Origin of the sequence: Legionella sheltonii (assembly GCF_026191355.1) — a bacterium.
Taxonomy (GTDB): Bacteria; Pseudomonadota; Gammaproteobacteria; order Legionellales; family Legionellaceae; genus Legionella; species Legionella sheltonii.
The window spans coordinates 1-49,476 of record NZ_JAPHOQ010000021.1 but is presented as its reverse complement, the minus strand read 5'-3'; the positions used below and the strand labels follow the sequence as shown (position 1 = coordinate 49,476).

Sequence of the window (49,476 nt, the reverse complement as noted above, 5' to 3'; positions counted from 1 at the left end):
CTTTCCATCTTAGAAGAATTAGCTCGTCCCGTAGTGTTGATGCAAATTGGAGATATAGCCCAGGAACAAGTTGAAAGTAATAATAAAAACATAAGCGCAATTGAAAAAGAAATAAGAAACATAGAAATACCGGTGGATATCAAAATTAATTTAGGGATTCTTAAAAATTACGGTAAAGAGGTCCAGGAACTTGAAACAGAATTAAAAGAAATTGAACAACTTTTATTAGAGGAAAAACAAAAGGAGCAAGTCCACCTTAAATATTTTGACCAAGCAGAAAAAATATATTCTGGAGGTGACTTAACTAATTTTAAAAAATTAGGCGAAATCTTGGTTGATATGAGCTTAGAGGCAGTGAAATTAAGTCAGTTAAGATATCAAGAGATTAATAGCCGCATTGTAGAATTTTCTAAACGAGTTGCACACCTGAGTTTGCAGGCAGAGAACGAAAATAAGGCAGTAAATAAAAATTATGTAGAAATTGAGAGAAAATATGGAGAATTTTATTCCGATCAGGAAAACGCCTTGGCTCAATTAGAAATTCTAAAAGCACAACACAATGAAAGACTTAACTTTTTAAAAGAAAATAATTTACTCGATAATTCGCAAGATTTAGACGATGCTATAAAGATATTTGATGAGATAGACCATCTTAATGCAGCGTTTAAAGAAGCTGCGCTTAAATTTGCAGAAGAATTGCGTTCTTTTGACCCATCACAGGACCTAGAAGAAAGAAGGCAAAAAATAGCCAAGCTTTCGGATGAACTGGATAAGCTCTCTAAGCAATTCCAGATGCAAGATACTTTAGTGGGTTTAAAAAAACATTTGAAGAACTTGAGTCAGCAAGTCAATTCAAGCATTGAGAAAAATAAACAAACTCAACTTAGTTCCACTGAGTATGGTGAATTTGCAAAAAGTGAACAACAACAAATCGAACAAGAAGTGGAAACTCTTGGTGAAGAAATAAAAAGTTTACTAATGGGACAGAATAGAAATTGGGAGCATCTGATATCAGATCTAAATGATCAAAACAATCAAATAGAGAATCAAACGAAAGCTATCAGGTCTGCTTCCATAAAGAATCAGAGGCAGATAGATAGCCTGAGTACTTCTATCTTTTGGTATGGTTTACCGATTATTCGCTTCTTTTTTGCTGATAGATTAAAAGACAGACAAGCTAAACAAGCCACTCTGATCGCTGAGAATGACGAATTAGCCAAGTTAAGCTCTAGCTTGCAAGGTATAAAAAGTATAGGAGAGGAGATTGCTGCCAGCAAAAATCAGGTCACCAATTTTGATTCCCTTACAAAGGCTTACGAGCAAATGAACACTTTGTTGAAGAAACTTCAATCAAAGTCACTGTCTCAGTACGCTCCTGAACTTTATGATGTTGCTCAATCCCTCTATGTTACTGTGAATAGGCAAATAGAAGAGCTTACAGAGAAAAGGAATGAACTTTCAAGTCAGGCAGTAATAAAGAAAGCTGCCGTAGAAGCTTTTACCAAGGAGGTGGCTGGACTTCAGGAAAAAATAGACTGGTTAGAAAGTCACAAAGAAAAAACATTCACAGATCTGCTCATTGAAGAGCATGGGAAGGAAAAAGAAGGTATTGATCTAACTCAAATGCAAAACAAGCAATTTCTCCTACAACTCCAATCAAGTGCTAAAACAGGTAACTTAGACCAAATTAAGCAAATTATGGAACACTGTATTCATCTTGATGCCCCAGATTCTAGCGGAAATAATGCCCTACATTTTGCCGCTCACCAAGGGGAAGTGGGAGCTGCCAGCTTGTTGTTAGGCAGAGAAGAGCCATGGCACTCTAAAAATAAAGACGGTAATACCCCCTTGCATTTTGCCGCTTCAGGGGAAAAACCTGAAATGGTTGGCATGTTGTTGGATAAGCTCAGCGATAAGGACAGTAATTTTAAAAATAAAAAAGGGAATACTCCTTTACATGTAGCTGTTTCAAAAGGAAATCTTGAAATTCTTAACCTATTGCTCAGTGACTTAAAAACTAAAAAGCTGGAGTGGAATGTTCCTAACGCTTCCGGGCATACCCCTTTAGATTCAGCCGTTTTACAGGAAAAAGCAACGGTTGTTAATTTATTAATAGACGATTTAATAGAGAGAAACGCTCACACCCAGGCTACGGCTCAATTTAATACTCTGTTGTTCCTCGCCTATAAAAGATACTCCGAGGCTAAAGAACCTAATAGAAGAGAGAAAAGAGACAGTTTTGAAATCATTATTCAAAAGTTAAAAGAACAACGGCCTCAATTTGATTTAAGCAAACAGGATAGTGCTGGAAATAATTTTTTTCACCTAGCTGCAAAGAGTGGAGATATTAAACAAATTCAAGAACTATCTAATCAGGAAAAAAGTAGCCTAAGCAAACTCATGAGTAATCCAATTGATTTTTTTGTGAGTAACCCAATCAATAAGGAAAATGCAGAAGGTAAGACACCACTGCAATTAGCATTAGAGAATAATCATCTTCATGCAGTTCGCTTATTGATTCTTTCTGGAGCAAAAATTGACAAACCAACTTTTGCAACCGAAAAAGGAAAACTGTTTCTTGCGGAAGTTTCACCTGCAGAGGATCAGGAAATATATACCAGGCTCGTAAAAGAGGGATTAATCACCTCTCGAACCGAGAAGGAAGAAGGCACATCAACCTTGGCAGAGCAGACTTCGACAGTAGATGGCAATGCGGAGTTGGCAGAAGATAATGACGAATTCTACGCGCAAGAAATGTCAGCAAAAGAAAGATTAGAAGAGGAAAGGTTAGCAAAAGAAAGGGAAGCAAGCGTTAAAAACAAAATAAAAAATTTTGGTTCAATGGATTTTAATGAAAAAAAAGTAAGGGATGAATTGCTAGGAGAAATAAAAGCTGCTCCACTCCAGGATAAACCGCGCTTAGCTAATGTCAAAGATAAAAATGGAAATACTCTCTTACACGTTTTGATTAATAATAAGGAAACGAATGCAGTAAAAGCGGTTTGTCAATACGCGGATGTCTATATTAAAGACAGAAACTCTGAATCCGCACTCTCACTAGCAACCAAGTCCCTGAAGAAAAAAAGTAAGTCTATTGGGGGGCTTCTTGAGAGCCTGGCAGGGAATAAAATTGAGGACTCCAACGAGGCGGAAATTTATAAAGCCGTAGAAGAAAAAGCACGTAAACAGGATTTAGTCCAACTCAAGTCACTGAAAATAATGTCTCAAATGCATTTAGTAATACAGCAATTGTTACCAAAACATAAGTCTCAAATATTAGCGCTTAAAATAAAAAAAGCAGATTTAGGTAAACTGGAGGTGATCAACACGAGAGTTCGAGAACGCTCCGATGAAATTTTTGTTGGCATGCAGAGGACGAAACACAAATCGGAGTATAGGATTATACACCCCCTCGAATCTCAGAGAGTAGTTGAACTACAAAAAGAGATGGTGGGATTAATTGAGATATTAAAGGAAGATCTAGCGGCTATGAAAGATCAATTAAAATCCCTCCGAGATGCTGAGAAATACCAATGGCACTCCTGGGAAGAGGACACCCGCTTACATCAAGACATTAAACGAGGCCAAATTGATATCTGGAAACAAAGACGTAACGCAGAAACGTTAGCGGAAAATATTAATAAACCGAGTGGCGGTTATCCCCCTTTGCATTTAGCGATACTCTACGCAAATTCTGGCGATTCTCAGGAAGAGCAAGAGACAAGCTTACAAATGGCTAAGTTTCTGATTGAAAAAGGTGCCGACATTAATGCTCAAAATACTAAGGGAGAAACAGCATTACATTTACTGGCCCAACGATGCGACCCGGCAGCACTGGAAATAGTGAAGTTACTCAAAGCTCGTCAGCTCCAAACTAATGCAGTCGATAGTGCCCTAGAGGTAGCAAGACGAGAAAATAACCAGAATTTTCTTAATCTGTTCCCAAATAAATGTGAAGAAATGCTCAAAAGGATTTCATTTTTCGCAACATCGGAGCAAGAAGAGACTTTGGTTTCATCACGGAATAAAACTGAAGAGGGACCAGTATGTAGAGATAGGACCAATCTGTTTAAAAAAATAAGAAAAGAAAAACAAGAGCAAAAACAAGATCATCAGGAAGAGACGAAAAAACTGTCCGGTTAAAACCAGTTTTTAACCGGGGGGGCAAAAGGAGTGGTTAGTAACCAATAGTATCAAAGAATTACGTTTTAAATCGGGTACCAAGATTGGTACCCAGAATATCTCAACAGAATTAAAAGATAATCTTGACTTATTGATTTAACTACTGACGTTGAAGTGAATCAAACACACGAGCTTTTGATCCAATCGATAACAAACCACATCATTTAATTTCAAAGATCGCTTACATCGCTTTATTGATGTAGCATTTAAAAATAAATGGATTTCATTTGATTAAACCAATTTTCATTCGATAACATAATTCAGTGTACCCCATAGAGCAATCAAGAGCGCTATAAAGCAATAATGAGCAGCTTATTGGAAATAATTCTTTTAAATCAATAAAAATTAAAATACATCTTATCAGATACAAAATTGTCAGTTGATAGGTATAATGCGTAACATTTTAGATTCACCACTTGGTCATTAACACTTAGGGAAATAGTACATGAAGCATAGACTCATCCTTAATCGGCAATTTTATTTTTCTTCTAGCCTACCTTAGGGATTATGATGAACTTACAACCAGAAATCGCGGAAAAATACTTAACCGTAATTAAAAAATCACTCACGGGTTCTTTAGACACGTCTCAACCAGAACACTGGCAATTTAATATTGCTACAACAAAAGCGTTTAAATCATTTATGACTAATGGACAAGTTAGGACGCTCATTGGTCCCAAACGATTAGATAATATAGAACAGTCAATTAAATATATTACAAGTAATCATGTTAATGGTGATATTGTTGAAGCCGGATGTTGGCGAGGTGGCGCTTTATTGTATTTAAAAGCGTGTCTGAATGTTTATGAGGAACCCAACACAACCTCACGGAATGTTTGGGGTGCGGATCTATTCCCAGAGTCAAGCCAACTCGTTACTTCTTATTCTAAATTAATACGCTTTAAGAGCTTATTAAAAATTAGAAAATTACTTCCAAAGAAATCCCAACAGCGTTTAGCTAATCATATTATGGAAGCCTTCCCTAATGAACAATACGACAAAACAACCTTAAATAAGATCTTTGCTCTCGCCAATTCGTTAACCTATATAAAAAAGGAATCCTTAATATCGACTTCTCATCACGATCTCCTCGAAGCATTTAAACGGTATGATCTTTATGATGAGTCAATAAAATTAATGCCTGGATGGTTTAAAAATACCTTACCCGTAATGAAAGATAAAATTGAACATATTGCACTTTTACGTATTGACGCTGATTTTTATCAATCAACATTGGACGTACTCAACGCTTTATACCCAAAGTTATCGCAAAATGGTATTTGCATTATTGATGATTATGGTGGCTTTACAGAATGCCAGCGAGCAGTGGACGAGTACCGTAAACAACATCAAATAACTGAACCCCTAGAATCAGTTGACGGCACCTGTTATTACTGGATCGTTAAGAATCCCATCCAACAATGAAGTAAGTACCTTGCCTGGCCCAAGCTCAATAAAATCCAAATACCCTAAAGCCAGGCAATATTCGATGCTTTGATGCCAAAATACAGGCCTCACTAACTGTTGGCTCAGTAATTGAGGCATGTCGATAGAACAATCAACCTGTGCTCGTGCAGTAGCATTGAGTATGATCGGATATCGGGGCTGGTGAAACTGAAATTGTTTGAGATAGGAATAAAGAGTTTCAGCAGCGGCTTGCAACAAAGGAGAATGGAATGCTCCACTAACCTTTAAGGGAATAAAACGTCCTTCAACAAATAATTTGGCACTGGCATCGACCGATTCCTTTGTTCCTGAAATCACGGTTTGCATGGGAGCATTATAATTAGCAATCACTAATGGCAGCTGGTTTTCTTTGATAATCGTTTCAATTTTAGCCGCACTCATTCCAACTATTGCCGCCATAGCTCCCTCTTTAGCTTCATTCATCAATTCCGCACGTCGCTTAACGATTCTTAGTCCAGTAGCAAAATCAAAAACTTCGGCCACATAAAGTGCTGCATACTCACCTAAACTATGTCCTAATACCATATCCACTTTTAATTCGGCTTTTCTAGCAAGCCATGCCATTATGGAAATACAATAAATGAGTGGTTGAGTATATAAAGTTTGATTCATCACGTCACTCAATACAGCTTGCTCCAGGTCATAACCAAGTATCTGATTTGCTTCAGAAACAACATCGGGAAATAATTTAAATAAATCTTGTCCCATTCCTTTAAATTGTGAACCTTGGCCAGGAAATAATAATACACTCATAAACTCACCTAAAATTTAATAAGCCTTTAGTTTTTCTGGAACGAAAATCAATAAACTCATTGCGATCTTCAATGTTTAGATAAATATTCATTTTTTTTACTTCAACAAAACGTTGTCCCAAATCATGATGATAACGATGTCCTGGATATACAAGCACTTCATCGGGAATCACTTTTTTCAGATAATTCAGGGAATCAAACATTATGCCTGCATCCCCACCTTTACTATGACAAAAACCACAACCTTCATTAAATAAAGTATCACCTGTAAAGAGCGCGTTATCGATTTGAAAACAAAGCCCCCCAAAAGTGTGGCCCGGCGTTTGATGGATAATAATGCTAGGAAAACGCTCAATAGTAATTGTGTTTTGTAAAGGATAAATCGGCTTAAGGTTATGGCACTTAAATTCATAATATGCAATCTCTGTACTGCTCATATACACAGGACATCGGTAATATTTGGCAAAATAATTCGCCAAATGCGCATGATCTAAATGATGATGCGTTAATAATATCGCAATGACCCGTAAATTATTTTGGGTTACAAAATCCTGAAATTTCTTTTTTTCCCATGAAGGATCTATAAAAATACAGGTATTATTTTCACTATCCACAACAACGGGGCAATAATTTATAAATTTAAATCGTTGCGTTTTAATCACTTCAATGTACATCATGAACTCGTATAAAATTAAAATCAGGGTGATACGCCATTTGATAATGATACTTATCAAAACAAATGATCTGATTTTTTTTGACTGCTAATACAATGGGCTTGAGCTTAAATAACCGAGAAATCAGCTCCTCATCTGCTTGAAGACTAACCAATGGATTTTTAGCAAAATAAAGAACTGGAGATACCATCAGTTCACCTGTGATGCGATGGGTATCAAACAGGTTAAAATAATTAGTTAAATGCGCTTCATCTCTAGTTTTATGTAAAGTAATACGATTTTGTGCGCACCATAGCTCTAATTTTTTCACATCAAAAAATAGTGCTACATCGTCAAAAGACAATTTTAAATGAACATTTAAAATAAAATGGTCGGCACAATGTTCAACCAGTGCACTACTATCCCATAACACCAAGCTGGCATCCCTTTTTGCACATAAAGTGACATAAGAAATCGCTGAATCTAAATAATCAATGTAGTGCCCCAGAGTCCGATCTTCTGTCGTAAAAGTGCCAACAACTATTTGTTTCTCCAAACACAATGCAGCCTCAAGCGCTGGAAACTCGAGATCATTGTTTTCCGAAACCTTAATCATTATGGACTCCAATCGCCTTCTCCATATTCTGGCGACGCATTTGAATGTTCCAAACGCCCCCCGTTACCATTTGATACTCATTGTTTAACAAGGGTTTAATTTTCAAATGTGCTTTTTCCAATTCATGCCAGGGCAAGGCCGGAAAGAAATGGTGTTCCACATGATAACCAAAGTTTAAAAATAAATAATGTTGCAACCATCGTGGAAACCAGGTACTACGGGTTGTTAAAGCATGTTCTTTTAATGTAGGTCGATGTTGCGTGGGTTCCAAACCTAAATGCTGTGGTGTTGACAACGTTTCCCAAAGTACCCCATACAACAAAATCGCTGGAAATAGATTTTTAAACGTTAAAAAGTTAGGGAAACACCACTTCAAGAGTACATAAGTAAAAAACAAAAAGAGTACTGAGAACAAACATTGTCGGAACATCATTCGAGATAATTTTTTTTGCTTTAAGAGCTTCAGTGGATAAGTCCAATAAACGAGATGCAAAAAAAACACATTTAAAGGGATAAAAGTTCTCCACCCTAAATGAAAGATCCAGGGTAGCTTCTTACTTATTTTTGCTTGTTTCAATAATTCGAATACGGGATCTTTATCAATATGCCCAGTCCATTTATGATGCTCTTCATGAATGATTTTCCATGGATAGAAAGGCATGCAACAAAAAATGCTGTTGTAATGACCAAGGACTGCATTAAACCAAGATTTACTGGATAAAGTGTTATGGCCGCACTCATGGAGTAAAATGAAATTATGTAGAAATAAAATCGCCAGGCAAATTTCCCCTAAGCAATAAAAAAATAAGCTGTTCTTCCCTAAAAAAACAACAGCAGCATAAAGCAACACCATATCAGCAATCAGAAAACCGAGGCTTTTTGTCAATCGCCGTTTAAAGTTCAGTGACTTCCTCACTTCAGTGTATTCTTCGTTACTTAACATAAAACCGCTTCCTTTTTCTTTTCAATAGTATTAATAAGTTGTGATAAAGAAACATTTTCAAGTAATACGGTAGGTGAAATGTTGATCTCTAACTCACATTTAATTTGTTCTGCCAAATGAATTGCCGCTAATGAATCAAAACCATAATCTGTTAATGATTTATTTAAATCTAAATTTGCGGTAGCGCAATTTACATGTCTGGCTAAAAGTGTCAATAACTCATTATCTGTGCCTGCAATTTTAGGTAAAATCAACGGGGTTTCCTTTTGAGGAATCAACGTTTCTTGTATCCGTTCTTTGTAACTAAGTCGTGTTTTTAATTTTGCAATAAAGATCGATTGATTGATTTCTTTGGGCATCGCATAGTCATCCACTGCAAACCCCATTTCGAGGAGTAGTTTTTGCCAGGTGTGCGCATTGAGCAAAGCACTCGCGGAAATACGGTATTCATCTTTTTGGGAATGCCATTGTTTAAATAAGCCAAAGGTAAATGCAAGGAATAAACTGTTTTCAGTTGCTTCATTGATAATAAGCACTCCCTCATCACGAAGTAATGGAATAATATTCATCAGACATTGACGAATATCATCTGCCGTATGCAATACATTACTTGCAATAATGAGATCAAATTGTTGGCTCATCGCAGGTTTATTGATATCTAAAGTACACGTTTCTACACCAGCATACTCAGAGAAATTGTCTTTAGCCTGAGCAACAAATTGAGGGTTGATGTCACTGAACGTGTAATGAATCTGATGTGCACATTGAGTTAATACTGCTTCCGTAGTAGCACCAGTCCCCCCTCCTAATTCAAGAACATCAACTCGATGATGACGTGTAGCAACGATTTCTTTAACTATGGAAGCAATGGCTTGATTGTAATGGCTTGCCAAAAGATTTTTTTGATAAATAGCACGGACCAAATCATCTCGTCCAAAAGGAAACATGACTTGATGTATGGTTTTTTGTCCTGTGACCACTTCAGTAAACTGTGCCGCACACACTGTAAGTAACTGAATAAAAGGTTTAATTTGTGGGTATTTTTTAATTAATTGCACATGGTCTTGCAGCAATTCAGCATCAGATTTAACTTGATTTTTATTTTCAGGAACATGTTTCTGCTCAAAATCTTTCAAGCGGTTGATCAATGCAAAATAGTATTTTTCATAATCCTTGCATACTCCTTGCCCCAAATAATTTTGACTCCAAACAACACCATGGGTCAGTAAGTGATGCTTCATTAAATGAAAACAAAAATGTTCTAACTCACGTAATCCTTGATTAAACAGGAGTAATTCTTCAGTCTCCTGAGCCAAAGCATCGCAAAAAATCGGCATCATCGCTTTAACTGATTCTGAAACATTGAAAAAACTCAGGTTGGATTGATTCGAGGATATTGCTAATTGCAGTGAGTAATCACCTTGTTCTGCGGTGATTGGTGAAATACCAGAAGCCAGCATTAGTTGATTTGCAGCTTCATCTTCTTGCTGCCAAAATCCCCAATGAACCAGTTTTATTTTCTCGGAATGCAATGCATTAATTAATGCATCAGCATAAAAACATGTTGCTGAATAACCACCCCTGTTTTTATTTTGTGTATAAACTTGCACTGAGGATGTCATTACAATGTGCTTCACTTCGTGGCGACGAGACGCATTGATCAAATGATAAGTTCCTAATACCTTAGCCCCCATCTGCATCAAATAGTCTTCATAGCCTAATAAATTGATTGGGGATTCTGCATAAGAAGCACCCAAATGATAAAGACAATCTATTGCTCCATAATTTTGAATCACCTCGTCAATTAAAGACTCCACTTCATCGGCAACAGTAGAATCTACTCTTCGCCAGTGCAGTATTCCTTCTGTCCTTGGCACCGTGTTACGACTGGCTATAAATAGCGCTCGCGGTTGACGATCAATAAACTTAGGAACCAAGTATCTTCCTACTTGGCCATCTCCACCAATAAGCACAATCACTTCATGACTCGGTATCGAATGATTTAAAGAGAGATTCAGTGCTTTAAGCTGTCGATGCCATACTCCATCATCTGCCAAAACTAAAGGATAAGCTTGGCCTTGATAGGACACAGTAAACGCTTGAGGGATAATTGTATTGCCCGCAAGATCAATGCATTCAATAAACCAGGATGGGTATTCCTTTTTTAAGGATTGAGCTAAACCATGTAGGCTTGCTGCATAGGGATTAATCGTCGATTGCTTTAGTCCATAAGCATTGTTGCTGAATACATAGATTTTTAAGGGTTTTTCACTATAAGCCAGTTCGTCCAACTTTTTAATACAATTTAAAAAGCCAGCCATCCCATAGCGTTGAGAATAAAGCAAGGAATCAGGATTGATCTCTTGGTCACACATCCCTGCAAAGTAATAAATCAATTCGCAAGAGTGTTCTTTCAACCATTGCATGCCCTGCTCTACTGAATCTGTATCATCGACATATACAAAATAAATAAGTCCTTTATATTGTGTTTGTTGTACTGCATTTTTTACTAATAGCTCTTGCGCCCTTGTCAAAAAAATAGCGACATACCGATAGCTATCAAGCTCAAGGAACGCAACCTTTTTCTTGCTCCAAATTGGTTCATAACATTCTATAGACCTTAGGTCTTTATTGATTGATTTTAGCTGCTCTTGCTCTTCAAACCAACAATAATGAGTTGCAAAAGGATAAACAGGTAATGCAAGGGGAATGGCATTAATTCCTTTATAAATGCGTTGCCAATTAATCAGTTGTCCCTCTTGATAGGCATAGGCAAGCTTATTCAAATAATCTTTTAATTGATTGGGTAACTGCTGTAATTCGAGAAGAGTTTCTTCGCTTAAAGTATGGTTATATAGAGGGGTTATTGAATCAGAACCATATTTTAATTGCTCTATCAAATCATCAAGGTTTTCCACAATAAAGAACTTACGACAAGCAAAATCAGCTCTTCCTACATTTAGGGTAAAGCTTAATTGAGTCAGGCTTATGTTGTTGTTCAAAGCACTTAAATAATCCAGAAGCTGCTCTGTCTTTTTTTCTAGAGCATCTTCAGTCTTTGCAGACAATTTGATTGGAATATAAGATAAATTAGGTAGTTGTTCTGGCAAAGGGTTATTGTGCGCTAAAACACAATGACCATTACTGCCACCAAAACCAAAACTATTAATTGCGATCGTGGATAAAAAAGCCGGTTCGGCTTGACTGGCAATATGGAATGGACTCTCTGCAAGTCGAATGAAAGGATTAACTTCCTGAAAATTTACCTGCGGTGGAATCATTTGATGTTTGAGCATCAACAATGCTTTAATCACACCGGCAAGTCCTGCAACAGGTTCTGTATGGCCAATATTGCTCTTTACTGAACCAATATAAAGTGGTTTTACTCGTGATGAGAACAACTCATTTAAGACTGAAAATTCAATAGGATCACCTAAATGAGTTGCCGTAGCATGTGCTTCAAAATAATCGATTTCATCAATTGATATTCCATTCTGATATACTTGGGATAGCAATTGTTTTTGCGCTAAAGGATTAGGTGCGGTCAATGATTGTGAATGCCCACCGTGATTGACTTGAATTGCTTTTATATTGGCTTCGATACGTAACTTTTGCGTTACAGCCAAATCTTCTCCGACTAACCAAACACCAGCCAAGCCTTCTCCTTTCACATAACCATTGGCTTGGGCATCAAAAGGTCGACATTCATTCGTTGAAGAAAGAACATTTAACTGAGCAGTTAATTCAAGTGTTTTTACATCGCAAAGCAAACTAACACCAAGAACAAGAGCGGACTCGCATTCACCTTGCTTAATTGCCTGTACTGCACGATTTAAAGCGGAGAAACTGCTCGAACATGCAGTATCGATGGTTTCACTTGGCCCATGGAAGTCAAAAAACTGTGAAATTCGATTTGCAGCAAAGGTCTTGGCGCAACCTGTAATTTGGTAAAGACTACTTAACTGACTGCGATCCAATAAGCGCGCATAGTCATCAAATTGAATGGCAACAAACACACCGATGCTTTTACCTTTCAAAGAGATCGGTGAAACACCTGCTTGCTCGAATATATGCCAGGAAAGCTCTAATAACTTTCGTTGCTGAGGATCCATATATTTTGCTTGTTCCAAATTCAGATCAAAGAACGCAAAATCAAAATCTGCAACATGGTTAATAAAGCCCATCTTAATTGAGTCATTCTTCCTATTATCAAAACGCGTCTGCAGAGGCATCTGGGTACAATCTTTCCCTGCTAATAAGGCGTACCAGTAGTCTTCTGGGCTAGGACATTGAGCAAAAGAACAATAATAACCACAAATAGCAACATTTGATAACGTTGGCTCCAGGGCATTTAATGGGGAAGAAACAGAAATGCTTTTTGTAATTGCTCTCCCCTCATTGACGTCCCGCGACTTGTCCGCGGGATCCACAGTTCTAACCTCATCACTGGATTCCGCGGACAAGCCGCGGAACGTAGGTTTGAGTAACGTAGGTTTGAGTGAGGAGTGAGTAGTTACATATTCCTCTAATTTTCCTATCGTCTCGAATTCAAAAAATTGATTGGGATTTATTTGCATGTCATAGTGTTTGCTTATTGCATCCGTTAATTCAGTGAGGGTCAATGAATTAAATCCCAATTGATAGAAAGTCTGTTCCGATTTAATGTGATGAGCGGAAATCCCTAAGATTGATTCGATTAGTTCATGTAAAGAATGATCTTTATTCCAGGAACGCCCTTGCTGTAATTTTTGCAGAGGAACATTAAAACATTCTTGAGTTAAATACTGATGAAATTGCTTGGGGTTTCCCTGAAACGGGATGTATTCACCGGCTGGTAAAGTTAATAACTGCCGGCAAATAAGGTTTAAGTCTTCTGCCCTTAACGGCTCTAAACCTTGATTGTCCCTACTCCATGCTAACCAGTTCAACTCATCCGATGACTGAGTTGACTTCGTCATTACAAAGGGTAAGTAAACATACACATGCTCTTTACAGTAGGCATTTAATCCCAGCAAAGAGGCGTTATAAATTGCATAATCTACTTGCTTGCTAAATCCAGCTAAAGCAGACAAGGAGGAAATACTAATTAATTTTTGGGGATGATGGCATTGAATGAATTGGCTTAAATGAAAATGAAGTGGTTGTCGTTGTGCTACTTCATTTGCACTGTTACCAGGCATAATCCCAAGACAATTAATTATGACATCATAAGAAGAATCAGTAGGATACGGATTTGAAAAATCATGTTGGATGTAATGAATTTGTCCTTTTAAAGCATCAATCATGTGTTGACGTTTGGAATCAAGCTCACTTCGTCCAATAATATCAAACTGAGAAATGCCAACACCAATTAAAGTCTGACAAAATTGATAGCCAATAGAGCCCAAACCACCTAATACTACAACTCGTGCTCCAGGGAATAAAGGTAATGATTGATTATTCGTTTTAATTAAGTTTAAAGCAAAAGTAGATCTGGTCTTATCATACTTAATCATTCGATGGTCGGGCTGATGTGCTTCGTTACTTACGATATTCACCACTTCAGAACTTGATAAACTCGTTAAATGAGGAATCAAAATATTCTTGTAATAATGCTTGAGCAGCTTGGGCATAGACATCATGAATGCATGTAACTCCATCCAATGACTCTGACTTTGATGAATAAAAATAAATTGAACCTCAGGATTTTCAGAGATGCATTGATTGAGTAATCCAATAAGACGATCCAATCCCTTGTCTGCTACGGCAAGAAAAATTGCTACTTTATTGAACGGAATGCCGGACGTTGCTTGGTTAAAAAACATCTGTTGAGAACCATTATCTAATTGACAAATCTCCTCAAACTTAGCGATCGGCTCCAATGCGCAAAGCTCCCTATCCAACTGAAAGCAATAGGGCATCATTTTTTCTGAATGTGAGAACCAATAATTTTGTTTTTTATAGTGTGTTTTGGACCTTACACAAAGGTTATGGGAGAAATTTTGTAAAATTAAATGCGCATTACTCCCACCTGCACCAAAACTACTCAAACCAGCAAAACGAAGTTTTTGCTGAGGTACGAATTCAGTACATATCTTAATCGGTACGTCATCGATATTTAATCTTGGATTTAATGGCAAAGCATGAATTGAAGGAGCTAATGCCTGAGCTTGGAATTGCGCAATGAGTTTAGCAATGCCGGCCATGCCAGCAGCAGATTCCAAATGCCCCAAATTACTTTTTATAGATCCTACATATAAGGGATTCTCTGCAGAACGGTTACCAAATACTTCCTTTAGTGCAGCAAGTTCAATAGGGTCCCCCAAAGATGTTCCGGTTCCATGTGCCTCAATATAATCGATTTGATCTGGTCTAATCTTTGCGTTGGTCAAAGCGTGTTGAATCACTTTCACTTGGGCTTGAGCATTAGGTACGGTAAATCCGCTACTCATACCTCCATGATTCAACGCTAATCCTTTAATTAACGCATAGATGGAATCACCATCTTCGAGTGCCTTCTTTGCTTTCTTTAAAAGAAGAACAACAACTCCTTCCCCGGGTACGTAACCATCGGCATATTCCTGAAATGGTGCGCTTCTACCTGTTGAAGATAAGAATTTACTTTGTACCAAGGATGATAATTTATAGGGATGAGAACAGAGATTGACGCCACCAACTAACATGGCATCTACTTCATCATTAGCCAAATAACGACATGCTAAATCAATGGCAGTCAATGAAGAAGAACACATGGAATCGAGAGAAAAACTTGGGCCTGTTAAATTCAGCGTATAAGAAACACGATTTGCAATACTTGCGCCTAAAGATTGTGGGCGCTTTAAGTCGGGCTCTTGCTGACCTTGTTCCACACCATAATTTTGATACAGATGAAACATTGATGCAGCAACAACACCCATTTTTTTCTCTTTAATGTGTGCGTAACCTGCATCTTCGAGACAATGCCAAGCATTGGCCAAAAATAAACGTTCTTGCGGATCGATTAATTCAGCTTCTCGTGGCGAGATATTAAAAAATAAAGGGTCAAAACCAGCAATATCTTCCAAATACCCACCCCAGGGATAAGGAGTATAATGCCACTTCCTCGGTACTTTCCTAATTGAACTTTTGGCCGTTTTCAAGTTATTCCAAAGCGCTTCTAAATTTTCAGCATCAGGTAATTGTAATGAAATTCCGATAATCGCTATGTCTTGCTCAGCGACTTCAGGTGACTCTAAAAGACGTAGGTCATCTCGAACGTAGTGATACATCTCCTTGTTTTCAGAAGATCCTCCACTGGATTCAGGATGACGATTGTTTTGTTTGATGTGTGCTCCATAAGAGCTAGGTGGCTCAGATTGAGATAATTGATTGAATCGATAATCATTCGATTTGACGATTCGATGAGCTAACAAAGACGAATTAGCAATCACTACATGTGGAACATGAGCGCTCAATGCCTGTTCTAATAAAACAAAAGCATTACGTGTTTCTAAAGGTAAAGTTCCATATTCTTCTTTAAGTTTTTGTAATTGACGCGGGTTGATTTCCATCCCCCCCTCTAACCAATAAGGCCAACTGATACTAATAAATCGAGAGGTATGCTTTCCTGTGAGACGTAATTGTTCTTGTTCACAAGCATAGGCATTTAAAGCAGCATTGGCCGCGGCATAAATACTTTGTCCAAGATTACCAATATCCGCTGATAAAGAAGAATAAATACAATAGAAATCAAGTGAATTATGTTGTAATGCATGGTGAATAACACGCAAACCCTCCAATTTGGAACGCAGTGTTTTCTCAATATCTTCTGGTCGAATATTCATGAGCAAACAATCATGTTTTTCACCTGCTAAATAAAACAAACCATCTATATGGAAATTATGGGTGTTGAAAAACTCATTGACTGCTTCAACATCGCTTACATCCAATTGGTAATAGGTCACACGCGCATCAGGAACAATTGGCTCACTGCGACCAATCACATAAATCTGGGCTTGATATTTTTCAATCAAATAATGAGTGAGTAAACGACCTAATCCGCCATTACCCCCGACAATTAAATAACTTCCCCCTTTTTTGATAGACGAATGGATCAATGGAGAATCGAGTTTGATATAACTTTTAGCATAAAAATGGTCTTGGTGAAGATAAACACATTCATTTCTATTTGCCAAATAGCCAACAGGATCCTTAACACACGCGTCACTCACTAAAATCGAATAATTGAGATGAGGATATTCTTTAACGAGACAAGAAAAAAAAGCAGAGACAGATTGAATTAAATTCGGATGTTTCGAAGATAAACTGATAACAACAAGAGGTAAGGCATCTTGCGACCAACGGACAAATTTGGAAAAAGTTTCTGCGAGTTGATTTAAAATAGTTTGCAAATCAAGCTCGGTTTGATGATAACGGGTATCGTAAATTATCCAAGCCGCTTTTGCTTTCTCCTGCAAAAAGTCAAGTGCCTGCTCATAGTTAAACTGATCATTAATAACCACTACTTGCTTGTTATTGCTACCCCGATTTATTTTAGTTCTTGTTGGAACATAAAGTGCATAATCAGCATTTTTTAAAGAAATTTCCCGGTTGGAAGATGCTGCAGAAGCGCCATGAGAATCAATATATGCTGTTAATTTTTCCAAAGTATTTTGTTCAAACAATAAAGTAGGATAGAGGTCCAAATTAAATTGTTTTTCCAATACATCGACTAAAGCAATTAAACTACTGGAATCAAATCCCAGATCAAAAAAAGAAACATTTGGCGGTAAAACTGCAGGCGCGTCCTGTAAGTTATTCTTTATCAGCGCCATAATTTTGTTCTGAGTATCTCCGGAAACAATTTGCTGTGAGTCCCTAGGATTCTGAATGACTTGCTGCGCAAACTGCTTGCGCTGAAATCGCTTATTGGTTAATCCTTCAAGAGCCACTACTAAATCTCCATCAGGTGTCAATAAATGAATTCGACATTTAATTAACGACTCGTGGTGAGTTGGTATCACTTCAGCCTTAACGATTAAAGTGGGCGTTGTCACTCGCGCAAATACACTCACCCGATCAATTCCTAAAGGTAAATAACTCACATCAGGCCCCGCATGTGCCACTTGATCAAAATGCAGAGCGGCTATAGCAAACGTAGCACCATCCAATAAGGATGGATGTAAATAAAAGCGCGATAAATAAGGATGAGCCTTGGCGCTAAGAGTCAATTTCATCGCAATCGATGATGCATTGATTTGTGTGGTTCCACTAACCTGCATAAACTCACCATGCTCAATAAATGAAGCACGGGCTAAACTGTATAGAGTATTCATTGAATGAATTGGTGTCTCAGCAGTTTGTAATACAATCGATTCAGGTAAATCGGGTCTTTTAAACGCTATGGCTGCTTTAAAATGGATAATTTTTTTATCATTCTCTTGATGATAAATTTCCACAGCTTGGTGTTGTGAATCATAAACAACAGACAAAATAATCGTTTCACCCTCAAGCACCTTGGCTGCATGAGGATAGGTGACTTGGGTGAGCTCGTAGTACTCAGATTCGAAACAGCGAGAAATAATATCCAAATAGGCGATACCAGGTAGCACGCGTATCCCATCAATACGGTGATCGGCAACCAAATAATTATCAGCTGTTAATTTAATTTTAAATACATTCGACATCAAAAAATTCATCCATTGTTTCTGAATACTGTTCTTCATGTCGCAAAACGACAGAATTTTGTTGCATCATACTTGAGAGAACGACATGAGCATTTGTTCCACCAAAACCAAAGGCACTTACTCCAAAATAATGAGTTCGATGAGGCTCTAAAAATTGAGGCTCATCCAACAAACATAATGGTGCGTTGGCAAAATCGTAACGAGGATTGGGCGTCACTGGTTCCGGTTGAGGCACTAAACAGTGATGGTAACCGCATAATGCCGCTTTTATAAACCCAGCCATTCCTGCAGCACTTAAAGTATGACCAATATTCGCTTTCACACCACCCACAACACATTTTTTATGCGATGTTCCCAAAACATGAGTTAATGCTTGCAACTCCATAGGATCACCTAATTCGGTACCGGTCGCATGCATTTCAACGTAATCTAAATTTTGTGGCGTTAATCCCGCATTATTTAATGCTTTTTGAATTACTTTTTGCTGGGCTTTTGGATTGGGTGTAGTATAACCCATCGTATTCCCATCATTATTCACCGCGATTCCTTCAATAACACAATAAATCTTATTTCCATCGGCTAACGCATGTTCCAAAGGTTTTAAAACAACAAACCCGCCTCCCTCACTTAATACGATTCCATTAGCACGAACATCAAAAGGACGACACTTGAAATCAGGTGATAAAGCTTTAGCCGCATCCATTAAAGCAAAAGGCTTTGTATTGATTAAACCATCAATGCCTCCGACCAAAGCAAGTTCAATATCTCCTGATTTCAATGCAGAAACTGCATGATTTAAAGCAACTAAAGAAGAAGAACACGCCGTATCAACCACTTCAGCAGTGCCACTTAAATCAAAAAAATGATTGATATGCGCTGCAATAAAATTTTGTCCCTGACCAATGATCGTAAACTGATTAATCTCGTGATCCGCACTAAAATCAGCACGAGTTCCCACAAATACACCAGCATTCATTCCTTTAATTGTTTCTTGTGTCAACCCAGCATCAATGATTGCTTTTTGGCTTAATGCCAATGCACGAGTCACTAATGGGTTAACTTGGTGTTGATGTTTTTCCGAAAACCCAAAATCAAGCGCGGCTCCCCATGCATTCTCATGAATAAAACCGCCCTGAACAGAAGCATACTCAGTTCGATCGACTCGCTCCTTAGGAATTGGAGTAACCGAAATGGTACCTTCTAGTAAATTATTCCAAAATTCCTGCACATTATTAGCACCCGGAAATTGACATGCCATGCCAATAACTGCGATTTTTTTCGTGTTTTTTTGGAGATCGTGCACTGCTTCAGTTTTACTCAACGCTTCACGTGATAATCCATTTAGTTTCTGGATGTGTGATGCCAATCGAACAAGTGAATGATGTTCAATAATCACTTCGGCAGGAAGCATTAGGCCCATTACTGCTTCGATCTTTTTTAATAAAGTCATTAACAGAACCGAATCAACTCCATATTCGGCAAAACTCTTCTCCAAATCAACCTCATCTTCAGTGATACCGATTACCTCCATGAGGATCATTTTTAAAGTATCTGAAATAGTTCGTTGCATCGATGAACCCTGATCCGCTCGAGGTGTTGCTGGAGAAAGCTTATTCATACTCGGCATAATGACCGAAGAAACCGTTTCGCTTTCTAATAAAGTTGAGAGTAAAGCAAGCGCCTCATCGGTTTTATAACTTCCGAGTTGGCTCCGTTGATAACTGCTGCTGGTCTCAGCATTTTTGCTAAATTCACTCCATGCAGGCCAGGCAATGCTTAATACTTTTCCAGAATGCACTTGGGCAAATGCATTTAAATAATAATTACTCAAAGCATAATCAACTACACCTGTTGCAAGCTCTGGGAAAACACTGGATACCGACGAAAAAAGGACTAATCGTTCCATACCATAAGGACTTACTGCCGACCATAAGGCTTCAAGCCCGGCTCTTTTAGGATGAAACATCCGGATAAAATCATTTTGGGTAAGCTCTGTAAACGACTTGGTTTGCGTTGGGGTTACTCCAGCACAATGAAAAATCCAGCCAAAACGGTCTTTTTGAGTAACTCCCTGGTCACTATCTACGCTGGGTGAGCAATTACCTTTTTGATTCATAACGACTCTTAAAAACGCGACAAATAATTCCTTTTGAGCTAAATCGCCAATATAGTAATAAACCGCACACCCTTGTTTTCTTAATTGGTTAATGAGTTGAATGGTTTTTCCTGCCTTACAAGACGAATGCAGGTAATGCTCCCATAAAGTCTCTTGTGGCAATGGCGTGATGCCAGTGAGAATTAATTTGCGTACGCCACGAACAGCTAACCATTTTGCAACCTCAGCACCAATACCACTAGTACCACCAGTAATTAAGTATACTTTCTCAGAGTCAATTGAGGCTGAAGCTGATTTTTTATGTTCTTTTGTTTGCAATACTTGAATGAATCGTTGTCCTTGAACATATCGAGCCTTATGAAAATGAAGGCTTAATTGGCCTAATTCTTGTTGAATAAGTTTCGTAGTAAGGGGCTGCTGGTCAATCACTAATGAGCCCGTTTTTAAACCTATAGTTTGAACATTCATACAGTGTAAAAAATAACTGATCACATCCAAATCAGGCGATTGTTTGTTATTAATTTGTAAAATGCTGCCCTTTTTTGCACTAAGAGCAACCTGTTGCAAAAGGCTCAAATGATCAACTAACTCTAACTCATCATTGCAGCAATCCAGAAGAATAAAATCATGATTCAACAAGTCAATGATTTGTTGTTGTGTAACGATTCTCCCCTCTTGAGCGAAATACCCGTCGTTTTCATTTTCCGATGTATAAATGATGTGGATTGCGTTCTGCGGCAAAATGTTTTTTATTTCTGCAGCATTACTTTCAGTACTTAATACAATCCATTGACGAGTTATGTCATTATCAATGCGTATATGATGCTGCTGCCAAACATATTCATACAATGTGTCTGACATCGGTTTTTTTTCAAGATCATGAAAATAACGCCTACTCTGAAATACCGTTCGCGGTAATGGGCTAACATTAGGCTTAATCGTACTCTCATAACTTTTTAAAATCACATGGGCGTTACTCCCGCCAGCACCAAAGCTGGACACACCGGCATAATAACACTGGTCTTTCTGATGCAGGGACCAAGTCGATGGTGTTTGGCATAAAACTAACGAGTCTGGTAATTGAATATTAGGATTCAATGTATTGGCATGAAGGCTTGCATAAAGCTTTTTCTGTTGCATTTGCGCAATCACCTTAATGACGCCAGCAAGTCCGGCAGCAGCCTCCATATGCCCATAATTTGATTTTAATGAGCCAATAAAACAAGGAGTATCGCGTTCAGAAAATACTTTGTTTAAACCCTTAATTTCGATGGGATCCCCCAATTGCGTCCCTGTACCGTGACACTCTAAATAACTTATATCTTCAGGTTGTAAGCCAGATTTTGATAATGCTTTTTTAATCACTTCTGCTTGGGCATTAGCATTGGGAACAGTATATCCAGAGCTGGTGCCATTATGCGCAATGCTGCTGCCTTTAATCACTGCATGGATACGATCACCATCGTTAATTGCTGCGTGTAACGGTTTAATTAAAATACTGACCACTCCCTCACTTGGAACATAGCCATCTGCCTGCGCTCCAAAACTGGCACAATGCCCTTGTGCGGATAACATATTTCGATGCAAAAGTTCTTGATATTTATAATCATGACTGATGAGATTAACCCCTCCCACCAATGCCATTGATGCATCTTGGGCATTAATGGCTTGAATGGCTAAATGCAATGCAGTTAATGAAGAAGAACACATACTGTCTAGGGTTAGACTTGGTCCTGTAAAATTAAGGACACTGGAAATGCGGTTTGCAATACTCGCTGCAGTTGAATTCGCAAGTATGGTTTTTTGCTCCTTTAAACTTTTTTCAAAACCAGCCAATTGATAAAAATTATTCATCGCACCAATGAACACCCCCACAGAACGAGCCTGATTATCCAGCTGAATTCCAGCATCTTCGAAGCAATGCCAGGCATTTTGCAACATAAGCCGTTCTTGTGGGCACATAATTAATGCATCATGGGGTGCAATATTAAAAAATAAAGCATCAAAATCGTTCGCATTTTCAAGCAAGGCCCCATAACCGTAACTGCGATCGCCAATCGCCTGCACGCAATTTTTACCCGTTTCCAGGACGTCAATAAATGATGGGAAATCGGGGGCTTGAGGAAAGTTTACGGCCATGCCAATTATGGCTATATCTGATGCAACCATCAACGGTTCGTACTTATCTACTTCGCGGGGCGTAGCATGAAAGTGGTTAACACGACTGTTACTAAAATGTTCAATCAACTCATCAAAAGTTGTATGTTCAAATAAAAGAGTTTTAGGTTGACTGCCAAAATGAATTTCGAGATCGAAAATAATATCCATGGCCAATAAAGAATCTAATCCCAGCTTACTGAATTGCCCAATTTTTTGTAATTCATCAGAAGTCATGTTCAAGCGATGGGAAAAAACAGAATAAATTAATTCGCGAGTCGATTCTGTTCCTGTACCAATTTGTATCTGTTCACGTTCTGTAACTTGTTCGCCAAGCGTAGAGACTGTTCCGACAAGCTGCTGAACGTTGGCTGAAAGTCTGTCATTGTCCACATGTTGTGTCACGACATGTGCCGTGAGCTCTTCAACAACAACACATAAATCTCCATTTTCATCAAAAATTTGAATATGAAAGCTGAGTGGTCCGACTTTTTGCGTACACACCAAAGCATGGTTTGAAAGCCTTTTGAGAAGTACAATTCTTTTAGCGCTAACGGGTAAAGAAAGGGGCTGTTGCTGATATAAAGTAAAGTAACCCACGGTTTGCAGTGCTGCATCCAAGAGGTAAGGATTGAGCAAAAACTCATTAAAATTTTTGTTACACTCTATGTGTGCAAATACTCGGTCCTCAGATGCCAAAAGGTGGGTTATATTTCTTAAATCAGGTCCATATTGAATCCCTGCTTGTTCAAAACAGCGATAATATTCAATACAGTCAATTGAATTGGGGCACTTTTTAAAATCGTTGAGGTCAAAAGGAGAGATTTTTTCATCTTTTGCAATTTCGGCACTAAAAAAAGAGCTTTCTTCATAAAACAATTCTACGACATTTGCAGTCTTGCTGATATGGATATCCATCCTTTGATGCAATGCGGGCAATATCCTTAACCAACGCACATTCACACAATAAAGTGGCAACTCATTAAGAAAATGCTGCGTTAATGCAAGGCTCACAACCCCAGGTAAAATCGATTGATGATTCACTTGATGTTGACTGAAATAGGTCCTCTCTGCTGATAATGTGTACTCATTTGTCGTTTGCCAATAACAATGAATTTTTTTAAAAGGATGTACTGGAAATTCGCGCTGATTGTCACTAGCAAATCGTTGGATCACTATATGTGCATTGGTACCAGAAAACCCAAATGAACTGACTGCAGCAAGCGATTTATCTTGTGGCCACGGACTTAATTCTTTTACTGGATAGAAAGGGGTACTCGCAAAATCGATGTGTGGATTTTCACGCTCACAATGAATTGTTGCTGGAATTTTTTGAAAATAACTGCATAAAACACTTTTGATAAAACCGCAAATTCCAGCAGCATGTACTGTATGACCCATGTTGGATTTGATGCTTCCTAAGCCACAGGATTTTTTACTATTTTCTTTTCCTTGGGTCGCAAATAATCGCTGTAAGGCACTCACTTCAATTGGATCACCAAGTTCTGTACCCGTTCCATGTGTTTCAATATAAGCAAGATCTTCTGTCGATAAACCATAAGAAGTATAAATGTGCCGCATCAGTTCGGTTTGTGCCAAACCATTAGGTGCTGTAATTCCATTCGATTGCCCATCTTGATTCACCCCACTGGCCTTAATTACTGCATAAATGGGATCTTGGTCTTTCAGCGCTTGAGCTAAAGGTTTTAAATAAACACAGGCCACTGCTTCGCCAGGAATAAAACCATTCGCTTTATCACTGAATGTTTGACATGCATGATCAGAGGAAAGCATTTTGGCATGATGCGCTTGCTGCAGAAACTCATCACTGGTCATAATGAATACTCCGCCCGCTAAAGCAGTGGTACACTCTCCATTTTTAATGGCTTGGCAGGCTTGATGGAGGGCAACCAAAGAAGAGGAACATGCTGTATCTATAGTAATTGCCGGCCCCGTCAAATTAAAGGTATAAGAAACTCGTCCTGCAATCACTGAGGGAGCATTTCCCCAAAAACTTTGGGCTATAGGTTTTTCCAGACTGTGAGTTAAATAATTATTTTGGCTTGCACCCACAAAAACACCACAGAATTTATCAGGTAGTTCCATCGGTGCATAACCCGCATCAATTAAAGCACCCGCTGCAGTTTGTAACAATAAGCGCTGTTGTGGATCCATCGCTTGTGCTTCAATTTTGGGGATGTGGAAATAATCTGGATCAAAGGCAAAAACATCATCCAGCCACCCCGCATGATTGGGCTCTCGTATGTATTTTCTCCCGCGCTTCTCTAATGAGGTAATCGCATCAAATCCTTCGCATAAGGAGTTCCATAATTCGTCAATTGATTCTGCTTGAGGAAATTTTCCTGCCATACCAATTACAGCAATATCTAGAGTAGACCTCCCTCCAAACTCTACTGAGGAGGTGAGTTGCTTCGTCGATGCGGTGCTCGAATCCTCATATACTTGTTTGTACACTCCGGTTCTCCGCTGCGCGTCTCCTCGCATTTCACTCTCCTCGGCGAGTTTGGAAAGAGGTCTATTGTTGTTCTTTGCTGATTCATTGCTTGTCAGCTCAACACCCTCCATGATGACTTGCCATTTTCCCTGTGCATCAAAAACAGCGGCGTTCTGATCTTTAATATGTAAAGAGCCGCATTGCTGAGGCTGCACTCGTAACAAAACCCGTTTTATTGCTTTAGGTAACCCAGGACGAGGGTTTTTAGCAAAAAAAGGATCGTTGCGATAAATGAATGAATGCAACATACTGCCTAAAACGGCAGGAAAGCTCCCCTTAGGATCCAGGCTCGCAGAAAATGAATCGTCAGAATTAGTATAGTGTTCAATAATTCGATAACACTCACCTAAATAATGCAATGAATCACTCTGGTAAAAATCATTCATCACTAACTGTTTGTGATTGTCCATTGCGCTGGAGAATTCATGGTAGGACTTAAATTGATAGTGATTGTGTACTACCAATTCCTTATTACCATGCTTATCAATTTGCGCAATGAAGCATTCATGAGTTATTGGATCAATTTCCAAATGCAAATTGATCTCTTGATCTTTTTCAGCAATTAATAATTTTTTTAATTCAATATCCGTTAATTCCACTATGGGTGCAGTAGCCGCTAAAGGACTTAATGCGGCATAAATCATCATCAGTAAATTATCTAATGGAAACACATAATGACCATCAATTTGATGTGCTAACCAGAAGGGATTGCTTTGAGGACTGTAGGTATACCGACGCCGATGCTTAGTCATCAATCAACTCCCCTGTAAATAAATCGACTGCCTGTTTTTGAATAACAACAGGTTCTACCCCTTTTAATTCGGCACAAACAAACGTTGCCAAACGATGTAGCGTGGGATAATCAAAAATAACTGCAGTACGTAATGATAAATTGAATGTTTTATTAATATTGGTAACCAAACTGACCCCAGTAATCGAATCCAGGCCAATTTCTGCCAAAGGACGGTCAACTTCAAGATGCTGCCCCTTGGGTAAATGAAGTGCCAAAATTACAAATTCAGAAATTTTCTGAGTAATCGCTAAAAAATCATGGAGCCCTTCTCCCCCAGTCTGGGGCGAAGATGTTCGCAGGACGGATGAGGGACTTCTCATCTGAAATTCTTGATCACAACGCGCTTCGTAAAAGCGAGAATGACAACAAAAAACTCTTTGCGCTTTTTCTTGCTCAAGCAAATCTGGCTCTAACACACTAAAACCTGATGCAGTTAATTTTTGCAGCCAAAGATGCTCGCTTAATAAAGGAGAGGCATTTAATCGTTGCGCGTCACGCGCTTGCCACCAGCCATCAAATAAACCAAAAATAAAATTTAAATAAGCCTGCTCTTGCACTGCCTCATTTAACAAAAACACACCCTGAGGCTTGAGAATCCGCTGCAATTCCTTGAGGGTAAGGTCTAAATCATTGGCTAGATGGAGTACATTAGAAGCCAGAATAGCGTCAAAAGAACCATCAGCTAATTCTGCTAAATGATTCATATCCAAATGCTCGCATTGCAAATTAAAGCGCACTTTGGCTTGTAATTTTTTTCCTTGATTTAAGAAAAAGGAAGAGACATCCGTATAGTAATAATCAACCTGCTCATAGTGATTCAGCACATCCATTAAGGTTTCCGTAGTTGCCCCCACACCAGCCCCCAGCTCAAGGATTTTCACTCGTTTGTTGGTTGTACGGAGAAACTCACCTAAATACTTTGCAATCTGCTGATTACATTTCCTTGATTCAGGGCTTTTAGCATAAAGAGCAAACAATAAATGAAGCCCTTGTTCTGAAAAAACAATCTCTGCAGGCGCCTTATTACCCGTTAATATTGATTCATAGTTCAAATAACAAAGATAAGCTAAGCGATAATAAGCTTCATAGTCAGTGTCCTGTTGACAACAAAGCTCCAGCAATTGATTCAATAATTCATCATTAGGATGATGCGGTAAATCATTTAAATGGCCTACCAACCGTTCATACTTAGGTATCACCTTGTTTACAAAAACTTGCTTTTTCCGTAAATCATGAACCAAATGAGAAACGAATTGATTCACTCCCTCTAATCCTTTTTTTAAAGAGATAACCGATACGGCCTTGGGATTTGTTCTAACAGAATGAAACCCACTGGATCCCGCAGACAAGTCGCGGGGCGCAGAAGGGTGAGAGCAATTACCTTCACATTTATGTTGAATTGCAAACTGTACGTACTGACTGTTTAAACCGATTTGCAGCGCCTCAAGTGCTTGTTGTGTTGTCAAAGGAATAAAACCTAAACTGCGTGCTTTTTTAAGGTAAAAAGAATCCGTAACGGCACCCACTTCTTGCCAAATACTCCAATTAATAATCTTAACGGGTAATGCCGTTTCTTTCTCTAAGCGCAGACAATAGGCATCAAGCGCATTGCTTGCCGCTGCATAATTTGCCTGACCTGCAAGACAAGCACTGCTCTGCATGGAAGAAAAAATCACAGCGGCGTTCACTTTAGTGTATTGATGCAACTGATAAATGAAATAGGCACTGAATAATTTGGCATCCACCACACTGCGAAATTGTTGCCAGGTCATGGAGTCAACTGTGCTGTCATGCAGATGCATCACCAAATTAAATACAGCATCGATGACTGGATATTTCACTTGCAGATACTTAATCAGCAAAGCACATTCTGCTTCTCGGGTGACATCTGTTTGAATAAACTCAATCTGCGTGCCATACGCCTGTAACAATGCACGTCCCTCTTCATTGAGAGGACTACGTCCTACAAGAATCACCTGAGCTTGATAAGATTTCATCAAGAATTGCGCCAACTGACGTCCAATTCCTCCCATACCACCCAGAATCAAATAAGTCCCTTGGCTTATGAGAAAATCATGCGCGTCACAATCCGTCGCTAAATCCAAAGTATTTAACCAATATTGTTTATTTTGATAGTAAATGGTTTGATGTGGCCCTTCATAAACTCGTTCCACCACCGATAATTCTAAAGGGATATCGATTATTAAATGTTTGAATTGCCAATAGGGTATTTCTTTAGCTAAAGATCCCAACAAACCACTGACCATGGCGACTTGCGGATGGTGGGCTTCAACAACATAAGAGTACCAATCAATATAAATATCTTTTGTAAACAAGGCAGTGCTTAATGCACTCTTTAATACATCAAATAAAGGCTTAACAAACTTGAGAAGATCATGATTAAAAAGACTGGTCTCTAAATGAAAATCAGGTATCTTCGGATAGATAATAATGTAATCCAGCTCAGGATGGGCAGCTAAGAATAATTGGAACTCATTGGGGTCAAAGTGATCCAGACTGTAGCTCAAAATCTTATTGTTTGTTTCAAGCTGAATACTCATCTGCTGAATTGTTGCGGCAAAATATTCTGCATAAATCATTAAGATATTTTTTTTGTACAAAGGTTGATGTTTCATTTCTGCATCAACGTTCAATTCCTTTGTCACATACAACAAGTGATTCTCTTGATTTTTAAACCATATTTTTTTGCGTTCGAATGGATAGGCTGGAGTAGCATGCACACCCAATACGTCATTAGAATTAAGCTCATGGGTAAATACCGCATCACCAGCAAGATAAGCTTGCGCCATGGACTGGTAACGGTCATCAATATAGGCTGCAGTAGATGACTTGAGCCAATTCTGCATGTGTTCAATCAATTGGTGTTGATTATGCCATTGAAATAAGACCCGATAACGGTGGTGTACTCGTCTTTTTTGTAAGGTAAAACAGAAACTTTGTGGCTCAATATGATCGGTTTTTTGCAACCAATCGATATAATTGTTTACCAAAGCCTTCAAACTTGCCTCATTGGCTGCAGAAAGAGGAATCAATGGCACAAAAGTAGTTGTATGTTGTGGTTTGACTGCATCTCCTTGTTCTAAAACGACATGCGCGTTAACCCCACCAAAACCGAAAGAACTCACTGCCGCACAACGCGGAATGAATTCGCCTTTGCTTTGGTTTTCTGGCCATGGATGAGTTTCTTGACTAATCGTTAACCCTGATTGCTGCAGAACCAGATAAGGATTAATTTCAGACAAATTCGCTTGCCCAGGAATCATTTGATGTTGGAACATCAACAAAATTTTTATTAATCCCGCCAATCCTGAAGCAGGTTCCAAATGGCCAATATTTCCTTTAACCGAACCCACCTCAATTGCTACATTTTTATCGGCAACAAAATTCTTTAAACCTTCCAACTCAATCGGATCACCTAATGGAGTTCCCGTTCCATGAGCTTCAATATAACTTATACGTGATATATCAATTGAGTTATAGACTTGCTCATAGAGTAGTTGCTGTGCTTTTGAACTGGGTGATGTAAGTGTATTGGCTTTACCCGTATGATTGGCGCCACTGCCAAGAACTCGCGCATAAATTGTATTATTTTGTGTCTGTGCCAACGATTGCTTTTGAAGAAGAATAACAATAATTCCTTCTCCTCTAAGGTATCCATCTGCATTTTTATCAAATGGCTTGCAGGCGTTCGTAGCAGACAACATCCCTGATTGAGTGAATGCGTTAAAAAACTCATCGTCCAGTAATAAGTTGACACCACATACTATCGCTTGATCAATCTCTCCTTGTTTGATGGCTTTCACGGCGCGATCTAGAGCATATAAACTGCTAGAACATGCCGTATCTACTGCTTCACTCGGTCCAGTTAAATCAAAATAATGAGATATTCTATTAGCCAGTAAACTGTGTACTGTGGCAACTGGAATGTAGGGATTATTAATTTGGTAACGGGTCAATAACTTAGCATAATCAAAAGTTGACGCGCCTACATAAACACCAGTAGCAGAACCTTTTAATTGTAATGGATTGATTCCACCCATTTCTAAAGCATGCCATACTTCTTGCAATAATAATCTTTGCTGAGGATCCATCACCATTGCTTCAAGCGGAGAAAGATTAAAAAATGAGGCATCGAATGCATCGACACCATCAATAAATGCTCCAGGATGTTGTTGCATATAGTGCAACCGATTCGCTGGCGTTTGACTAAAAACATTTCGTTGATTTAATAACAATTGCCAAAAATCATTCAAATCCTTACATCCTGGCAATAATGCACTGTAACCGATAATAACTGGGTAATTTTCCTGAATCTTATGATCATGCCCTTGCTGACATCCCGCGACTTGTTCGCGGGATCCAGTAATCTCACCATCTTGCTGGATCTCGCGAACAAATCCTGCGCCGCTTGGGCAAGTTAAGTCGTGAGATATCGCTTTGGGGACTTGTTGTTCATAGAATTCAATAAACTCAGAAACCGTCTTATAACCAAAAAAAGTTGCGGGAGTAATTGCTAAATCATGAGCATCATTCAAATGATTTGCCAATTCAGTAAATAAAATCGAGTTAAAACCAAGATCACCAAAAGATGAGGTCACATCAAAATGATCTTCAAGCTCCAATACTTTTTTAATGGTGTTGATTACAAAAAGTTTAAATTCCATATGTGCTTCAGACCTGTATTGTTTCGCTGATTGCGAATGATTTAATTGCTGTAAAATGAGTTCTGGATCTCCTTGATGCGCAATAATTTGCGGCCAAGGTAAAACGGATAAAGTTTCCAAAATACGGCATCCGGTAGCATTGCTAATTGCTTGCATGCCCCACTCTTTTTGCATACGAGCTAAAACCGAATCACTAACCTGCATACCTCCTTGCTCCCAAAAAGGCAAATTAATACTGCAGGTAAACCCTGTGCGTTCACCTTTGATGCGCATTGACTCACGTAAGACAGTAAAACCATCTAAAAATCCATTAGCAGCCGCATAAATCGATTGCCCAATATTGCCTAATATCGAGGAGTAGGATGACAACAAAAGAAAATGATCCAGATGATACTCCTTTGTTGCTTTATCTAAATTCAAGGTACCGGTTACTTTTGCCGCCAAAGCCATTTTAATTGATTCAGCTGATTGATTAAGGATTAAACTATCTTGCTGAATACCAGCTGCCTGAATACAGCCATTCAACCTTCCTCCTTGTTCTAAAACAAAATGAGCAATGACTGAATGCAGTGTTTCGTAATCACTTATATCAACTTGTTTGTAGCTTATGCTGTTTTGTTGTATCCAATGCTGATGTTCTGCTGATAGATTACGTCGACCAAGAAGTAACACGCGAGCTTGATATTGAGTTACCAGATACTGGGCTATAATTTTTGGAATCGCTCCAATGCCCCCCGCAATCACATACACACCCGATTTTTTAAATAATAAGCGCGTACTGCTCTTCTCTGGGTTGACTGCATGATAATATTGGGTATGAAAAAAGCCTTCTTGATTTACTTTAACCCAAGTAGGCAATTGGCTTTGTGCAATCAGTGGCAACAATTGAGTACTAAATTCCCAAGGCAAAAGAACCACACTGTAGTGCAATTCAGGAAATTCAAGTCGTGCAGTACGTAAATAAGCATGAACTGCTTGTGCGTAAACTGCAGTTTCTCGAAAATCATCAAAACACAAAATCAGGTTTAATTTTTTTCTTGACTGTAAAGCGTCCTGTATATTTTGCAGTAAACTAATGAATTGCGGTGAACCTTGCACCTGATTCACCAAGATTATAGAACATTCTGAGTCTGTGCTTGGTCTATCAGTTACTTGCAACCACCTAAGAGTTCTGTCCTTTGCTCTATCACAATGAATACGTTGCCAGGATGGTTTAAAATAATGGACTGGTATTTTTTGTGGAATAATTTGCTGCTTATGAATAGGAATCATACAAAAGCCCACAATGTGGCTTACCAAATGATGTTGTTCATCAAAAATAGAAATGTCATAACGTGGAGAAAATTTTCGTTGGGATTTGTCTTCAACAACGACATAGAGTGTAGAAGTCCACACGTGAAATAAATTCAATGCCTCAATTCCATGTGGAATATATACCTGATCTTCAGGTAGGTCTTCTTGTAACACCGAGACACATTGCAAAACACTATCAAACAATCGCGGATCCAATGTAGGATCCTCATGAGATTCTGAGAGAGTTAATACAGCAATTGCTTTATTTTTATCAGGATTAATCCGAATTGTTTGTACACATTGAAAAGCTTTGCCATGATACCAATTGTTTTGGCGAAATTGAGCATACATGTCTTTCACGGAACAATCATGAGTATACTCAACAGTAAATCGCGCATAGTCCTTACTAACAGTCCGCTCATCTAAAGAATAATAAATGCTACTCGAATGCAATAGCTCCCCAGATAACTCACACACCGTGTGGCTCTTTTCAGGTTTAAATTGAATCTTAAATGAACTCTTGTCCGCGTGATGATCCGCATAAATGGGATGAAGCCATTTTATGTCACGAATGCTGATATTGGATATCTTATTTTTATAACGCAAATAAGCTTGATAACAAAAATAAATATGTGCAGCACCAGGTAATATCGGACGTTGATGCAATCGGTGTTGCTCAAAATAGTACGCTTTAGTTTCCAGAGATAAGGGGTATTCGTGAATAGCCACTGAATCAGTACGTGGAACGATCCAATGTCTTTGCTTGTTAAAAGAATGCTGTTTTGTATTAGGCTCAGGAATAATCGGATAGTCTTGTAAAATAACATGTGCATTGGAGCCACCTGCACCAAAAGAACTTAGCGCACTAAAACGAAATCCTTTACTGTGTCCCCAAACCGTATTTTTTTCTGGGATAATAAATTGTGTTTTTTCAAAATGACAATGCTCATTCAACGGCCAAGCATTAACCGCAGCAAAAATTTCTTCATGCTGATATTGTAATAAAATTCGCACTAATCCTGCTAAACCAGCACATGCTTCACTGTGGCCCATATTACTCTTAATCGAACCAATAAATACTTTATTTTGATACACATCACTCAATGCTTTAATTTCGATTGGATCACCTAAGACTGTTCCTGTTCCATGAGCTTCAATATATTTGATTTGCGACGAATTAATTTTTGCTTTTTGCAATGCAGAAAGGATTACTTTTTTTTGGGCTTCAGGATTTGGCACTGTATATCCGTGCATTTTGCCCCCTGAATTGAGTGCACTCGATTTAATTACTCCATAAATTTTATTGCCTTCGGCAACAGCTTCACTCAATTTTTTAATACATAAAGCCACCACCCCTTCAGCATAAACAAACCCATCTGCATTTTGAGAAAAAGTGGCATTGATGTTTTGTGCTGAAAGCATATGCAAATCAGAGAGCTCTAGCATTTGTCGTGGATGTACAATTAAATTGACCCCACCAACTACGGCCATGTTCGATTCACCAGTTAATAGACTTTGACACGCTAAATGAAGTGCTGATAATGAAGAGGAACACGCGGTATCCACCGCCATACTGGGTCCGTGTAGATTAAAACTGTAGGAAATTCGGTTTGCAGCTGACCAATAAGCACAAGAAGAATTAGCATGTTTTTGGGTAGTCCAATCCTCATTCAACCACGCATAATAAGCACCACTAATGCCGACAAATACTGCAATTTGATTGTCAGACGCAATGGGAAAAGCATTCGCATCGGCCAGAGCCGAATAAGCATTTTGCAACAGCAAACGTTCCTGCGGATCCATAAAAGCCGCTTCACGTGGAGACAATTTAAAAAAGGCGGCATCAAAGCAATCAATCTCATTTAAAAAGCTACCGCTGTAGGCAAATGAGTCATACGCCCAACGTGATTTAGGAATCGGCCCAAATGCTGTCTTGCCCTCTTGCAGCATGGAAATGAAATCATCTGATCCGGTATGCGGAAGCTGATAACTTAAACCGACTATGGCAATATCAGTCTCCCAATTATAATGTTCTAAATCAGGATTGACCTCATCAGGAACTTCAGAGTGTTCATGAGTAAATCGTTGAACCAATGCATTGACTGTATCTACCGCAAATAATTCAGCAATACCTAATTCAGGATATTGGGGTTTTAATTTTTGATATAAATCACTCAAACTTAATGAGTCAAATCCAAGATCAGATAATCGGTCATCTAATTGAATTGTTTCACTATCCAAATAAAGTGTTTGTGCCAATTGCTCGATAATCCATCTCTGATTGTTTGTCGAATGAATTGGGGATTGCTGTTCTTCGACCGGTGGCTTGTTCACTGGAGCCATGGATGCCTTCGATAAGGGAATTAACAAACTGGATTGCTTGTTTATCTTGCCCTGCCGCCTTATTTTGGCATCTAGAACAATTTGTTCCGCTGATGAAAAATTTAAACACGAACTTTGATATTCAATTTCGGTTAATTGCATTGTTTGTAATACAGAAATCCATTGATCGGCACTTAATAAAGGTGAATTGATTTGGCGTAAATGTGGGTCTTTCGCATTCCACCATCCATCAAATAAGCCAAAAACAGCAGTGGTAAAAGGCGTCTTTTCCACTAACTCATTCAATAATAAATGTCCCCCATCAACCAAGCATTCACTCAAGCTGTTCAGGGAATTTAAAATATCGCTCGTTGCATGGATAGCATTGGTCGCAATGACACAATCAAATTCGTGATAAAACTCATGCTGAGCATCCATGTGCTCCATATTAAAGATTCGAAACTCCATGAAGTGTTCGTACTCAGAAAAATAACGCTTGGCTTTATTAACCAATGCAGGCGAAATATCCGTGAAATAATAGACATAGGATTGACCTTGCATTGCTGCTAAAACAGCCCGAGTCGAAGCGCCGCTCCCAGCACCTACTTCAAGAATCTTTATTGTTCTTTGAGCCGACCTACAGTATTTTCTCAATTTACTTGCCAGAATCTGATTGGCATGATCAGCAACTGTATGATGCTCATAAAAACCTTGGACTAACTCTGTATTTCCCTGAGGAAAAATAACCTGCTGCGGCAATAGCTTCCCTGATAATAGGTCATTATAGTGTTCACATACTGCTGCAAATAATTGAAGTCGGGACGCATAATCCCCTTCTTTTAATTCATCCTCATAGCTGTTTTTTAGTGCCTCAAGTTGCTTTAGATCTTTGGCAATAAAAATAAAGTCATTATCCAAATGAATAAAATGCATTTTTTGCCAGATATGAAGTAATTCTCGGACCAATAGTTGCAAATGTTTTTGAAAAGCTGCCAGAAAGGTCGCAATGCAACAACCCTGCATGGGAAAAGACTGATTGATCTGCAGCAAGAGAGTGAGTGCAACAAATCCGTCCAGGCTCTTATTTTTGTTGATCGCTACACGAGCAATAAAATCGCTTTTTTTTGCAGTTCCGGTAATTAAAGCAACAGGCGTATTGGTGTCAATTTGCAGTTCAAAAAGTGTCATCAGTTGAGAAAAAGACAAAGGAGCTAAATTATTATTCGCCATGTACTGTGAGTAATCAGCAGATGTTGCCAAGCCAATGCCTTCGATCACTCCTAATGCGGTGACAAAACAGGGAAGACTTTTTTGTTGCGCCGATAAATAACTTTTAAAAGCCGCCTCAAAGCTGTATATCGTAGCCCCTAAATTGGGGTAATAGGCTTGGATTGAGGTAAAGACATACAGGTTGTTGGCGTACTGAGATAATTCTTCAGCAACTAACCAATGGTTGCGTTGAATGACTTGCATCAATGTCGTGGATAATGAGTTCTCACTTTGCTTAATCCACCATTCGTCATCTCGTGCAACAGCTAAATGGAAAATACCAGAAATTTTCTGTAGAGACGCTATTTGTTTTAAACGGGTTAGAAGAACTTCATCTTTATCCGGATCATAGCAATGATAAATCATCTTAGCTTGTTGCAACTGGATTTTTACTTGTTCATTCAATTGGTTATAGGGCTTGCGACCCAGCACATAAATTTGTGCCTTGTAGTGTTCTTGGAGATAGGCGCCCAGTTTTAAGCCGATTCCACCCGCTCCACCAACTAAAACATAGATTCCTCGGTATTCAAGGCCTTTATTTAGCACCCTAGGAAATTGTAAAGTGACTTTATCGTATTGATAAAATTTTCCCTGAAAATCAATCACCTTAATGTGAAGTGGACTTATTTCTAAATTAATCGCTTTTACACAATGAGTGACTAATTGGACTTCTGCAGAAGAATAAAGCTTATCCAGCTGCAGGTAAATCACGCGTTGTTTTTTAACTTGAACACCGCATGTTATCGTGATTTGCCGTATCGCTTCTAATACATAATGGATTGGATTTATATCCGGATAATCAATCGTGATCCAAAGATCTTGCCTGAATAGCTCATTTAAGGAAAACTCAGTCCAATGAACCTGTTTCAGATGAGACAATTCATGATGATTGAGACATTTCACTGTAGTTTGTAATGCATCGAATTGTCTTCCTAAAGAGTTTTCTCTGGTTTTGTAACTAGCTGTTATAGCTTTCTTAAAATAAGGCTTACGCTCAAAATCCATCGTCCCTAAATAACGTTCAAAATCGATAACAAAACCCATAAGCCATAACTTAAGAACTACCTCATCACTTAATGTCAAGGCGTCCAGTTTGTTCGCTTGATCGAGATCAATACAGATATGTTGCCCTTCTTTAAAATGAAAAATACATTGATTAGAAACACTACTCTGTGAATCGCAGATTAAGGTCAATATCGGTTTATAGTAAGCACTTAATAAAATAAATAAATTAGCTTCAGAAATTGTGGTTACCCGCTCAATTAATCTGCTCTTAAAAAGATCGATAAAAACAGAATCTCTCTTTAATAATAATAGGACCTCTTCTGGCAGAAGAAGTTGCTGCTCAAGCATAGCAATTAGTTCAACCAAGGCAGCAGGAAAACGGTTTAGTAGTTCTTTTTTTACCGCGCTTAATTCCCATTTATTAATCACGCTAACTCTTGCCCACAAAAGAATAATTATTATTTGATGATTTATAATCCCTTCATCTAACAGTAGCCCTGCATCACCTTGCTCAAACACGGCAATTAATTCGGGATCGAGTAGATTTTGCAAAAGCGCTTTAAATGTATATTGATGCTGGTACAGCGCCATACTTTCAGCAATAAGTCGATTCACCTCCGATGGGTCGATTACCAAACCATCAATAAGTTCCAATACATACTCATCTAAATCACTTAAAGCAGGATATTGTTCACCATCTAATATTAAATGTGTTTGCATCTTTTGATTGGCTTGCAACGCCAGAGACACAGCATTTCCAAAAGCCTCAATACAACGAATATCAGGTAAGAAATCATAAATCAGATTAATCCAATATTCCGGCAACCGTTCAGAAAAAGTATGCTGCATGTAGGGTCTTAAGTTAACTGCACCCTGTGCACAACAACCAGGAAGAGTGATAAAGTCATGATTCAATGACACCCAATTAATGGACTCATCATGATCATTGAGCCATCCTGCTTGGCGAAAAGAAGGATGGTGCTCCTGGGTATAAATTGAGTTTAATGCCAAATGATACTTTTGCTTCTGTAGAGCATAATCCTCAGAGAGCGTCACTCGTGCTTCCAAATCTTCTTTGGTCGCTGCGCTCAGCAATAAAGGTAATTTAAAGGGTTCTTCTGTACGAATCGGTGAGCGCTCAGGAACTGTTTGGAAAATCGCATGCGCATTTGCACCACCAAACCCAAAAGAACTAACCGCAATTTGCGAATGATTATAAGCAATTGATTCTGTATTGATACTTAAAATTTCTGGTAATAAAAGATTAGCTGCATCAGATAGTATATGAGGAGGAATTTGTCGTTTTTTTAAAATAAGAAGACACTTAGCAACGCCTAATAAACCGGCACCAGCCTCCATATGCCCTAAATTTCCTTTAATAGAGCCCACAAAGCAACCAGGATAATTACGACTTAAGGCCTCAAGTTCGATAGGATCACCAAGATTAGTCCCTGTTCCATGAGCTTCCACATATCCTACATCGAGATTCAAACATTGCTTTTTCGCCAAATGAATGAGTTTTGATTGTGCCGTCACACTTGGAGCAGTCATCGTGCTTGTGGTTCCATTGTGATTACAACTAATTCCTGCAACAGCTGCTAAAATGGGAAGATTTAATGAATCAGCCTTTGCTTTTGAAGTAACGAGCAAAGTAACCATGCCTTCCAAAGGTAAATACCCATCTGCTTGCATCGAAAAAGTATGACACCAACCACTTCTCGAGAGCATTCCTGCTTTTTTGAAACTTTGATGCCTCAAAGCACTATCGATGTAATTTACACCAATAATAAAAGCAAAATCATTTTGACCATACTTGATACTGTCACACGCATCTTTTAAGGCAACTAGAGAACTAGCGCATGCTGCGTTAATACTTTTACTCTCTCCAGTAAAGTTAAAACAGTGCGAAACCCGATTTGCAACACTGGCCTCACAATTATTCAAAAAAAAACGACTGTCACTTTCCACCATAGTGCTTGCATAGGTATGCAAGTTATCAACAGTCATCACCCCTGCATAAACACCCGTAGTTGCCTGTTGCAACTCCTGTCGCATAATGCCGACCTGTTCCAGACAAGTATGTACTCCATACAAAGCCAATTTCTGTTGAGGATCGATGTGAGCGATGTCTTTTGCGGTGAGATTAAATAATTCTGGAGCAAAGAAGTCCCAATCAGAGAATAAATTGGCATAGGTCATTTCATTCTCACTATGCCACATTCTTGAGCCATCTACAGAACAACGTGTTTTTTTACCGGCAACTAAAAATTGCCACAAAGCTTCCTCATTTTCAATGTGTGGAAGTCTTAAGCTTAAGCCTATCAATACAGGAGTCGTATCTTCAAGAGTATGAGTCTTGTTTGAAACTCGCGTTAATTCCTGGTCCATTCTGTTCATCTAACCTGTCTGATGAATGTGCAAAAAAGGAGGGAATATAGTCCGTTTTAAACCCTTGTTGATACGTCTTTAAATGAGAAATGAATTGTTTGTCCGTAAGCAAATTCATGGCTGCTTTTACAAACATTAGAGCAATATAATAACGCCCTTCATTTGTGTTTTTATCAATTTTTAACTGAAATGGATTAAATTGATTAAAAGGTGGCAAATTACTTAATATACTTTGATCAGTTTTCAAATCATAACTTGTATTGAGTCCAAGTGAACAAATAGCATATCGCAAATAAACATAAGCTTTAGTGATTTGGTAAGAAGCTTCATCCAGTGCACTAATTCGCCCTTTCTTGTATGCAATATGCAGAAAAGCTTCTTCTAACGCGTTTAAACGTAAAAAATTCGCGATTGTTGCCACATCAAAAAGCGGATTACCAACCCGAGCAAATTCCCAGTCAATTAACGAAAATTGATTCTCTGCCGTTTGAAATAATATATTCCAGGGATTCATGTCATAGTGACACAAACTGGCTTTAGAATTTAGACTTAATAAATAATCTAAATCATTAAATAGAGAGATAACCAAGGAAAAACCTTCGAACTTAGAATTAGTTTCAGCAAGATCTTTTACCCTGGACTTTAATTGCAGAAATTTATCGCTTTCTTTACTCACTTTTTTTTCAGGTACTTTGATTGCATGTAATGCACTAATCACTGAACCAAGTGATGCCAATCTATCCAATGATTTATCTAGTGGCCAACGGGGATCATTCGCTACAAATTCATATATAGCTACTTTTTGTGCTGCATTAAAATAAATCATTCGTGGACCAATGCCCATACACGATGCGGCTTGGGCTGCATACAGTTCCACCCATCCCTGCGCACTGTCCTCTTCTAATATTTTAATGACATATTTCTGATTATATGCTTCCACTAGGAAGTTCTGACAAAAGGGGGATAACCCTCCGTTCAGTTGTTTTATAACCCCTACATTCCAAGGAAGAAACGACTGCACTACTGACTTTAAACGAGTGGCAATCGCCTTAGAGTTACTGATTACCTCTACTGCCCCCTCAGGGAGCAGTTCTTTGGGTTTCACAATCTGTTCATCTACAAATAAACGCCAACTGCGGCAGACCAGACGAAGAGTTTGAATTTCATCCTTACGGAGATATTTTAAAATTCCTCCCATAATAAAATAAGGAACTTGTAACTCCCCAAAATTAAAATCTTTTGCTGGCTTGCTTACGCTCCCTAATAGCTTGTTGTTAAGTTGTCGCTTAAATTGATAATCATTAACGGTTTGCATGGCTTGTTTGATGAGCATCACACTAATATAAAACTTGCCTAAATCACTTCCTTTATCGACTTTCCCATCACTAGGTTGATATTCATTAAATGCTGGAATTGATCCAATTTCAACATGACTCACACTTAAGGGATCCTTTATATTTGCTGCAAAACAAATTGCAAATCGCAGAAAAGCAATTTGTTGCATGCGCACATAATGCAAATACTCTTCACTGCTTGGTTCATGCCCCAAATAATGAGTTAAAAGAGACTTTGCTGCAGGGGGCTTTAAACGTAATGTGGCAACTACAGTAGCTAAATCCAAGAAAGGGTCATTTAATCCAGCACATTCCCAATCAATAAAATAGAAATTATCTGGAGTTGCCAGTATGTTATTGGGGTTAACATCATTGTGACAATAATGAGTTTGTCTTACCAAAGACGACAAATAATCCAACTGCATCAGTGCATATTGTTGCAAGAAAAATACAGGTGAGGCTTTAATGTAACTTTTTAAAGTCTCTCTACGCTCAGTAATCAAGGTAGAACTTTCAATTTCCGCTCGCTTTTTGAAATGAGGTCCGCTGTGTATTACTGCAAATTTTTTTGCAATAAGTTTCAGCTGCTCATCATCAAGTTTTCCAGTAATTGAAGGATCATTTTCTACATAACGCATGATCACAACACCTGAAGAAAAATCAAAATACTCTACTCCAGGAGCTACTTTGCTGTGCGCGAAAAAAATTGACGCAAGTACTTCACGGGCTCGACCTTCCTTATGTCTTATATGACGCAATACAAAACGTTCATCGCCCACTTGTACTAAATAACTGTTGGCCCAAGGAGAAAATCCCTCTGTCAAACGCTTTATTTTGATCGGCGATTGGGGGATGACAGGCAGAAAAGCTTCAATATGAGGGCGTAACTCAGAAACATCAGTTGAGTCTTGTGCCTCAATAAATAATTCAGAACCCTCATGGGTCAATAATTCTCTCCAGCTTTGATTTACGAAACTTAATTTCTTTTTATCTTCTGAAGGTACATAACGAACTATCTTTTGAACAACACTTAAGGGTAAAGAAATATCAAAAAATTTCATGAGAATAAATAAGCGGTTGCCTTAACTGAAAGCATATTATCCAAATAAAGGGCTAAAATCAAATTACAAAATAAATAGGAGCTAAGATATTCATAAATATAAAGTTCTTTGACAACTTTCAAATTCGTATCAGAGTAATTACTTTAAGCAGAACGATGCGCAGATAATGAATTTGATGAATAAAATTTGTTTTTTCACGACAACTGAGTACTTATCAACCACACAGGGATCAAACTCCATCTTGAAGAAAATAAGGGACAAAAATAGCTTTTCGAAGAAGTGTGACAGATTATTTGTATCTCGATATCAAAGACACCTTGGTAAATGATGGATCATCGGATTAACTTCTCAATCCTACAAGAAGTTTGACAGACTATAAACAGACTTATCCACAGAAATTGTGAATAACTTAAATGAGGTGTTGGGGATTTAAAAATGATATAAATTAGATAGTGCAAGAAGTCTTCTAGGTTGCTAACTGGTAATTGATTATTTGGTAAAAATAGATATCCACAGAAAAAGGATATTAGATTGAATTTAGACCTAGCTATCTTATACAAATAAAAAATAAAAAAATAGTCTTGACCCGAACTATTTTACTTTTTATTTTGCCTCGATGATTTCAGGGTGATTTTATTATAAATGGCACAAATAAACGAGACTCTGCCAAACAAGCACTTAGACAATGGCGATTCAGATGCCCCAAGCGAGCACCAATGTTGATGATTTGTTACAATCGACAGGCCAAGAGATTAACGCCATGATTTATCGCTTGCCATAGCATAATGGTTTGAAGTCGAGCCATATATTCTTTTATTATGAGCAATTCAAATAAGGATATGCTGCTAAAAATTCACAGTAGGATTTATTACCCTCAAGCAAAAGGGTTATTCGCAATGACTTGGGGTTGTACTGTCATCGAAACAACATATTCTGCTTCTAATTGGATATGATATTCTAACCCAGCATGCAATAAGACCAGATTATTTTGGGCATCTTCACACATTAAGTCTCTTAGTTCTTGATTATGGACTATGGCGACAGCTCTCTCTCGGGCAAAATCTAATGGTGATTTGATAAAAAAAACATGTGCATCTATTCCGATGCCGTCACCATATTCTTGATTAAACACTTCTTCTCTAGCCATAAAGAAATTTAATGGAATAAAAATTGGTTTACCCTTAAAGTCATAAAGGTGCCGATCATCCGCTCGCATACAATAATAAGGAATTGAAGCAGATGCCGCTTCTTTTAATATCTCTTGGTCATGATTATTCTCGTCAGAATAAATAACAGCCTTAGGTAAAGGCATTACTGGCAAATATCTTGATATCTTATCATCACATTTTTCTTCCTTATCCCCTTTATCTTCTTTTTGAGATTGAATCTTATCATACTGACTTAAATCATCTTGATATGTCTGCAAACCTTCCTTTAACTTCTTGTCAGCATATTCTTTAAATAAGTCATAAGAAAAATTTTGGCTGCAATATTGAATATTTTGTCGTCCAAAATCTTGGGTGGCAAAAGGAAGCATACGAATACACATTTCCCTTACTTTTTCTTGATCAAACCATTTTAAAAAATCTTTATCTTCAGTAATAACATTTAAACCGTGACGATAACCAGCCATAAAAGACTCTTGATCAACGACATAGGAAGTTAATTGTTGTGTATTGCATATTCCACTCCATCCCGATCACAGATTCCAGTGATGCCGATCACGAATTCCATTTGATGCCGATCAAAGATTCCATTCTAAGCCGATCAAGAATGAGCAATACGTAAGCATATTGAGCGACGCACGATAACCGTTTTATCCTTTTGTTTGGTCAAACAGAAGGAAAGTAGAAATGCCAACGGAGAAGCTATCGATGCGTAAAATAAGAGAAGTTTTAAAGCTGCGATATGAAGGTGGCTTGAACAATAGAGAAATTGCAGCAAGTGTTGATATTAGTGCTAGCACAGTGAGTAGCTATTTATCACGTGCCAAAATGTTTGACGTGTCGTGGCCATTGCCTGTGTCGATGAGTGACGCTGAACTTTATGCTCGCTTATTTCCCCAAGAGTCTAATCCCAAAAAACTTAATAGACCTACCCCTGATTTATCATGGGTTCATCGAGAGCTAAAACGCAAGGGCGTGACCTTATTATTGCTATGGTATGAGTATCGCAGCCAATATCCTGATGGATACGGATACAGTCGTTTTTGTGAGATGTATCGAGATTTCTCGTGTAAACTGAATCCAAGCATGCGTATTACCCATCATGCCGGTGAAAAGTTATTCGTAGATTATTCTGGACTCACTGTTCCATGGGTTGATAAAGACACAGGCGCACTACACAAAGCAGAAATCTTTGTAGCAGTGCTTGGTGCTTCGAACTATACGTTTATTGAAGCAGCAGAAAGCCAGAGCTTACGTCATTGGATAGCTGCGCATATTCGGGCATTCGAATTTTTTGGTGGCGTTACCACCAGCATCGTTCCTGACAATCTCAAGTCAGGAGTTACACAACCCCATCTCTACGACCCCGATACCAACATGACTTATCAAGAAATGGCCAACTATTATAATGTCGCTGTTATTCCTGCTCGAGTACGATCCCCGAAAGATAAAGCCAAAGTTGAAGTGGGTGTACAGGGTATTCAACGATGGATTTTAGCTCGATTGCGAGATTGTACTTTCTTTAATATTTCTGAGATTAATTCAGCAATAGCCCCCTTATTGCAAGCTTATAATGAGCGTCCATTTCAACAGTTATCTGGCTCTCGTTATTCCCAGTTTTTAGAAATTGATAGGCCTGCATTAAAATCATTACCCATTCATCGTTATCAATTTGCTTATTGGAAACGTGCTAAAGCTGGAATTGATTATCATGTGACCATTGAGAAACATCATTACAGTATTCCATGGCGTTATCTTGGGGAATTCATTGATGTTCGAATTGGAGACCGAACGATTGAATGTTTTTTAAATAATAAACGTATCGCGCTGCATCAACGTTCATTTAAGCCAGGTCATACCACACAGAATGAACATATGCCAAAAGCCCATCAGGATTATGTTTCATGGACACCTGAACGATTACATCGATGGGCACAAAGTATTGGGCCACATACAGCTCAATTAATTGATGAAGTCATTAGTTTGCACAAAATACCACAGCAAGGTTATCGCGCATGTCTTGGTATTCTTCGCATGAGTAAAAAATATGGAAAAGAGCGTTTAGAAAATGCAGCGATTAGAGGGCTTCATATTGGTGCAGTTCGATATAAAAATATTGAGTCCATTTTAAAGAATGGGTTGGATAAGCAGCCGCTATCAAAGCCTGCCAGCACGAGTGCGGCTGCTGATATAACTAATCACCATGAGAATGTTCGTGGTGCAAATTACTATCATTAACAGACTCAGGGAGATATTGTTATGTTAACACAGCCATTGTTCGAACAGTTAAGAGAATTACGCTGCCACGGCATGATTGAGGCATTACAAGAGCAGATGCAGCAATCTGATATTCATCAATTATCTTTTGATGAACGATTTAGTTTACTAGTAGAGCGAGAGTGTATTGTACGTGGAAATCGCAAGTTAAGCACTCGATTGCGGCAAGCCAGACTCAAAGCCAATGCGTGTTTAGAGGATATTGATTACTCGGTTTCAAGGGGAATCTCAAGGGCGGTAATAAAGCAACTTGCTGATTGTTATTGGGTTGGGCGAAAACAAAATCTACTGATCACCGGTCCCACGGGTACCGGTAAAACGTGGCTTGCATGTGCTTTAGCTAATCAAGCGTGTCGTAATAATTTTACGGCACGTTATTTACGTTTACCAAGACTATTTCAGGCACTTGAATTAGCCCGAGGTGATGGGAGTTTCCCTAAATTACTTGCTTCATTAGAAAAAATCCAACTCCTTATATTGGATGATTGGGGTTTGGCTCCGATGAATGATGAGCAACGCCGTGATTTACTTGAAATTATGGATGACAGGCACAATCAGTCCTCAACCATTGTGACTAGCCAACTACCTGTTAAGCTCTGGCATGAGGTTATTGGTGATTTGACATTGGGGGATGCTATCTTGGATAGACTTGTTCATAACTCTCATCGAATTGATATGAAAGGTGAGTCAATGCGAAAAAAAATAACTACAAAATTAGATAATCTGGAGGATAAGTCATAAACTTTAAAAAAGCGTCGCTTTGCTCCGGTTTGATCGCCATCGAATGGAATCAGTGATCGGTATCAAATGGAATCTATGATCGCGATGGAATGGAATCTTTGATCGGCATCAGTGGAATCTGCATGTATCGGCATCATAATAATATGCACGATTTTTTGCCGTAAACTCTCGTGCTCCTTCAATTTTATTATTGATATCACTATGATAATAATAGGTCTCACAATTCATTGAAAATGGTGAGATTGCTCCTGTTAATGGTCCTTGTAGTGGCTGAAAAAGAAAAGAACATCCCGAAAATGTTGGCGTTATAAGTGGATTGAAAATACATTCTGCATCAATAATGGTCGGTTTTTTTCGAGAAATAATCAAATTTTCATGATGAAAATCAGAACCAGAAACTGATTGAATTAATAGAGTAGTCATTCCCATGATGTATGAAAATTGTTGTGCCTCTTTTTCTGTTCTCAAAATACAAGAAGAACTCTCATCCAGAGCAGCTAAAGATAATGCCTCGCTAAACTTACTCCGCCCTACTTTTGTGGCCATATCATAGTCCAGGTGCGATTGTGAAGGTAAAAATTCAATGTAACCATAGTGCTGTGTAACAGATTCAGAGGCTGGATCGTCAATTTTTGGCAGTATTAAATAAGTTGGAATAGGCTCCAGGGCTCGCCTGTTAAATATTTCGGCCAAACTCTCATGTCCTTCATAGCTTGCATCTAAGGCTTTCAACTTGTTTAGATTACCGACCAGCATTGCATCTGCTTGGACAGAAGTTGGTTTATAAACAATTTTAATTTCTTTTTCGTCCTTATCTCTAAACGTCAAAAAATAAACTTGTTGGCCTTGCTTATGCATATCGCTACCGCTTGGCGTAATACCAACTAGTTTTGGCTCGTTCATATGACTTAAAAATCCTTTTTCCAGCACTGGGAAATCATGTTCAATCCGTTGAAGCATTTTCTCGATATTTCGTATTGCATCTTGTTGAATTTGACGAAGTGATTGTTCCATTTGAGGATACTGAGTAAAGTATTCAGCAAAATCATGGCGCTGAGCATAATATTTTTTAAGTTCTTCTTTTAAAAAAGAATCAAAATATACATCTTCCTCGCGTTCAGTCATTGGCTTTTTTTCCGTCCGACGATTTAATGCGATTTCTCTCATTCGTTTGTTTATAGTTCTATAATCAGCATCTACAGGGATTCCGTATTCCTGTTCACGATATTGTTTTAAGTCATATTCAATAAACGATACTATTTGTTGATCCATCACTCCCGCCAGATGTTCAAGGATGAGACTTAACGACTTTTTATCAATATTAAATATTTTTGACTGAGGCTCAAAAAATTGCAGGGTATAGGTCTTTAAAGTTTTTTCATCTTTAACAAAATAGTTTTCGAGTTGTTGAACTAAATCTCTTAACAAAACAGCATATGCACTAACGTGCCTCGCATCCGGTGAAAAAGCCTCTATTTCATCTAGTTTTTTCGATTCAAATAGAATTCTGGCCCTCATAACAACCTCAATTTGAACATTCTTATTATATTATAGACATACAACTCATAAGATTGAGCCCTTCTAAGCCCTTATTGAACCCTGATTTACCCTGAGAATATTTTTTTAACCAAGTCATTTAGATCTCTGGTTGTTGTAGCCATGGATTAAGAGGGTCAGGCCTTTGGATTAAGAGGGTCAGGCCTTGAATTGTGCATTATCAATTAAAAGTTGCTAAATCTATTGACCATCAGGATAAATCAACTACAACATGGCAAGGGAAAATAATCAAAACTCAAGGCCTGACCCTCTAGGTTTTAGCCACTTTGGTGAAGAGGCGGGAGCGGGGTTAGTGGATTTAATTAGTGACTCTGAACGACATAGCGAAAGCATAGCTCAATCCGGAATGCGCGTTGCCAAAACAGGATTAAAAATCGCCTCCAAAGGACGCATTATGACGTTTTTAAAACACTTCCTTGCGTTCAAATACTTCATTGAACTCACTCATACTAATCAAACCGGCCTCATATTTTTCCCGAGCTTCATGAATACTCATAGAGCGATCATTAGGTTTATCTTCCGTAACACCAACAATAGCATCAAGAAATTCAACTACCCATTGAAATATTTTTCTCATTTGAAGCCTTCCCTGTGATAAAAAATTACTTAGTCCGTTCAGCCATTATAGGCATATTTCAAATTCTATTGCCAATAATAGTAGGGCGTGTTGACAATTTATCCCCACCGGCTACGTGCCGCGACTTGTTCGCGGCATCCAGGAAAGAAGCATAAAAGGGGGTCAGGCCTTGAATTGTGCATTATCAATTAAAAGTCGCTGAATCTATTCGACTATCAGGATAAATCAACGAAAACATTGCAAGGAAAAATAATCAAAACTCAAGGCCTGACCCTTTATGTTACAGCTTATTACTGATTATGTTTTGAAGTGTATGGGAGTGATTAATTCTACTGGGGTAATTGCGATACAAACTATAAATCAAGAACAAATATAATTTTTACAATGTCTGGCAAATTATAAGCTTCAGTAAGTTCCATTTTGCCACTCCCTGCGAGGCACTTAGATTGGGCACTCACTGCGTACCCAATTCAACAAACTCCATTTAAGCCTTATCGAGATTTAAAAAATAACGAGTCGCTTTGAGTTCGCCGGTTCGTTTGAGAATATTTTTTTTAACCAAGTCATTCAAATCTCTGGTTGTTGTAGCAATTGTTGCACCAGTAATACTCATATAATTTTTAGCACTTAAACCACCTACAAATCCATCTGGCCCAGCATGAAATAATCTTAATAAAACCTTTTCTTGCCTTGGATTAATTTTCCCTTCAGCTTCCCTTAAAATAACAGATTTCTTAATAATAAAATCAATATACAAATAAGTGCTTTGTTGCGCTTCTAAAGCGATATTAGCAAACCACATCAACCAAGATGTTAGGTCTAAGGTTTTACTTGCTAAACCTAATTGTTGATAATATTCCTTCCTCTTTTTTAATAATATTTTTGCCAATACCGTCATTACTGGTTTTGAAAATCCTTGAGATAAAGCTTTTTCTGCTATAGCCCGCCCTATCCGTCCATTTCCATCTTCAAAAGGATGGATACTTTCAAACCATAAATGGGCTATTCCTGCTCGGGTTAATGTAGGTAAAGGGGCTGGACCAGTGAGAGAACTCCGTTCAAACCAATCAATAAATTGCTCCATTTCAGCCGGAACAGATGATGAGGGAGGCGCTTCAAAATGGATTGTTCGATCATAATCAGGTCCAGAAACAATTTGCATTGCTTCTTCATGCTTACGATATTGACCAATATGTTCCAAATGATGGCTATTACCCATTAAAAATTGATGCCATTCAAATAAAACTTGATGTGTTAGCGGACTAGAAATCGTTTGGTATAAATCAACCATCATTTTAGCGATCCCACGTTCTGCCATGCTGGCTCTATGTGGTTCAGTAAATAAGCCCAACTCTTTTTTTATAGAAGATTGAACACTATCTCTGTTTAAATACTCTCCCTCTATTTCTGAGCTATCCAAAGCATCTGTACACATTAAGTCGATAAATAAATTTTGCTTACCTTCGTGAGAAATGTGTTGCGAAGAACCAATAATAATACCTGCGCCCTCAGTAAAAGACTGTTCATACGCAACTAATTTATCGGAGTCCCAAGTAAAATTAGGCCAATTCTCGAGCTGCCAATTCCATTTCATGATTAATAACCTCACGTTTTATTAATCAAAATATAGCACAATAGTGATTAATAAAGTATGGATTTATTAATCAACCTTTGCTTCTTAGAATTTAATAAAATTAAATAATTAGATTCTTTAGCGTCAGGGAAATTGCCATTTTACGCAATAAATTTTGTTTCAAATTTTCACATTGCGAAGCAATGTATATTGCGCCCTTAGAAAATTCTTTTCTTCGGGATAATCACTTCTTTGCTTAATTTAATCGAAAACTACGGAAAAACTCCGTGTGCTATAATTTTATTTAATCAAGGAAGATAAATCATGAATAGCATCAACTGGCATACATTTAGGTTTGAACTGGAAACAGAAAAAAACTTAGATCACAGA

At 38.3% G+C, this 49,476-nt stretch carries 16 protein-coding genes; 4 read left to right on the top strand and 12 right to left on the bottom strand.

The genetic code is table 11. The features are described 5' to 3' along the window. Positions 1-4,143: ankyrin repeat domain-containing protein (locus OQJ26_RS18470; RefSeq protein WP_265705165.1), on the top strand; the 4,143-nt coding region annotated here is incomplete at its 5' end. Between the two features lie 546 nt (positions 4,144-4,689). Beyond that, complete coding sequence (locus OQJ26_RS18465) at positions 4,690-5,607, top strand: TylF/MycF/NovP-related O-methyltransferase (RefSeq protein ID WP_265705164.1); 918 nt, start codon at positions 4,690-4,692, stop codon at positions 5,605-5,607. On the opposite strand, the gene fabD is transcribed toward OQJ26_RS18465, so the two are convergent. The 9 genes from fabD to OQJ26_RS18420 all read right to left on the bottom strand — a co-directional run bounded on the left by fabD (position 5,554) and on the right by OQJ26_RS18420 (position 42,828). Continuing rightward, positions 5,554-6,402 carry an ACP S-malonyltransferase gene (gene fabD, locus OQJ26_RS18460; RefSeq protein ID WP_265705163.1) on the bottom strand — a complete coding sequence of 283 codons (849 nt, stop codon included), beginning with the start codon at positions 6,400-6,402 and terminating at the stop codon, positions 5,554-5,556. The genes OQJ26_RS18465 and fabD overlap by 54 nt on opposite strands. A 4-nt stretch (positions 6,403-6,406) precedes the next feature. Then, positions 6,407-7,078, bottom strand: a complete 672-nt coding sequence (locus OQJ26_RS18455; protein ID WP_265705162.1) for an MBL fold metallo-hydrolase — start codon at positions 7,076-7,078, stop codon at positions 6,407-6,409. After that, positions 7,065-7,670 carry a hypothetical protein gene (locus OQJ26_RS18450; protein ID WP_265705161.1) on the bottom strand — a complete coding sequence of 202 codons (606 nt, stop codon included), beginning with the start codon at positions 7,668-7,670 and terminating at the stop codon, positions 7,065-7,067. Before OQJ26_RS18450 ends, OQJ26_RS18455 begins: the two co-directional genes overlap by 14 nt. Further along, positions 7,663-8,613: a fatty acid desaturase family protein gene (locus tag OQJ26_RS18445; RefSeq protein ID WP_265705160.1), complete on the bottom strand. Its 951-nt coding sequence runs from the start codon at positions 8,611-8,613 to the stop codon at positions 7,663-7,665. Before OQJ26_RS18445 ends, OQJ26_RS18450 begins: the two co-directional genes overlap by 8 nt. Continuing rightward, complete coding sequence (locus OQJ26_RS18440; RefSeq protein ID WP_265705159.1) at positions 8,607-18,257, bottom strand: beta-ketoacyl synthase N-terminal-like domain-containing protein; 9,651 nt, start codon at positions 18,255-18,257, stop codon at positions 8,607-8,609. Before OQJ26_RS18440 ends, OQJ26_RS18445 begins: the two co-directional genes overlap by 7 nt. Beyond that, positions 18,241-25,797 (bottom strand): beta-ketoacyl synthase N-terminal-like domain-containing protein, encoded by a 7,557-nt coding sequence (locus tag OQJ26_RS18435; RefSeq protein ID WP_265705158.1) that lies wholly within the window; start codon positions 25,795-25,797, stop codon positions 18,241-18,243. The genes OQJ26_RS18440 and OQJ26_RS18435 overlap by 17 nt, the downstream gene beginning before the upstream one ends. Next, entirely contained in the window at positions 25,790-38,800 is a 13,011-nt protein-coding gene (locus OQJ26_RS18430; RefSeq protein ID WP_265705157.1) for an SDR family NAD(P)-dependent oxidoreductase, read from the bottom strand. The genes OQJ26_RS18435 and OQJ26_RS18430 overlap by 8 nt, the downstream gene beginning before the upstream one ends. Then, positions 38,754-41,195, bottom strand: a complete 2,442-nt coding sequence (locus OQJ26_RS18425) for a phosphotransferase (protein WP_265705156.1) — start codon at positions 41,193-41,195, stop codon at positions 38,754-38,756. Before OQJ26_RS18425 ends, OQJ26_RS18430 begins: the two co-directional genes overlap by 47 nt. Positions 41,196-42,069: 874 nt before the next feature. Beyond that, a complete protein-coding gene (locus tag OQJ26_RS18420; RefSeq protein WP_265705155.1) occupies positions 42,070-42,828 on the bottom strand; it encodes a hypothetical protein in 759 nt (252 codons plus the stop codon). 220 nt (positions 42,829-43,048) lie between these two features. Between OQJ26_RS18420 and istA the strand changes: the two genes are divergently transcribed. Both istA and istB read left to right on the top strand, forming a co-directional pair. After that, complete coding sequence (gene istA, locus OQJ26_RS18415; protein ID WP_265703157.1) at positions 43,049-44,599, top strand: IS21 family transposase; 1,551 nt, start codon at positions 43,049-43,051, stop codon at positions 44,597-44,599. 21 nt (positions 44,600-44,620) lie between these two features. Further along, a complete protein-coding gene (gene istB / locus OQJ26_RS18410) occupies positions 44,621-45,379 on the top strand; it encodes an IS21-like element helper ATPase IstB (RefSeq protein WP_265703158.1) in 759 nt (252 codons plus the stop codon). Between the two features lie 108 nt (positions 45,380-45,487). On the opposite strand, the gene OQJ26_RS18405 is transcribed toward istB, so the two are convergent. From OQJ26_RS18405 to OQJ26_RS18395, 3 genes are all read right to left on the bottom strand, one after another. Then, positions 45,488-46,807, bottom strand: coding sequence for a DUF4135 domain-containing protein (locus OQJ26_RS18405; RefSeq protein WP_265705154.1), 1,320 nt, complete (start codon positions 46,805-46,807; stop codon positions 45,488-45,490). Positions 46,808-47,339: 532 nt separating this feature from the next. Further along, positions 47,340-47,513, bottom strand: coding sequence for a hypothetical protein (locus OQJ26_RS18400; RefSeq protein WP_265705153.1), 174 nt, complete (start codon positions 47,511-47,513; stop codon positions 47,340-47,342). A gap of 484 nt (positions 47,514-47,997) precedes the next feature. Next, positions 47,998-49,107, bottom strand: a complete 1,110-nt coding sequence (locus OQJ26_RS18395; protein WP_265705152.1) for a Fic family protein — start codon at positions 49,105-49,107, stop codon at positions 47,998-48,000. Between the last annotated feature and the right edge of the window lie 369 nt (positions 49,108-49,476).

What these genes read in the sequence shown, in the direction of transcription:
- OQJ26_RS18435 (WP_265705158.1), bottom strand. Translation starts at nt 25,797, where the DNA reads ATGACTAAGCATCGGCGTCGGTATACCTACAGTCCTCAAAGCAATCCC.
- OQJ26_RS18420 (WP_265705155.1), bottom strand. Translation starts at nt 42,828, where the DNA reads ATGGCTGGTTATCGTCACGGTTTAAATGTTATTACTGAAGATAAAGAT.
- OQJ26_RS18430 (WP_265705157.1), bottom strand. Translation starts at nt 38,800, where the DNA reads ATGGACCAGGAATTAACGCGAGTTTCAAACAAGACTCATACTCTTGAA.
- OQJ26_RS18440 (WP_265705159.1), bottom strand. Translation starts at nt 18,257, where the DNA reads ATGTCGAATGTATTTAAAATTAAATTAACAGCTGATAATTATTTGGTT.
- OQJ26_RS18465 (WP_265705164.1), top strand. Translation starts at nt 4,690, where the DNA reads ATGATGAACTTACAACCAGAAATCGCGGAAAAATACTTAACCGTAATT.
- OQJ26_RS18400 (WP_265705153.1), bottom strand. Translation starts at nt 47,513, where the DNA reads ATGAGAAAAATATTTCAATGGGTAGTTGAATTTCTTGATGCTATTGTT.
- OQJ26_RS18450 (WP_265705161.1), bottom strand. Translation starts at nt 7,670, where the DNA reads ATGATTAAGGTTTCGGAAAACAATGATCTCGAGTTTCCAGCGCTTGAG.
- istB (WP_265703158.1), top strand. Translation starts at nt 44,621, where the DNA reads ATGTTAACACAGCCATTGTTCGAACAGTTAAGAGAATTACGCTGCCAC.
- OQJ26_RS18455 (WP_265705162.1), bottom strand. Translation starts at nt 7,078, where the DNA reads ATGATGTACATTGAAGTGATTAAAACGCAACGATTTAAATTTATAAAT.
- fabD (WP_265705163.1), bottom strand. Translation starts at nt 6,402, where the DNA reads ATGAGTGTATTATTATTTCCTGGCCAAGGTTCACAATTTAAAGGAATG.
- OQJ26_RS18395 (WP_265705152.1), bottom strand. Translation starts at nt 49,107, where the DNA reads ATGAAATGGAATTGGCAGCTCGAGAATTGGCCTAATTTTACTTGGGAC.
- OQJ26_RS18445 (WP_265705160.1), bottom strand. Translation starts at nt 8,613, where the DNA reads ATGTTAAGTAACGAAGAATACACTGAAGTGAGGAAGTCACTGAACTTT.
- OQJ26_RS18425 (WP_265705156.1), bottom strand. Translation starts at nt 41,195, where the DNA reads ATGAAATTTTTTGATATTTCTTTACCCTTAAGTGTTGTTCAAAAGATA.
- istA (WP_265703157.1), top strand. Translation starts at nt 43,049, where the DNA reads ATGCCAACGGAGAAGCTATCGATGCGTAAAATAAGAGAAGTTTTAAAG.